Here is a 56,680-nt window from a genome sequence, read left to right as displayed (position 1 = left end):
AAACATGCCGAATATCACATTCATGATTACGCCCGCAATCGCATGTTATCTTTTTATCTATATAATCTTCCCAATTGCGCAATACAATCTCCCTTTCTATTTCAACATTTTATATCTTAAAATATACCTAAACAGCCTGTCACAATACCAAACAAAATTAATGCTCCCATCAATTTTATCGGTGATGTTCCTTTGCGGACATAATGTAAAACTGCCAATGTCAAAATCAAAGGAATAAGTCCTGGCATTAATTTGTCAAGCAAATCATATTGTAAATCAAACATAGCACCGCCGCCTAAATCAAAATTGAGATAAAATTGTAATGGAATAAATCTACCTACCAATCCCCCCATTACCATCGTTCCCAAAAGTGAAGCAGCTTCTATCACTCTATTTATTTTCCCGCCCGACATTATTTCTTCTACTGCCCTTCTACCATATTTATAGCCATTAAACCACATATTATAAGATATCCCGGTCATGATTATAAATTGTGCAACAAGAAAAATAATAGGTCCGGCAATATTATTATTATTGGTTATCCCAATACATATGGCCAGCATTATCGGCGTTATAACACCTTGTGTAAGCGTATCCCCGACTCCGGCCAACGGTCCCATCAGTCCTGTTTTTATACCATTAAAAGCTTCATCGGTGATTGGCTGTCCGCCAGCCCTTTCTTCTTCCATGGCCACCGTAACGCCATGTATGACAGAACCGCATATTGGTTCCGTATTAAAAAATGACATATGCCGTATTATGCCTTGTTTTTGCTCTTCTTTGTCTTGTGGATAAAGTTTTTTCATTATTGGCAGCATTGCATGCGCAAATGCTGTAGCCTGCAAGCGTTCATAATTATAATTTGACTGCGCAAACATGAACCAGTTTAACCATGATTTACGTACGTCGGACTTCATTAATTTATTAGCGTCCATTTATACATTGCCTCCCTTATCATTTTTACTGTAATTTATAGTGCTTATTGTCAAAGCAATGACTGCACCAATTATTGAAATTATGATAATATCCATGCCAAAATACACTGAACATAAAATCCCTAAAACAAAGAACGGCATTGTAAAACTATTACCAATCAATTTCAAGTTCATCGCAATACCAAGTGCCGGGAGCATTGCCCCTATTACATTGAACACATGTAAAATATTTGGTGTAAGCAAGCTGAGCATTCCGTTTACAGCAGCAGGGCCATAATAAACTACCAGCGTTGCCGGGATAAAACTCATAATAAACAATAGTATCTGTGGTGGTACTACATTAATAAATGCCACCATATTAATGTTGCCTTTTTCTACCTCTTTATCTGCCCAATGCACAAAAAATGAATTTATCGTCATTTTACCGATCCACAGAACCGTCGCTATTGTTCCCAATGGTACCGATATGGCCATTGCCGTACCTACATCAAGATTTGATGCTATTGCCAACGCTGTCCCCACATAACCGGCAAAAGATGGATCCCCCATCTGAGCTCCACCAGCTGAAATAAATCCTAAATATATTACATTTATCCCAGCACCAATCAATGCTCCTTCTAATGGATGTCCCAAAATAATACCGGTTATAAAACCTGCCAAAAGTGGCCTGTTAAAAGTAAAAAATCCAACATAAGTTAACCATGGACTCCATGAAAGATAATAAAACAACCCTATTAAGCCTGCCTGAATCACTGTAACTTCCATTTTTTAACTATCTCCCTTCATTTAAAAAAATTTTGTATATCTTTTGGAGAATCATCCGGTACGATCTGCACTACCACATGTACTCCATCGTCAATCAATTCTTTAAAACATATCTTTTCATCATCCGAAATAGAAATATTTCGATAAAGTTGTTTACGCCCTTTTGTTGCTCCCATTCCTCCTAAATCAAGTTCCTGTATTTTTACCCCATTGTCCATAAGTGACTTCACTGTCATTGGTGTCTTAACTAAAACAATCACTCTTTCCCCCATATCATCACCTTTCAGTATTTCTGCCGCCGCTTCGACCGTATGAATACCAATCTTAAATGACGCCGGTGCTGCCATTTTAATTATTTTTGACATAAATTCATCATTGGCTACCTTGTCGTCTACAACTATAATCCTATTCCCTTTTGTCACCTTGGCCCACGCCGTTACAACCTGTCCATGAATTAATCGATCATCAATTCTAGTCAATACAATATTTAACATAACTTTTCTCTCCTTTATGCTTTTGTTGATGACAACTCTTCAAATAATTCCTTTATTCCGTTTTTCCCGGCTTCCATACAATGCTTAGTCAATTCAGCCAGGTTACAGCTGCTGCGCATTGTCAATGCTTCCAACAGCATTGGAAAGCTCAGCCCTGTTATGCATTTATAAGGAACGCTAATCTTAGAACTCGCTATAGCAGCCGCATTATAAGGACTTGCTCCGAATAAATCAGCAAAAACCAAAACACCTTCCCCTTGGTTCAATTCATTTATTGCTGCCCCAACATCGCTGCAAAAGCCTCCAATATCATCTCCGCGATGCAGCCCCATCGTTTTAGCCTTTTCAACCGTCCCCAGCACCAGCTCGGCACTTTTCAGCATTGCTTTGCCAAAATCTTCATGTGTTAAGAGCAAAACTGCAATCATATAATTCCTCCTTGTCTTACCAGCTTATAGTTTTATAACGCAATAACCGTGCCAATACACATAACTACATGTGTATCATCTATTCAAATCAACTGTTTATAGACATATACAAGGGTTACTTGTATATTAAAAATATTCTTTTTTTATCAATTCTACAAAAATTTATTAATATTAATACACATTTTATGCTAAAATTATGTGTATTAATATTATGTGTATCAATAATCTGTATCAATTATTATAAAGGAGTACTTTAAACATGCATTATTCACGCAGTCAAAAAATCTTCCATGTCCTTAAAGAATATGGTGATAATGTCATTAAGCATACTTATCCGGAAATTTCTCCTGAACTAGGCTGTACAACCATATATATTGCCAATAATACCGGTATTTTACGTAATAATGTCAGCATGGAATTAAATACAGCCCTCAAACAAGACCGTGTATTGAAAATAAATGGTAAACCAGTATTATATATTGAAAAGACATTATTAGAAAAAACTTATAATATCCACTTGCATAAAAATGTCTTTAGTAATTTTATTGAATTTAAGAATTATTTAACCGGAATCACTTCAATGGATAACCCCCTCCCCATCCTTACCACCAAGATTTCCACCCGACATCAAAACTTTCCCGCTCCACCTGTATATGAAAAGAACTTACATACTGGTAAAAATCATGATGTATTTGATAATCTAATCGGCATATCTGACGATCTTTACACTCAATCCAAGCAGGCTAAAGCAGCCATATTATATCCTCCTAATGGACTCCATACATTAATAACAGGACCAACCGGTAGTGGTAAAACCACTTTTGCCAACATAATGTACCGTTATGCAATAGAAATGAAAACTTTAAAAAAAAATGCCCCTTTTATCATTTTCAACTGTTCCGATTATGCTGAAAATACACAATTACTATTATCTCATTTATTTGGTCACACTAAAGGCGCATTTACCGGTGCCTTTAAAGAGACTACCGGTCTCGTAGGACAGGCTGACGGAGGAATTCTATTTCTCGATGAAATACATCGGCTACCGCCTGAAGGACAGGAAATGCTATTTTCCCTTATAGATCATGGAAAATATCGTAAATTAGGTGAAAGTGAAAATTTTCATAAAGCCAACATCCTAATTTTAGCCGCCACAACAGAAAATCCGCAATCCGCCATATTAAAAACCTTTTTTCGCCGTATTCCCATTTTAATTACCCTGCCTATGCTCAGTGAAAGACCGCTAAAAGTACGTATGAAATTTATAAACCATTTTTTCCAAACAGAAGCAAAGATAATAAAAAAACCTTTAATCGTCTCTAAAGAAGTTATAAAAGTATTGCTTACATATAAGTGCAGCGGTAATATCGGACAGCTGCATAACGATATACAAGTACTTTGTGCTAATGCCTTTATTGAGAACGTTCTATCTGTAAATCCCAATAATACACCAGGTATAACAATCAAGCTTTCTCAATTAACCGATAATTTAAAAAATGAATTTTTTCAATCAACCTCTCATCGCCAGGGATTATATAAAACTTTTAATTTTAATGATATAACCTCCATTACTTTCGATGGTACTAATGACCAGTTAAGTGACTTATTAATAAAGGATGATTATGCCGTAAATGCTGCTTTTTATGAAGATATATTAAAAACTGCCCAATCATTTTATAAAGATGGTATTGCCATTGAGACAATAAAAGAAAAAATTCATTCCAAGCTTCATCGTCAAAAAAATAATATCAACGATAACAAAAAAGTAAAAATTGATAAAGAAATATTAAATAAAATTGTCAATACTGATATTATTCACCTGATAAAAAATCACCTGTCAAAGACAAAAGACTATTTTGATGCCAATGACAATAAAATGATCTACAGTCTGGCCCTGCATCTGGAAATGCTTAAAGATCGTCTGGAAAACGGCCAATCTGCCACAGGCATTAATGTTAAGGATATATCAGCCAAATACCCTAATGAATATGTATTATCCAAAAATATATGTTCCGATGCCGCAAAATTATTTGCCATGGCAATTCCTCCGGAAGAAATTGCTATCATTGCTTCTTTCTTCCACACCATAAAACAAAATAAATCCTCCTTCATCCCTATAATAGTTGTATGTCATGGACGCAGTACTGCCAGCAGTATGGTAGAGGTTGTAAAAGCTCTAATGGGCAATCCTGAAATTTATGCCATAGATATGCCGCTTGACGCAAAAATAGACACTACCCTGACACTTGCCATTGATCTATCCAAAAGAATCAACACCCCCCGTGGTATCCTCATGCTTGTAGATATGGGTTCATTAGTTGATTTTGGTGATATGATAAATGCTAAATTTCCGGCAACGATAAAAACTATCAATAACATATCAACGCCATTACTATTAGAAGCCGCCCGCCGCTGCATGATGCCCGACATTACTTTGAATGACATTGCACGGTTATTAAATAACCAATTCATATACACGTCACAACTGCAAACGGTATCCAGCATTTCCAATTCATTTTCTTGGGCAGAAGGTGTAGATTCCCAACTATTTAATAAGATAATAACCTCTCTATCAGATATAACCACCTTCATTGACGTAAAAAAAGCGACTGACCTGCTCGGCCAATCGCTGCACGAAATATTAACAAATTACAACCAAACAATCACTGACAACATCTTTGTCAAATTCATTTTCCATTCAATATGCATGCTGGAACGTGTCATTCGTAAAGAAGCATTGCCGTATAAAAATTATAGCACTCTCAAAAAAAGCCATTATGATTTGTTCGACACAATCCAAAAAAGTTTTTCCCCTATAGAAGAAATATATGGTATAGTCATCCCCGTTACTGAACTATCCTATGTAGTGGAAATGTTTCTATTATTTTTACCGCCGACTTTAAAAAAATAGCATCATAATCATTTATCATCCAATAGCTAACTACAATTATCATAAAAAGTTTCCCTAAAGCTTGACAAATTCTTATTAACGAACTAACGTTAGGTAGGAAGAAATGTTTTTAATAAAATATCGGCATTGAAATTTCTCAACAGTGGAAATAATGATGTACGTTTTTTTAAGAGACTATAAAAAAAGTATTGCAGATCAGCATGTAGTCTCAAAGAATCACTTATTGGTTTGTACAGACAAAGCCAAACACTGGTTAATATACTGATTTTAACAAGATGAGTGATATTCTTCAACTCATCACATGCTTTATAGTATATTTTCTCACCAAGATAATTCTAACAAACGAGGGCGCGTCGCAACCTTGTTTTAATTACTATTTGTGCCGTAAGCGACAGCGGCGGAATGCGAGGCTAATATGAAAGTGGTTTTTATCGTTCCGACTGACTCAATACGCCGCACACCACTTTATAGAATCGGCGGCAATATTTATGGTTATTCCAATATCATTACCGGTCCATTAATATTAGGCCATATTCTAAAAAACGCCGGCCATTGCGTCGACGTATATGAAGAACTAAATGATAATATCGATTTTTCCCAATGCAATAATGCTGATGTCATCGGTATTTACACAATGACTTCCTGTGCACCGCGCGCCTATCAAATAGCTGATGCACTTCGTGCACGTAGTAAGCGTGTCATTATCGGTGGAATGCATGCCAGTGCTGTTCCTGAAGAAGCAATAAAGCATGCCGATCAAGTCATTGTCGGTGAAGCAGAAAGTGTCATCAAAGATGTCGTTGAAAAAAATATTGACAGCAAGATAATTCATGCACCAATAATTAATGACTTAGATAAAATTCCCTTTCCTGATTACTCACTACTACGGAGTTCGCATTGCAACGCTGCAAATGTGATAACAACGCGTGGTTGTCCATTTTGCTGCAGTTTCTGTACAACTTCGCGAATGTTTCACCCTTATCGTGAACGCAGTGTCGAAAATGTCATTGAAGAATTACGTTATTATAAGTCATTAGGATTCAAATATATGAACTTCGAAGATGACAATTTTACCGCCAATAAAAATCGTACTAAGGAACTACTACGCCGCATGATTAAAGAAAACCTCATTTTCAAAGAAACTTTTTTCTTTGGCCGCACAGATCTGGCAGAAGATGATGAGCTTTTACAGTTATTACAGCAAGCCCACCTAAATCGTGTATTAGTAGGAATTGAATCATTAAACCAAAAATCCCTGAATTCTATACATAAAAAACAAAAAATTGTCGATATTGAAAAATGTGCTAATAAACTAGCAAAATATAAAATCAGATTAATTGCCAGCTTAGTTTTGGGTCTGGACAATGACAATATCAGTGACATACGCCGTGGTGTCGATTTTTGCCGTCATATCCACGCCTATCAATTACAACCAGCCATTTTAACACCATTTCCGGGAACTCCTGTTTATCGGCAGTTTGACCAGGAAAATCGTCTTATAACAAATAACTGGCGCTATTTCGACATGATGAATGTTACATTTGAACCTCATAATATGTCCGCTTGGAAATTACAAAAAGAATTTCTCCGTGCTGTGCGGAAGTTCTATGATTTCACTTCATCATTTAAAATCATGAAAATTTTTGGTATCAATTCCGGCCTTAGACGCCTGGGTTTATGGTTAATAAGCAGATTTGGCATTATTATTGCTTATTGTTATCTGGCAGTCTCACAACACAGTCACTATAAAAAGCTGAAACATTTTTCTGCCAATAAAAATCTTCAGCAATAAAATAACTTCAATAAATTTTGTTTAAAAATATCCATACAAAACGGAGGACAACATGTCAGCACAAGATATTAGTACAGCGGCATTGCTATTATTTGCCGAAAAAGGTTATGATGCCACAACCATAGCGGATATTGCGAAAAAAGCCGGTATAAAAAAGCCATCAATTTATGCCCATTATTCCAGTAAGATGGAAATTTTGCTTACCGTACTGCAAACAGTTAAAAACAACTATTTAGCATTTTTGGAAAAGAACCTTACCAAAACATCTGCTATCCCACCCGATGACAGATTGCGACATATTTTTTTTTCTATCAGCGGTTATTTCCTGCAGCATCGCAACGAATTATATTTTTGGATGAGAGTCTGGATGTTTCCTCCGGTTGATTGCACACATGATGTATTGCTATCAATACAGGAAACCAATAAGCAATTAGCTGAAACAATTGCTACCATTTTCCAACAAGGCATCAATAATAAAATTTTTATTGATGAGGCTGCTTTAGAGTTAGCGCACGCCTATTTATGTATGTTAGATGGTTATCTGGTGCGTGTAATATGCCACCCAAAATTTGATTATGACAAAACCTTATCCATAATATGGAACGCTTTTTTATTAAAATCTTTAAAGTTGCCAGATGCATCTATCGATCAACCTAATTAACTTTCAAATTTTCTATCAACTCATCTGTACTATAAATATCATTTGCTATATTCATCCCTTTTAGACGCAGCCTATGCGCTATCTGCGCTGCCAATGGCATTTCCAGTCCCAATCTTTTCACTTTTGCAGCATCACTAAACACCTGCCTGGGACTACCGTCAACAGCAATTTTCCCCATATGCATTACAATTATTCGGTCAGCCATTATCGCTTCATTCATGAAATGAGTGATAAGTATTATTGTTATCCCATACTTTTTATGAATTTCCCGCACCGCTTTTAAGACAGCTTCTCTTCCCGATGGATCAAGCATTGCCGTTGGCTCGTCCAGTACCAGATAATCTGTACGCATCGCTAATACTCCTGCTATTGCTATCAGTTGTTTTTGTCCACCCGATAAAAGATGCGGGGCGAATTTGCGTTTTTTTTCCATTCCCACCGCTCGTAGACTTTCTGCCACACGTTTTTTTATTTCTTGCGGGACTATTCCCAAATTTTCCGGCCCAAAAGCTACATCATCTTCAACAATTGCCGCAATTATCTGATTATCTGGATTTTGAAACACCATTCCTACTTTTTGCCGTACCTGCCAAATAGTTGCTTCATTTCTGGTATCCATCCCATCAACAATGCAGCTGCCACCCGTCGGTAACAATAGTCCATTTAACTGACGTGCCAATGTAGATTTTCCTGAACCATTTACTCCCACTATGGCAATGAATTCCCCCTTATTTATAGTAAGATTAATATTCTCTAAGGCATTTTTCTCATTATCTAATTGTCTATATTTATATGTAAGATTTTTTATTTCAATTTTACCCATTTATATCTTCCAATCATCTTTTAAAATATCCCTTTCTATCATAAATGTTTTTATATCATTGTCAATAGTTTTATCTTTACATTTATGACTTATTACAACACTATAAACACATTATCAACAATAATTATTATTTATTTTTATGCCTTAACTGTTTTCACAATTTTACATCATTATTGACATTTGTCGTGTTATGTGCCACAATATTGGCATGTAGTGCATTATATTTAGTCCAGCAGCATAAATAAATATAATACTCATACTAATTCAAGGAACAGGTGTCAGTGACTTAATAGAGAATCCGGTGAAAATCCGGAGCTGTCCCGCAGCTGTCATGCAGAGTAAATTGCAATATGCCATTGAGATAATAATCTTGAGAAGGAGCAATAAACGATGAAGCTTAGCCAGAAGAACTGCCTGTTGACATCACCATGCCGCAAATTTATTCATACGGCAAACCTACGAGTGATAGGGAGGAGAATTTTCCATGATAAACAAAGGTAAAATTGTGATTATCGGTGCCAGTAATGTTGGTTCGGCAATATTAGGCAAAATAACCGATTTTCAGTTGGCGTCTGAAATAGTCTTAATAGACATAAACGCCGACAAAGCAAAGGGTGAGGCTCTTGATGCCAGTCATGCTACTTCGTGCATATACAGTACGAACATAAATGTACATACCGGTACATATAAAGATTGCCACGATGCCGGTATAATAATTATTACTGCCGGTCCCAGTATCAGGCCGGGTGAAAAACCAGATCGACTAATATTGGCAAGGACCAACACCAAGATAATGAACAGTATTATGAGCGAGATAGTCAAGTATACCAAAGATGCTATGATAATTGCAATAACTAATCCACTTGATGTAGCAACGTATTATATTTCTACTCATTTTGATTATCCACGGGAAAAAATTGTGGGCACCGGTACAATGCTTGAAACTTTCCGTTTTCGCCGCATTTTAGCTGATCATTACCATGTTGACCCGAAAAATATCCACGGATATATATTAGGAGAACATGGCAATTCTGCTTTCACAGCATGGAGTACTGTCAATATTGCCGGCATGCCGCTTGAGCATCTTGATGATTGTTTTAATTTCTCACAAAAAATAAATCGTCAGTCCATTGAAGATGCCGTTGTTCAAGTCGCTTACGATATAATAAATTTAAAGGGCTGGACTAATACAGGTATCGCCATGGTTGCCTGTCGATTCATAAAATCAATTTTATATGATGAACATACTATCCTGCCAATGTCCGCTGTTCTTGAAGGTGAATATGGTATACGCGGTGTGGCCTTAAGCATACCTCGCATGGTTTGTGCCGAGGGTATTGTAAAATCTTTCGAAGTTAAGCTTTCTTCCAAAGAAACAAATCAATTATTGGAATCAGCTGAAAGTGTAAGAAACGCACTCTCCAATATTTAATCATAAAATAATTAAATTTTTTATATATGCCCATTTTCTTCTTATACTTTCATAAGGGGGGAATGGGCATATATTTTTGCCCAATAATAATTTTCTGCCATTAAAAAGCAAGAAAAAAATAAGTATTGTTTATATCTTAGTATAGTAGTATAATATGCTTAATGAAATATGTATTATTAATTACATCGGACTCTTAAGTTCTATATTAACATCTACATTTCTATAAAAAAACAGGGAGTGTTCTTTACTATGAGCGATAAATTACTTGAGGTCAAAAATTATTCCATTGCATCAACAGACGATATTTCTATACTGCATAATTTAAACCTCACTATAAATAAGGGAGAAACGCATATATTAATGGGACCCAACGGTGCCGGCAAATCGACTTTTGGCTCTTCTCTGCTCGCCAATCCAGCTTATAAAACTACCAGCGGCAGTATACTTTTTGAAAATGAAGATATCACTGACTTGCCGACCGACAAAAGGGCAAAAAAAGGTATTTTCCTATCCTTTCAATCACCCGTTGAAGTTCCTGGTATTTCTCTGTATAGTTTTCTACGTGCTGCTTCCAAAAATACGGCAAATCCTCTCAAGGGTAAATTATTCCGGCAAAAACTCAATGATACTCTAAAAAATCTCGATCTAAAACATGAATATCTTGAACGTGATCTCAACGTTGGTTTTTCCGGCGGTGAACGCAAAAAAGTAGAAATGCTCCAGCTGTTGATGCTTTCACCAAAACTTGCCATTATGGATGAAACTGATTCCGGTCTTGATGTTGATGCCGTTAATATCATGCTCAGGGGAATTACTGAATTTCAACAAGATAACGAAAAAGGGTTATTAATAATTTCCCATAATATGCATATACTGGACAAATTGAAAATAGATAAGGTCCACATATTGGTAAAAGGTCATATTGTCGCTGAAGGTGGCAGTGAACTCATTGATGAAATAAATAAAACCGGATTTGTTCGTTTTGAAACTCAGGAAGGTGGTAACAATGTCTGATACAACAAAGAAAAAAACCATGGTTGCAGACGTCGACCGCAATCTATATGATTTTAAAAAAGCCGAAAAAGATGTTGAAAAGCTTGCTAGCGGACTGACTGAAGATATTGTTCGCCAAATAAGTGCTAAAAAACACGAACCGAATTGGATGCTTGAACACCGCCTAAAGTCATTAAAAATTTATAATGAACTAAAAGTTCCCAATTGGGGACCCGATATAACAGATCTTGATATAGACAACATTGTTACTTATGTACGGTCAAAAACAAAAATGGCTGCCAAGTGGGATGAAGTCCCGGCAGACATCAAAGACACTTTCGAACGTCTCGGCATACCAGAAGCTGAGCGCACGTCGCTTGCCGGTGTAGGAGCGCAATACGATTCTGAACTTGTTTATCACAACATTCAAGATTCTGTTGCTAAAAAAGGTGTTATTTACAGCGGTATTGAAGAAGCGCTAGCCGGCCCATATGCTGAAATGATAAAACAACATTTTATGAAACTAGTACCTCCTTCCGATCACAAATTTGCCGCTCTGCATGGTGCGGTGTGGTCTGGTGGATCCTTTGTCTATGTTCCGCCCTATACCACCGTTGATATACCCTTGCAGTCATATTTCCGTCTTAACTCACCGGGAGCCGGTCAATTTGAACATACCCTAATAATCGTTGACAAAGGTGCTTATCTACATTTTATTGAAGGCTGTTCAGCTCCCAAATATAATGTGGCTAACCTCCACGCCGGTTGTGTCGAATTATTTGTCGGTGAGAATGCTCATCTGCGTTATTCAACGATTGAAAACTGGTCTAAAAATATGTATAATCTTAACACTAAACGCGCTAAAGTCGAAAGGAACGGTAGTATGGAATGGATTTCCGGTTCTTTTGGCTCACACGTTTCCTATCTATATCCGATGACGATTTTAAATGGTGAATATTCCAAATCAGAGTTTACCGGTATTACTTTTGCCGGTGAAGGACAAAATCTTGACACCGGTACAAAAATTCTGCACAATGCTCCGCATACCTCGTCTGTCGTCAATACCAAATCACTTTCCAAATCCGGTGGTATTGGTACCTTCAGAAGTGCTGTCACTATGACGGAAAAAGCCCATAAAAGTAAATCCAGCGTATCCTGTCAATCACTGATGCTTGATGATAAATCACGTTCTGATACCATTCCATTGATGGATGTGCGCTGCGATGATGTCAACGTCGGCCACGAAGCATCTATTGGCCGTATTGATGATGAAGCTGTATTTTATCTGATGAGCCGCGGTATCAATGAAAACGAAGCAAAAACACTAATTGTTAACGGTTTTGCCAATCCCATATCCAAAGAACTGCCACTTGAGTATGCTGTTGAAATGAATAATCTTATACGTCTTGAAATGGAAGGAGGTATCGGCTGATGGACACAATACTAAATGGCAATAATATTCCCGTGCTCACATGGAATCATTTTAATGTAAATTATAAACAAATTCAACTTTATAATAGACCTGATGACAAAAATAATCCCGTCATCACCGGTGATTCAACCGGTATGCATATTAAGAACAAAACCAGTCTTGACAATTTTCTTATTTCCGGTAATGATGCAAAAACTGCTTCATATATTATCGCCAATGCCTCTATAACTAAAACCATTACTGTAAATAAGGATAATTCCGTAGAGACACCACTTATCTTTGATATGACACTAAAGGACAATGATAAGTTAACTGCTCTTTTTGATATCATCCTTGAAGAAAATTCTCATGCCAATATAATAGTCTCTATATCATCATCAGCTAACGCAGCCGGTCAATACACTGATCTCATCAGAATACATGCTAAAAAGAATTCTTCTCTAACCTTCACATGTCTGCAATTATTAGGCGAAAATTTTCTTGCCTTCAACAATGCCATTGCTTATGTGGAAAACGACGCCAAGGTAACTATTCATCATATGCCCTTAGGCGGTAAAACTGCTTTAGCTTCTGCTTTAACTGATTTACACGGCTACAAGGCTGCTTCCGAAATATATGCTGATTATATTGGACATAGCCGGCAGGATATCGATCTTAACTATGTCACTCGTCATTATGGCAAAAAAGGCTTATCCGAAATAAAAATGACTGGCCTTTTACTCAACGACAGTAAGAAGACAGCTCGGGGTACACTTGATTTTCACCATGGTTGTAAAGGTTCTTCAGGTAATGAAAGTGAAAATGTACTTCTTTTAAGTAAAACTGCCAAAAACAAAAGTGTTCCCTTGATGCTCTGCGATGAAGACGATGTTGTTGGCAACCACGGTGCAGCTATCGGCGCCCTTGATGAAGAACACCTCTTTTATTTACAGTCGCGCGGTATTGATGAAACATCTGCTCGGCAAATCTTTCTTGATTCGGCTATTGCCCGTTTGAAAAATCTGCTGCCGCAAAATTTAGCCGCAAAAATAGATACTTATGATAAGGAAGTGCTCTGCAATGAATCGTTATAAAAACTACTTTCCAATAATGCGCCGTAATAGCACTTTAGCATATCTTGACAATGCTGCCACCACACAAAAACCTGATATGGTAATAGATGCTGTAGCCGATTATTATCGCCGCGAAAATGCCAACCCCCTGCGCGGTCTCTATGAATTATCACAAAAAGCCACTGACGCCTATGAAAATGCCCGCAAAAAAATTGCCGAATTCATCGGTGCAGCTAAGGCGCAGGAAATTATTTATACACGAAATGCTTCTGAATCACTTAATCTTATCGCATTTAGCCTATCCGAACTTTTATTACAGCCAGATGATGAAATTCTCATATCAATAATGGAACACCATAGCAACATGATTCCCTGGCAACAAGCTGCCAAACGCCATAAAGCTAAATTGATTTATTTATACCCTAACGAGGATGGAATTATAACAACAGCTGAACTAAAAAATAAAATATCTGACAAAACCAAAATCCTTTCCCTGACTCAGATATCAAACGTCTTAGGCAGTGAACAAAATTTAAAAGAATTGATACCGATTGCCCATGCACACAACATCGTTGTATCCATCGACGGTGCCCAGGCCATTCCCCATGAAAAAATTGACGTTTCTTCTCTTGACTGTGATTTCTACTCTTTTTCCGGCCATAAAATGTATGCCCCTATGGGGATCGGCATATTATATGGTAAGGAAAAATATCTGGAAGCGATGCCGCCTTTTCTGACTGGTGGTGAAATGATCGACTATGTCGATGAACAAACGGCCACTTTCGCCGAGTTGCCCTATAAATTCGAAGCTGGAACCCAAAATGTTGGTGGTGCCGTGGGGCTGGCTGCAGCTATTGATTTTATTGAATCTATTGGTTACAATAAAATCATCGAGCGAGAAACTGAGCTTAGTCATCTTGCCGGTGAAGAGCTCAGTAAACTGCCTTATATAACAATATATGGCAGCAACAATTTTTCAGCCCATCATGGCGTAATAGCTTTTAACATTGAAAATATCCACCCACACGACGTTGCTTCCCTAATGGATTCCGGGAATGTTGCAATTCGTGGCGGACATCATTGTGCCCAACCGCTTATGCGTTTTTTAAAGTGCAACTTCTGCTGTCGGGCCAGCATTGCCTTTTATAATGACAAGGCCGATATAAAACAACTTATCGAGCAAGTAAAATACATAAGGAGTTATTTTCATGGCGTTAAATAATATTTATAATGATATTCTCATGGAACATAATATGCATCCGGATCATAAACACAAATTATTACAAGCCAGCGATCACAAAACAGCAATAAACCCTAAATGTGAAGCTGATGAAATTCTGGTAAAAAAAGGCTTAAATCCCAGTTGTGGTGATGAAATTGTTTTAGAAATAAATGTGGTAAACGATATCATCAAAGATGCCGCTTTCAATGGACAGGGTTGTGCTATATCACAGGCTTCAACCGACATAATGGCTGATCTCATCATTGGTAAGAGCATCGATGAAGCAATAAAACTTACCGACTTATTTATTGATATGATTCGCGGTGAGGAAACTGATCCGAAAAAACTTGAAGAATTAGACGAAGCAATGGCTTTAAAAGATGTTTCCCATATGCCGGCTCGTGTTAAATGTGCTGTTTTAGCATGGCACACGTTAAATGAAATGTTAAAAGAAAAAAAACAAAAATAATTTAATTATTTACAATAGCTATTTATATAATATTTTTAAAACATTTATCATGGTAATTTAATATGCCATAATAAATGTTTTTTTATTTGCAAAAAAATAAGAACCGCCCAAAGACAGTTCTTATAAAGACACTTCTCATTATCACCAGGCATCACCCAAGTAATGAGAATTTTATTATTTTACTAATTCAAGGATTACCATCGGAGCGGCATCACCGCGACGAGGACCAAGTTTAAGAATACGAGTATAGCCACCCTGACGTTCATTATACGAAGGTGCTATTTCATCAAATAATTTTTTGATTACTGATTCATCTAATAAATCAGCAGCAATCTGACGGCGTGCATGCAAGTCGCCCTGTTTTGCCAAAGTAATCATTTTCTCAGCTAACCCGCTTATTTCTTTTGCTTTAGCTTCTGTTGTTTCTATGCGTTCGTGTTTAAATAATGACGTCAGTACGGTGCGAAAAAGCGCACGACGTGCACTGCTGTCACGACCTAACTTTCTCAATTTTTTCCCTCCTATTCTTCATTATGTGCAAGTGAAAGGCCTAATTCTTTCAGCTTATTTCTCACTTCATCAAGTGATTTGCGACCCAAATTTCTGACTTTCATCATATCATCATCTGACTTTTGCACAAGATCAGCAACCGTATTGATTTCCGCCCGCTTCAAACAATTAAACGATCTGACTGATAAATCAAGATCCTCTATAGTCATTTCCATTACCTTGTTTGCATCATCTTCTTCATTTTCCATGAAGGTGCTTTCTGATTCATTTTCTTCCTCTGAACAGCCCGCCATACTTTGGAAAAGTTTGAAATGGGCAATTAGTATACTAGCAGATTTGCTGATTGCTTCTTCCGGGCGTAATGAACCATTAGTCCACACTTCCAAAGTCAGCTTATCATAATCTGTAACATTACCCACACGAGTATCTGACACAGTGTAGTTCACCCGCTGAATAGGAGAAAAAATTGAATCGATAGGAATAACACCGATAGGCTGATCAGGTTTTTTATTCTTATCTGCCGGAACATATCCACGGCCGCGTTCAACAGTCATTTCCATCTTAAGTGAGCCACTTTCATCAATAGTTGCTATATGCAGATCGGGATTTAATACTTCAATATCAGCGTCAGCCTTGATATCAGCACCAGTTACTTCTTTTTCGCCAGTAACATCTATACTTATTGTGTGTGGATCATCGTTATGCATTTTAAAGCATAATGATTTTAAATTTAAGATAATATTAGTAACATCATCCCGCACACCCGGTATTGTGGAAAATTCATGAAGCACACCATCAATCTTTATCGATGTAATAGCCGCTCCCATCAACGATGACAACAAAATCCGCCGCAGCGAATTTCCTAGTGTTGTACCATAACCACGTTCAAGCGGTTCACAAATGAATTTGCCATATTTTTGATCTTCACTTAATTCCACAATTTCTATTTTAGGCTTTTCGATCTCGATCATCTAAGGTTCCCCTCCTTTGTTCTATGCCTATAAATTGCCACACTATGACCACTACGACATATTATCTGGAGTACAATTCGACGATAGCCTGTTCGTCTACTGGAACATCGATTTCATCACGATTTGGGAATCTGGTAACAGTACCACCTAATTCACCGGCACTAAGCCAAGCCGGAACACTCAGTTTATTGCCGGATTCAGCAATTGCCTTGAACAATTCACTGGAACGGCTCTTTTCCCTGATCCCCACGACATCATTTGCTTTAACAAGTGCTGACGGAATATCAACACACTTGCCATTAACAACAATATGACCATGCGTTACCATTTGCCGAGCCTGACGCCGGGTATTCGCAATACCTAACCGAAACACCACGTTGTCAAGTCTTCTTTCCAGTAAAAGCAAAAGGTTTTCACCGGTAACACCCTGCATTTTTTTAGCTTTATCATAATAAAGACGAAATTGCTTTTCCAATACGCCATATATAAATTTTGCTTTTTGTTTTTCTCTCAGCTGCGTACCGTATTCACTTATTTTACGACCAGTGCGACGCGGCTGGCGTTTAGATTTCTTACCCAGACCAACTACAGCAGCTTCAATTCCCAATGAACGGCATCTTTTCAATGACGGTGCTCTATCAATTGCCATTTATCTATTCTTCCCTCCTATTATACTCTTCTGCGTTTTGGTGGACGACAGCCGTTATGTGGAATTGGCGTAACGTCCTTAATCATATTAACTTCAAGTCCCGTAGCCTGAAGTGACCGAATAGCCGCTTCACGACCTGCTCCCGGTCCTTTTACATAAACTTCTACTTGTTTTAGTCCATGTTCCATAGCAGCCTTAGCTGCTACTTCTGCCGCCATCTGAGCCGCAAACGGTGTGCTTTTACGGGAACCTCTGAAGCCAAGTCCACCGGCACTTGCCCAAGAAAGTGCATTACCGTTTTTATCAGTAATCGTAACAATTGTATTATTGAATGTTGAACGAATATGTGCTACGCCAAATTCAATATTTTTACGTTCTCTTTTTTTGGGACGAGATTTACTTACTGGCAAATTCTACCCCTCCTTATAATACTTCTTTCTTCTTGCCCATAATAGTCTTTTTCGGACCTTTTCTTGTACGTGCATTGTTTTTTGTATTCTGTCCACGGACAGGAAGTCCAAAACGATGCCGTCTGCCGCGATAACAGCCAATTTCTACCAAGCGTTTAATGTTAAGTGATACTTCACGACGAAGATCCCCTTCAACACTATAATTTTTTTCAATTGCCTCACGCAGCTTAGCAACTTCATCTTCTGTTAAATCACGAGACCGAGTATCAGGATTAATACCTGTCATCGCCAAGATGTCACGTGAAGATTTTGGACCAATACCAAAAATATATGTTAAAGCGACTTCCATCCGTTTATCACGTGGTAAATCTACACCGGCAATACGTGCCATATGTTAACACACCTCCTATTATCCTTGTTTTTGTTTATGTTTAGGGTTTTCGCAAATGACCATTACCCGGCCTTTACGTTTAATTATTTTACATTTTTCGCAAATACGTTTTACTGATGGACGTACTTTCATTGCAATTACTCCTTTCAGCAATATTCCTCTAATCTTCCCCAATGAGTATTACTTAAATCGATAAGTGATACGGCCTCGGGTAAGATCATATGGCGTAAGCTCAATCGTAACCTTATCCCCCGGCAGTATTCGGATAAAATTCATACGAATCTTGCCGGATACGTGAGCTAAAACGACATGGCCGTTTTCCAGTTCTACCTGAAACATTGCATTTGGTAATGCTTCAAGCACTCTACCTTCAACTTCAATTACATCTTGTTTAGACATGAAACTGCTCCTTTTCGAATAAAGATTGGGCCAACTGAGTTTTCAGGCAACCTTTTCCCAGGGAACCATATCTGCCCAACATTATTGTAATGAATTGTCTCAATAGCGTCCTTATTAAACTACTATCCGACATAAACTTATTATCATCCATGGAGTACAGTCACGACATCACTATACACCTTGTCCATTGGCTGGCTGCCATTGATTTCTTTATATAAACCGGCTTTTTTATAATATTCAATAAGCGGTTTTGTTTGTCCATCATAAACAGCCAGACGATTTTTCATGGTTGCTTCACTATCATCAGCACGCTGATAAAGCTCTCCACCACAAATATCGCAAACACCTGCTTTACCAGGTGCTTTAAATTTTACATGGTATGTTGCCCCACACTTTTTACAAATGCGACGTCCCACAGCTCTTTCAATGAGTTCTTGTGCCGGGACATTTATATTAAGTGCACAAGTAAGTTTTAAACCCAATTCAGCGACGATGTTTTCCAGCGCCTCTGCCTGCTCAACTGTACGAGGAAATCCATCAAGGATAAAACCTTTTTTACAGTCTGCTTCAGCAAGTCTTTCCCGAACAATACCAATAGTAACATCATCTGGTACCAATTTCCCCTGGTCCATGCAGACTTTTGCCCTTTTACCAAGCTCTGTCTGATTTTTGACTGCTGCTCTGAACATGTCCCCAGTAGAAATATGCGGTATATGAAATTGTTCAACTAATTTTGCTGCCTGCGTGCCTTTACCCGCACCAGGAGGCCCCATTAATAAAATATGCATATTTTCCTCCTTATTTCATAAAGCCTTCATAATGGCGCATAACCACCATAGATTCAATCTGTTTCATTGTATCTAAAGCAACCCCCACTACGATAAGCAATGCCGTGCCACCAAAATATACGCCCTGAATATGTGTGAAATTAGCAATAAGCATAGGAAATATTGCTATCAATGCCAAAAAGAATGCGCCTGCAAGCGTGATTCTCGTCATTATTTTATCCAGATAATCTGCCGTATCCGTACCAGGTCTTATTCCTGGAACAAATCCACCGTATTTCTTAAGATTATCAGCTAAATCGGGTATTTTTAGTGTAACAGCTGTATAAAAATAAGTAAAGAAAATTATTAGCAAGGTATATGTTATTGTATGGGTAACTGTTCCCCATTGAAAATAAGATGCAATGGTTTTTACCCACCCAATATTTACAAATTGTCCGATAGTTGCCGGAAACATCAATAATGATGATGCAAAGATAATAGGAATAACCCCTGCCTGATTAACCTTAAGAGGTATGTGCGAAGAACGTCCGCCATAAGTCTTATTTCCAACAACCCGTTTGGTATAAGATATCGGTACCCGGCGTTGTCCTTGTTGAATGGCTATAACAAACACGACCATCGCCAAAGCTATAATCAAAAATAAAAATAAATTGAAATAATTTATCGTACCTGCCTGTAAATATTTATACATTGTTCCCAATGACCGTGGCAGTGCTGCCACTATACCGGCAAAAATAATCAATGAAATCCCATTTCCTATACCATTGGCCGTTATCTGTTCACCAACCCACATTAAAAAGACAGTTCCTGCTGTTAATGTGATTGCGATAATTAATATGGACATCGGATTAGGATTTATTATAGCAGCTTTTAATCCTATAGACATACCAATTGCCTGTAAAAACGCAAGGGCAACCGTTAAATAACGGGTGACCTTATTCGTTTTTTTATAGCCTTCCTCTCCTTCTTTAGACCATTCTTCTAAAGTAGGAATAACCACAGCTAAAAGCTGCATTATAATGGAAGCATTGATATATGGTGTTATACTCATAGCAAATACGGAAAATTTACTAAGTGCACCACCGGAAAATAAATCCAACAATCCAAATAAATTACCACTGTTAAAAAGATGTTCGAGTGCATCCGGGTTAACCCCCGGAACAGGAATATGCGTCCCCAACCTGAACACTGCAAACATTATTAAGGTGAAGATGATTTTTTGCCTTAATTCAGGAATTTTAAAAATGTTCCCAAGGGCTGAAATCAACTCAGATCACCTCAATTTGGCCGCCTGCTGCTTTGATCTTTTCTTCAGCAGATTTTGTAAACCCCTGTGCTCTTACAGTAAGTTTTTTTGTTATTTCACCATTACCAAGGATACGGACACCCTCGCATACATTTTTCAGTATGCCGGATTCAACTAAAGTAACAGCATCAACTACACTGCCGTCTTCAAAACGTTCTAACATACAAACGTTGACTTCTGCATATTCTTTACCAAAAATATTTTTGAAGCCACGTTTTGGCAGCCTGCGATATAGCGGCATCTGTCCACCTTCAAAACCAGTACGGACACCACCACCAGCACGGGAGTTCTGGCCTTTATGACCGCGTCCTGAGGTTTTTCCCCAACCGGAACCAAGACCGCGTCCAACGCGAATACGTGTTTTCTTTGAACCTGGAGCCGGAGCCAATTCATGTAAATTCATAGCCACATGGCACCCCCTTTTATTATAAATTAATTTCTTCGACTTTTACGAGATGTTCTACTTTATGAATCATACCGCGAATAGCCGGATTATCATCTTTTTCTACCACGGAATTAATTTTCCTTAAACCTAATGCTTTAACGGTCGCGCGCTGATCCTGCGGATGACCGATAAGGCTGCGGGTAAGAGTAACTTTCAGTTTTGCCATTGAAATAACCTCCTTAACCCAAAAGTTCCTGAACAGTCTTGCCGCGCAATTGGGCAACTGTTTCTGCTTTTTTTAATTGACCCAACCCACCAATAGTAGCACGTACCATATTATTAGGATTTGATGAACCCAGTGATTTTGTCAAGATATCGCCAATTCCACACAATTCCAATACAGCACGGGCAGGGCCACCGGCAATAACACCAGTACCTTTTGCCGCCGGCTTTAAAAGAACTTTACCGGCACCAAAAATACCCGTAATCTGATGCGGTATAGTTTTTTCAACTAATGAAACTTCAATAAGATTCTTTTTCGCATCTTCAATGCCTTTTCTGATTGCTTCCGGTACTTCACTGGCTTTACCAAGACCCGCACCAACATGTCCATTTTTATCGCCGACGACAACCAAAGCACTAAAAGAAAAACGACGACCGCCTTTTACAACTTTGGCAACGCGATTTATATATACAACTTTTTCCTGCAATTCAAGCGCATTAGCATCTATTTTGGCCATTAATTAACCTCCTGTTCTGTAATTAGAATTTAAGTCCTGCTTCACGGGCTGCATCTGCTAAAGCAGCGACACGGCCATGATATATATATCCACTGCGATCAAATACAACTTCTGTAATACCCTTAGCTGTCGCAGCCTTTGCTACTGCAGTACCAACAGCCTTAGCTGCCTCAACGTTACCGCCGTAGTTTTCAAATCCCTTATCCTTCGAACTGGCTGCCGCCAATGTAACCCCATTCACATCATCGATTACCTGTGCATAAACATTGCTGAGACTGCGAAATACGTTTAAGCGAGGTCTTTCCGGTGTACCGGATATACGATTGCGTACACGCAGATGACGTTTTTGACGAGCTTTATTCTTATCCTGTCTTTTAAACACGTCAATTGCTCCTTTCCCTTAAAAAAATCATTTAGCACCCTTGCCGCCGGCTTTACCAACCTTACGACGAATATGTTCATTTTCATATTTAATACCCTTGCCCTTATAAGGTTCAGGTTCTCTATAGCTGCGGATTTTAGCAGCTACATCGCCAACCAGTTCTTTATCAATACCGGATACAACGATTTTATTAGATGCCGGAGCAGTAAGAGTAATTCCTGCCGGTGGTTCAACTACTACAGGATGTGAAAATCCTAATGAAAGATTAAGATTTTTCCCCTGTTGTGTAGCTCTATAACCCACGCCATTAATTTCGAGATTTTTGGAAAATTCTTCAGTAACACCCACAACCATATTATGTATAAGACTGCGTGTGAGACCATGTAATGCTCTATGATTTTTGTCATCTGAAGGACGCTGCACTGTTATAACATTTCCCTCAATGACTACCTTTATATCTTTATGGCACGTACGAGATAATTCGCCTTTCGGACCTTTTACAACTACATGATTATTATCATCTACTGTAACTGTAACACCAGCGGGAATCTCAATAGGTGCTCTTCCTATTCTTGACATTTGTACACCTCCTAGTTCTAAAAATCACCATACGTAAGCTAATACTTCACCGCCGACACCTGTACTGCGAGCCTTTTTATCACTCATTATCCCCTTTGAAGTGGATATTATTGCGATACCAAGACCGCCTAAAACACGCGGCAGTTGATCTTTGTTGACATAAGCGCGAAGCCCGGGACGGGAAATACGTTTTATTCCAGTGATTACCTGTTCACTGTCAGGTCCGTATTTTAATTTAATTGTAATTACACCTTGTTTATTATCCTTGGTAAAAGTGTAATCTTTTATAAATCCTTCTTCTTTTAATACGTCAGCAATAGCTCTTTTGATATTAGAACCAGGAATTTCAACTTTTTCATGTAAAACAGAGTTTGCATTGCGCAAACGTGTAAGCATATCTGCAATCGGATCAGTCATTCCCATAAAATCGATATCCTCCTTTCTTTCTAACTTTACCAGCTGGCTTTTGTTACGCCAGGTATTGCACCCTTATAGCTTTGTTCTCTGAAACAAATACGGCACATATCAAATTTACGCATATAACCGTGCGGACGGCCACAAATTTTACATCTATTATATTGGCGAACTTTATATTTTGGTTCTTTACTCCATTTTTCAATGAGTGCCTTTTTGGCCATTAAAAACTTACCCCCTCTTTTTATGCACTGAACGGCATTCCCAAAAGGCGGAGAAGTTCTTTAGCCTCTTCGTCAGTTTTAGCCGTTGTTACAACAATAATATTCATACCACGGACTTTATCGATTTTATCATATTCGATTTCCGGGAAAATCAATTGTTCTTTCAATCCTACAGAATAATTACCACGACCATCAAAAGCCTTACCACTTACTCCACGAAAATCACGTACACGTGGCAATGCGATATTGACAAATTTATCTAAAAACTGATACATACGGGTACCGCGCATGGTTACTTTACATCCTATTGGCATTCCAGCGCGCAATTTCCATGCAGCCAATGACTTTTTAGCTCTGGTAAGAATCGGTTTCTGCCCTGCAATTACGGTTAAATCTTCAACAGCAGAGTCAAGTGCTTTTGAATTTCCTACAGCTTCACCAACACTCATATTAATGATTATTTTTTCTACTTTAGGCAGCTGCATTGGATTTTTGTAACCAAATTTTTCAGTCAGAGCCGGAACTACTTCTTTTAAATATTTTTCCTGCAATCTATCCACCAATATTGCCTCCTTCCCTTATTATTTTGCCTGGTCTAAAAGTTCGCCGCATTTTTTGCATACACGAACCATCTTTCCATCTACGTCTTTTTTTGCAACACGGGTCGGTTTGGAGCATGCCGGACATACAACCATAACCTTAGCTGCACACAGCGGCGCTTCCTTAGTAATAATTCCACCTTTAGGAGTATTTTGATTAGGTTTTGTATGACGTTTTACTTTATTAATACCTTCAACTACAACCTTATTCTTTTTAGGCAGTGCTTGTAAAACCTTACCTTGCTTGCCCTTATCTTTACCGGATAATACGATTGCCGTATCACCTTTTTTTATCTTTAATTTATACTGTGACAATTCTGCACCTCCTCATTATTAAAGTACTTCTGGAGCCAATGAGATGATTTTCATGAAGTCTTTGTCACGCAATTCTCTGGCTACAGGCCCAAAAATACGAGTTCCTTTCGGGGTTTTATCATCTTTTATAAGAACTGCTGCGTTTTCATCAAAGCGGATATAAGAGCCGTCTTGCCTTCTCAGTCCCTTTTTAGAACGCACGATTACAGCTCTAACGACCTCCCCTTTTTTCACCATACCACCAGGAGACGCAGATTTCACTGCGGCGACAATTATATCACCGATGTTGGCATACTTACGATAGGATCCTCCCATAACACGGATACACATGATTTCTTTAGCTCCAGTGTTATCACCAACATTGAGCATTGTCTGTTGTTGGATCAATTGCTTTACCTCCCTTATTAAAATCCTTAGTATTCAATTATTTCGCCCGTTCAAGAATTTTAACGACTCTCCAGCATTTACTTTTAGATAATGGACGTGTTTCCATAAGAGAAACGGTATCGCCAATGTGAGCATCGTTATTTTCATCATGAGCCTTGAATTTAACCGTCTTTTTTATAAGTTTTTTATAAAGTGCATGTTGTTCAAGGTCTTCAACAGCTACCACAACGGTTTTATCCATTTTATCACTTACAACTTTACCAATTTTGGTCTTGCGTTCATTTCTTTCACTCATAAAAGAGCCTCCTTCCTTCTGCATATCATCATCATTAAGCATTTGCATTTAATTCCTGCTCACGCTGAATCGTTTTAATACGAGCGATTGTCTTTTTGATGCTTTTGATACGCATCGGATTTTCCAGCTGACCGGTAGCCAACTGAAATCTCAGATTAAAAAGCTCTTCTTTAAGTGAAGCAAGTTTCTGGTTAAGTTCACCGTCACTCATATCACGTATATCTTTAACCTTCATTTACTTCACCGCCCTCTTGCTGATCTGCACGTTTTATAAACTTCGTCTTTATTGGCAACTTATGCCCGGCAAGACGCATAGCTTCTCTTGCCGTTTCTTCAGTTACACCGCCCATTTCAAACATGATGCGGCCCGGTTTTACTACTGCTACCCAGTATTCCGGTGAGCCCTTACCACTACCCATACGAGTTTCAGCAGGTTTTGCTGTAACTGGCTTATCCGGGAAAATCTTTATCCAAACCTGTCCACCACGTTTAATGTAACGTGTCATTGCAATACGAGCTGCTTCTATCTGACGATTGGTAATCCATGCTGCTTCTAATGCCTGAAGGCCATATTCGCCATGCGATACCTTATTGCCGCGATGAGCTTTCCCACGCATATTACCACGGAACTGTTTACGGAATTTTGTTCTCTTTGGAATTAACATTAGGCTTCGCTCCCTTCAGCTGCAACCTGTACAGGTTGTTTCTTTTCCGGAAGAATTTCGCCTTTAAATATCCATACTTTTACGCCGATACGACCATATGTTGTATGTGCTTCAGCCGTTCCATAATCAATGTCTGCTCTCAACGTATGAAGTGGGATACTTCCTTCACGATAAGATTCGCGTCTTGCTATTTCAGCACCGCCTAAACGTCCGCCGACTGTAACTTTTATGCCTTTAGCACCCATGCGAATCGTGCGCCCAACAGACTGCTTCATTGCACGGCGAAAAGCGATACGACGTTCCAGCTGTGACGCGATATTCTCAGCAACAAGTGTTGCATCCATATCCGGCTGTTTGATTTCAGCAATATTGATATCAATATGCTTTGTCGTTAACTTTTTCAAACTATTTTTTATCTGTTCAATCCCTGAACCACCACGGCCGATTACCATACCAGGTTTTGCCGTATGAATTGTCAGCTTAAGACGATTTTTGGAACGTTCAGTTTCAATTTTTGATACGCCTGTTTGATAAAGACTTTGTTTTAAGAAAGCACGAATTTTAATGTCTTCACATAAATTTGCTCCATAATCTTTATCAGCATACCATTTTGCATCCCAGGTTTTTACGATACCGATACGCATTCCATTAGGATTAACTTTCTGACCCAAAGTAATTGCCTCCTTTTTACTTTTCTTTAACTACTACTGTAACATGTGATGTGCGTTTCAAAATTTTGAACGCCTGTCCGCGGGAACGCGGATGAATGCGTTTTAACGTAGGACCTTGATCAACATATGCTTCTGCTATATAAAGAGCATCAACATTCATGTCAAAATTATTTTCAGCATTTGCTACTGCCGATTTCAAGACTTTATTTACCACATCAGCGCCTGCTTTAGGCGTAAATTTTAAAATTGCAAAAGCTTCCGCCACATTCTTGCCGCGAATGAGATCAATGACCACGCGAGCTTTGCGCGGAGCGATACGGATATATTTTGCTACTGCTTTAGCTTCCACCAAAGTTCCTCCTTTCGGCAATTATTTTAAAGTGGTTTTGCGTTCTTCACCGGAATGTCCTTTAAAAGTACGTGTCGGTGCAAATTCACCTAATTTATGTCCAACCATATCTTCAGTTATATACACAGGTACATGCTTGCGTCCATCATGTACAGCAATTGTATGACCGACAAATGTCGGCAGAATTGTTGAACTTCTTGACCATGTTTTAATAACTTTTTTTTCTTTAGTTTCATTCATGGCATCAATTTTCTTAATAACACTTTCGTGAACATAAGGTCCCTTTTTTACTGATCTTGACAAAGTATGTCCTCCTTTCAACCATCTTTCTGCAAATAATATTTCTTATCATTGCAGTTTATTATTTTTCACGTTTGCTTACGCGGCGTTTAACAATAAGTTTATCTGATGGTTTTTTACGACGAGTTTTAGCACCCATGGCACATTTGCCCCATTTAGTAACAGGATGTTTGCGTCCGACAGGACTTCTGCCTTCTCCACCGCCATGTGGATGGTCATTCGGGTTCATCGCTACACCACGATTAGCCGGACGAATACCAAGCCAACGTGAGCGGCCTGCCTTACCAATAGAAATATTTTCATGTTCAAGATTGCCAATCTGACCGATTGTTGCACGGCAATTAATATGAACCTTGCGAATTTCACCGGAAGGCATACGGAGCAAAGCATAATTTCCTTCTTTAGCCATCAGCTGTGCTGCAGCCCCTGCTGAACGAACCAACTGTCCACCCTTGCCAATCTTTAATTCAATATTATGGATCATTAAGCCTACCGGAATATTAGCGATTGGTAGTGCATTTCCCGTTTTTATATCTGCATCCGGACCTGATACGATGGTATCTCCTACCTTCAACCCATTAGGAGCTAAAATATAACGTTTTTCACCATCTGCATAATTTAACAATGCTATGCGGGCACTGCGATTAGGATCATATTCAATTGTTGCTACACGTGCCGGGACAGAATCCTTATTGCGTTTAAAATCAATTATACGATAAAGACGTTTATGCCCGCCGCCTTGATGTCTGACTGTTAAACGACCATGCATGTTGCGGCCGCCTGTTTTCTTTATACTTTCCACCAATGATTTTTCTGGTTTATCTGCTGTTATTTCTTCAAAAGAAGAAACTGTCATAAATCTCCTGCCTGGAGAATACGGTTTAAATTTTTTTATTGCCACTTGATTTACCTCCTTTTCTGCTAGTTACGCTTCGAAGAATTCAATTGTTTCTCCTGCTGCGAGTTTCACAATTGCCTTTTTATAATCGGAACGTTTTCCGCTGGTGCGACCCATACGTTTTACCTTACCGGTAACGTTAATCGTATTTACATCGGTTACTTTCACTTTGAAAATTTCTTCAACAGCTTTACCGATTTCAACTTTATTAGCCTTTTTGGCAACCTTGAATACATATTTGCCCTCAGCCATGAGGTCAGTAGATTTTTCAGTTACTAACGGCTTTATGATGATATCTCTTGCGTCCATTATGCCAATACCTCCTCAATGCGGGTAATAGCATCTTTCGTGATGAAAAGCTTATTATGATTCAATATATCATAAACATTCAATCCATTAGAATTTATTGCTTTTACACCCGGAATATTACGGGAAGATTTTTCCACATTTTCAGCAAAATCAGCGGTTATGATAAGTGCCTTATCTTCCACACTGAAATCACTGAGCAATTTTACAACATCTTTTGTTTTCGGTGCTGCAAAATCAAGATTTTCTAATACAACAAAATCTTTGCTGTTAACTTTGTCAGTAAGGGCACACTTTATAGCTAAGCGACGCTGTTTACGTGGCATAGAAAAAGCATAAGAACGAGGATGCGGTCCGAAAACAGTACCGCCGCCGACCCATATTGGTGAACGGGTACTGCCACTTCTTGCACGACCCGTGCCTTTTTGTTTCCACGGTTTGCGTCCGCCGCCACGTACTAATCCTCTCGTTTTAGTGGCATGTGTGCCTAAACGCTGCGATGCAAGCTGCATAACAACAGCCTGGTGAACAAGACCTTCATTAATTTCAACACCGAACACATTTTCTGCCAGTTCCATGTCGCCGACTTTTTGTCCGGTCATATTAAATACTTCTACTGTAGGCATATTCCCTTTTTATCCTCCTTCCAATTATTTTTTATTTGGTTTAACTGTTTCTTTTACCATTACAAAACTATCTTTGGGTCCAGGAATAGCACCCTTTATCAGTAAAAGATTACGTTCTTTATCAACACGTACAATGTTTAACCGCTGTATGGTAACCTGATTTGTACCCATACGACCAGGTAATTTCTTACCTTTAAGCACACGTCCACCATGTCCGCTGATCATAGCACCAGTAGAACCAGGTTCACGATGTGATTTGGAACCATGTTTCATCGGTCCACGGGCAAAGTTATGAAGTTTTATAGCACCAGCAAAACCTTTCCCCTTGGATGTCCCAACTACATCTACCAAATCGCCCTCAGCGAATATGTCAACGCCGATTGTATCACCAACGTTATATTCAGAAGCATCATTTAAGCGAACTTCACGGATAAATTTAACCGGATCTGCTCCAGATTTAGCAAAATGTCCTTTTAACGGTTTTGTTACTTTCTTTTCCTTAACTTCACCAAAGCCAATTTGCACCGCATTATATCCGTCGTTTTCCATTGTTCTATTTTGAAGCACGACATTTTTACCGGATTCAACCACTGTAACAGGTATTACTCCGCCTTCTTCGGTAAAAATCTGTGTCATGCCGAGTTTTTTACCTAAAATTGCTTTTATCACTTTTGCCACCTCCTATTACAATTTAATTTCGATATCCACGCCAGCTGGTAAATCTAAACGCATTAAAGCATCAACAGTTTTTGATGTAGGTTCTAAAATATCGATAAGGCGTTTATGGGTTCTCATTTCAAACTGTTCCCGAGAATCTTTATTTACGTGTGGAGATCTTAAAATTGTATAAATATTTTTTTCGGTAGGCAATGGAATAGGGCCAGAAACCATGGCACCCGTTCTTTTAGCAGTTTCAACTATTTTAACAGCGCTTTGATCAAGTGATTTATGATCATAGGCCTTCAAACGAATACGTATTTTTTGTTGTTTGGACAAAATATTTTCCTCCTTATCGCCCGGATTCCATGATCCAGACATTTCTCTGTGCTAGTTACCTCACTAAATGGCGAGCAATCTAACACGTCATCGCATTAGACAAAAAAAAGCTTTATATAAGGGCGGCGAAGCGCCGCCCTTATATAAACTTTACATGTTCAGCTTACTCAGCAATTTCAATTACACGCCCGGCACCAACAGTATGGCCGCCTTCACGAATAGCGAAGCGCAAACCTTTTTCAATGGCAATCGGGGTAATAAGTTCAATATCCATTTCGATATTATCGCCAGGCATAACCATTTCAGTTCCTTCTGGTAATTTAACAACACCAGTAACATCGGTTGTACGGAAATAAAACTGAGGGCGATAATTCGTAAAGAACGGAGTATGACGTCCGCCTTCATCTTTTGTAAGTACATAAACCTGAGCTTTGAACTTGGTATGCGGATGAATTGTTCCTGGTTTAGCAAGAACCTGTCCACGTTCAATTTCTGCACGGTCAATACCACGCAGAAGAGCCCCTATATTATCACCGGCAACAGCATTGTCCATGCTCTTACGGAACATTTCGATACCAGTTACAGTAGTAGATTTTCTTTCATCACTCAAACCAATGATTTCTACTACGTCATTCAGTTTCAATTCACCACGTTCAACACGGCCTGTAGCAACAGTACCACGTCCAGTAATGGTGAATACATCTTCAACCGGCATCAAGAAAGGTTTATCTGTATCACGTACAGGTGTAGGAATATAATCGTCTACAGCATCCATAAGTTCAAGAATTTTCTTTTCTGCTTCTGGATCACCTTCAAGCGCTTTCAAAGCGGAACCAGTAATTACAGGAATATCATCTCCAGGGAAATCATAAGAAGAAAGAAGTTCACGAACTTCCATTTCAACGAGTTCCAAAAGTTCCGGATCATCTACCTGATCTGCTTTGTTCAAAAATACAACCATAGCAGGCACACCAACCTGACGGGCAAGCAGAATATGTTCACGGGTCTGCGGCATAGGACCGTCAGCAGCACTAACAACTAAGATAGCGCCATCCATTTGTGCGGCACCAGTGATCATGTTTTTAACATAGTCAGCATGGCCCGGGCAGTCAACATGCGCATAATGCCTTTTGTCAGTTTCGTATTCTACATGAGCCGTATTGATTGTAATACCACGTTCACGTTCTTCCGGAGCCTTATCAATCATACTATAATCTTCAAATTGAGCCAATCCTTTTTTGGAGAGAACTTTTGTGATAGCAGCGGTAAGCGTTGTTTTACCATGGTCAACATGACCGATAGTACCAATATTAACATGTGGTTTAGTTCTTTCAAACTTTTGTTTAGCCATTGTGAGTAATTCCTCCCTTATTCACCTTTGTTTTTTGCTACAATAGTATCTGCTATATTTTTAGGAACTTCTTCATAATGAGATACTTCCATTGAATAGTTCCCGCGGCCTTGAGTTCTGGAACGCAAATCAGTCGCATAACCGAACATTTCAGAAAGTGGTACCATGCCATTGATAACTTGCACACCATTGCGCGGTTCCATTCCTTCAATGCGTCCACGCCGGGAATTCAAATCACCGATTACATCGCCCATATATTCCTCAGGTACCGTAACTTCAACTTTAACATATGGTTCCAAAAGCACAGGATCAGCTTTTTGTGCCCCGCTTTTAAATGCCATGGAGCCGGCAATCTTAAATGCCATTTCTGATGAATCGACTTCATGGTAAGAACCGTCATAAACGACAGCCTTGATGTCAACCATAGGATATCCGGCAACTACCCCATTTTCCATTGCTTCCTTGACACCATTTTCAATCGGGTTAATATATTCCTTGGGGATGGCCCCACCAACGATTTTACTTTCGAAGGAGAAACCTTCACCCGGTTTTTGAGGTACAAGTTCGAGCCAGCAATGACCATACTGCCCTTTACCACCAGACTGACGAATAAATTTACCTTCGGCTTTAACATCTTTTTTGATTGTTTCACGATAAGCGACCTGCGGTTTACCAACCGTACATTCAACTTTAAATTCGCGAAGCATACGGTCTACAATAATTTCCAAATGAAGTTCACCCATGCCGGAAATTATTGTCTGCCCTGTTTCCTGATCAGTTGCTACCCGGAAAGTAGGATCTTCTTCCGCCAGTTTCTGCAAAGCTATGCCCATTTTTTCCTGGTCAGCCTTGGTTTTCGGTTCAACAGCAACGGAAATAACCGGATCAGGAAATTCCATGGATTCAAGAACTATAGGATTTTTTTCATCACATAACGTATCACCGGTGGTGGTATCTTTAAGTCCGACAGCCGCTGCAATATCACCACTGTAAACAACATCAAGCTCTCTGCGATGATTAGCATGCATCTGTAATATACGTCCAATACGTTCTTTCTTATCTTTAGTGGAATTATATACGTAAGATCCCGCTGATAATGTACCGGAATATACACGGAAGAAAGCCAATTTACCGACAAATGGATCAGCCATAATTTTAAATGCCAACGCAGAAAATGGTTCTTCATCATCAGCTTCACGGTGAGCTTCTTCATCCGTATCAGGATTGATACCTTTAATAGGTGGTATATCAAGTGGTGATGGCATAAAATCGATAACGGCATCCAGCATTGGCTGTATGCCTTTATTTTTATAAGATGAACCACATACTACTGGACAAATCTTACATTCTACCGTAGCTTTTCTGATTACTTTCTTTATTTCTTCTTCAGAAATTTCTTCACCCTCAAGATATTTCATCATGAGATCATCATCAGTTTCTGCTATGACGTCGAGCATCTTCTGCCGATATTCTTCAGCCTTTTCCTGCAGTTCAGCCGGAATCGGTCCAAAGGTTTCCAGTTTGCCTTCCTTATCTTCATAAAGAATAGCTTCCATTTTTATAAGATCAATCATGCCGCGAAAATCATCTTCAGCACCGATAGGTATTTGAATAGGTACCGGATTAGCATGTAATCTGTCTATCATCATTTGGATAACATTGTAAAAATCTGCACCAACGATATCCATTTTGTTAACATAAACCATACGCGGTACATTGTAACGTTCAGCTTGGCGCCAAACAGTTTCTGACTGCGGTTCAACACCACTTTTACCAGAAAGGACTGTTACTGCTCCATCAAGCACTTTCAATGAACGTTCGACTTCAACAGTGAAGTCCACGTGTCCGGGTGTATCAATAATATTGATGCGATGTTCCTTCCAATGACAAGTTGTTGCAGCCGAGGTAATTGTTATACCTCTTTCTTGTTCTTGAGCCATCCAGTCCATGGTAGCTGCGCCATCATGAACTTCACCAATTTTATGCACTATCCCGGTATAATACAATATACGTTCGGTCGTAGTGGTTTTGCCGGCATCTATATGTGCTATGATACCGATATTGCGAGTTTTTTCAAGTGAAAACTCTCTAGCCACTTACATCGCCCCTTGTTATATTAATTACCAACGATAATGAGCGAATGCCTTATTAGCTTCCGCCATCTTATGTGTGTCTTCCTTTTTTTTGATGGCCGCACCAGTATTATTAGCTGCGTCCATAAGTTCTCCCGACAATCTTTCATTCATTGTCTTTTCTCCGCGTAAGCGCGCATAATTGACCAGCCAACGAATACCTAATGTCATACGGCGATCCGGACGAACTTCAACTGGTACCTGATAGTTTGCGCCACCGACACGGCGGGCACGCACTTCCAGTACCGGCATTACATTACTGAGTGCCGTTTCAAAAACTTCCAACGGATCCTTGCCCGTTTTATCTTTAATGCGATCAAATGCATCGTATACCACTTGCTCAGCAACACTTTTCTTGCCTGAAAGCATTACTTTATTAATAAATTTTGTTACCTTTTTGGATCTATAAACCGGATCCGGTAACACATCACGTTTAGGTACAGGACCTTTTCTCGGCATCTATGTCCCTCCTTATTATTAAACATTTAAGTTATTTTTTCTTACTGCGTTTTGCACCGTATTTACTTCTTCCCTGTGCGCGATCTTGAACTCCTGCAGTATCAAGAGATCCACGAATAATATGATAACGAACACCCGGTAAATCTTTTACACGACCGCCACGAATTAGTACAACACTATGTTCTTGTAGATTATGTCCAATACCAGGTATATATGCCGTAACTTCGATACTATTAGTTAAACGGACACGGGCAACTTTACGCAATGCGGAGTTAGGCTTTTTCGGGGTTGTTGTATAAACCCTAGTGCAAACGCCACGTTTCTGCGGACAGTTTTTAAGTGCCGGAGCCGTAGATTTTTCCTGCAAGCTCTGTCTGCTTTTTCTTATCAGCTGATTGATTGTAGGCATACATGCACCTCCTTCCTAAAAGATAACACCCAAAACCGGGTATATCGGCAATTACTTGTTTATTATAGCTGCTGCTGCAGCGCCGACTTCAATTGAGCAGGCCTTACCAAGTTCTGCCATCGTAGCTCCCGTTACCACTTGTATTTCTTTGCCTGCACATAAAGTTTTCAGTGGATTAAGGATCCTGTCATCTGCGTCATCAGCTAAAAAAACATACTTTGCTAAACCATTATTGACCGCTTTTGTGACCTGCTTTATTCCAATAACATGTTTCGCATTTCTTAGTTTCTCCAGCATTAATATCACTCCTGTAACATTACCGCAGTTTCAGATACTCATATATATTATCATGCCTAAAAACCTATGTCAACACTTATTTAATAAGTGTTTTTATTAACACGTATCCTGGCGTATCACAATATATACATTTGCTGCTTTTATAAGCAGCAAATTTATATATATACAATCATCACAGTACTTTAGATAAAAACAGCTTTGTCCGTTCTTCTTTAGGTGCTTCAAAAACACTGCGTGGCAAACCTTCTTCTACGATCCGTCCATCATCAACAAATAACAGCCGAGTACCCACCTCACGGGCAAAACCCATTTCATGTGTGACAACGACCATGGTCATACCCTCTTTGGCCAAATTACGCATTACATCCAAAACTTCCCCAACCATTTCCGGATCCAAGGCTGATGTCGGTTCATCGAATAGCATCACCTTCGGTTTCATTGCCAGCGACCGTGCTATAGCAACACGTTGCTGTTGTCCTCCTGAGAGCTGTGAAGGATAGGCTTCAGCTTTATTTTCCAGTCCGACTCTTTGCAGCAATTCCATTGCCTCAGCTTTTGCGATACCACGTTTTGTATTACGAACTTTCATTGGCGCCAGCATAATATTATCCAGCACCGTCATATGCGGAAATAAATTAAACCGTTGAAAAACCATGCCGATTTCTGAACGGATTTTATTAATATCTGATTTTTGCAAATCCATTCCATCTATGAGTATCTGTCCATGTGTCGGAATTTCCAGGTAGTTCATACAACGCAATAAAGTCGACTTTCCCGAGCCGGATGGTCCGATTATCACTACAACTTCCCTTTTGGCAACATTTAAATTAATGCCCTTAAGAATTTCGGCAGATCCAAATGATTTATGCAAATCCTTAACTTCTATCATTTTTTATATCAAACCTCCGTTCCAGATAAGCTACTAAGCGGGAAATAGTAAGTGTCATTATCAAATAAAGGAATGCCACTGTCACCCAAATTTCCAGTGAACCATACGTACGCGCTATTATAAGCTGCCCTCTGCGGGTTAATTCTTCAAATCCGATCACCGAAACAAGCGAAGAATCCTTCAATAGCGCGATAAATTCATTTCCCAACGGAGGAATAACACTTTTAAAAGCCTGCGGCACTATAATATACTGCATTGTTTGTGCCCAAGTAAGCCCGAGTGAACGTCCAGCTTCCATCTGTCCCTCATCAACAGCCTGAATGCCCGCCCTAAATATTTCAGCCACATAAGCTCCGCTGTTTATACTGCATGCAGTTATTGCTGCAAAAAACGGATCCATATGGATTCCAAGCACCATCGGCAGAGCAAAATAAATGATAAAAATCTGTACAAGTAACGGCGTTCCACGAATAAAATCGACATAAACAGCTGCCAGCCATTTTACCGGTTTTACCTTTACAACACGTGCAATACCAACAAACATACCGATTACAATCCCCATTGATACACTTATCAATGTTATTTTTACGGTAACTACTGCACCAGCTAATAAAAGAGGCAATGATTTTATAATTAAAGCAAAATTAAAACTCATCTAGTCAACATCCTATATATTTTTCGGCAGCATCAATCAATTATTGGAAGGTTCCGTGCCAAACCACTTTTTATAAATCTTGTTGTATTCGCCGTTTTCTTTTAATTTTTTAAGAGCATCATTAATTTCCTGTACAAGTTTTGTATTATCTTTCTTCACAGCAATTCCATAGTTTTCGGAGGTAAGTTGTTCTCCGACACGTTTTACACTGTTATCACTGTTTTTAGTCATATAATAAGCATTGACCGGTTTATCATTTACTACAGCATCAACATTTCCAGCTTTTAGTTCCAAGAATGTGTCCGCTGAGCTATTTAATTCTTTTACCTGTGCATTAGGAATTTTTTTTGCTTCTTCTGCGCCGGTCGTTCCTATCTGAACGGCAATTTTTTTGCCCTGAAGGTCATTAAAAGAATTAATGCTGTTATTGTCAGCCTTAACTATTATAGTGAGCCCTGATTCGTAATAAGGATCCGAAAAAGCAACTTCTTTTTCTCGTTCTTCATTTATTGACATGCCTGTTATTACAGCATCGATATTTCCTGTCTGTAATGCAGGAATAAGTCCGTCAAAACTAATATTGTTAATTTCAACTTTAGTGCCCATTTCCTTACCTATAGCTCTTATTAAATCCATGTCAAAGCCTTGATAATCAGTATCGTTTTCACCTTGGAATTCAAATGGTGCAAAATCAGCACTGGTCGCAACTTTCAATACTTTTTCTCCGCCGGATCCCGAAGCGGAACTTTCCTTAGCAGTGTCATTGCTACCGCAGCCAGCCACGACAAAAGCTGCCCCCATAATAACAGCCAAACACAATAATAAGATTTTTTTCATATAAAATCCTCCTAAATATTATTTCTTCCAGCCCCTATTCACAGACAGGCATGAAACCATATCTCAAAGTACCAATGATCAAATTACAAAATATGGTTAATTCTTGTCCTCTTATATAAAAAGGAGCACGGATAAACCACCCATGCTCCTTTGCCGGCGCGCTATTCGCTGCCGCTGTGTTCATCCAGCAGCACTACATTGTTTTATTATGAATAATATTGAAACAATCACGGCAGTATACAGGACGATCTGGCTTTGGTTCAAAAGGAACTTGTGTTGTCGCGCCACATTTTGCGCAAACAGCCTCGTACATTTTGCGAGAAGATGAACGGCCATCTCGACTGTGCTGCCGTTTCGCATCGCGGCATTCGTGGCAGCGACTGGGCTCATTTTGAAAACCTTTTTCCGCATAAAATTCCTGTTCCCCTGCAGTGAATATGAATTCTTTGCCGCAGTCCTTACATGTCAATGTCTTGTCTTGATAATCCATCTACAAAATCCCCTTACATTTTTCAAGCCCCGTTGTTCCTCCTGCCATTGTGGTACCGTGCAAATTCGAACAATAAGCTTAATATAAAATTACGGCTAAGCCGTATGAATCACACACTAATGTCCACACTAGTACCAAGGTTAGAATCGGAGCCGACAGATAACTCAGTGATCATGTCAGCAGATGACTTCATTTCATCGAAGACTTTACCAAGAGCTGCTATTCCAACATTTTGTTGCAACTGGGCCTGATTCATCCCAACTGACATAGCAGCGATACTCATTGTATCCATAAGCTACATGCCCTTTCGACATAAAATATCATAAATCTGTTCTTATTATAATGTAAGGTAACTTAATTTGCAATAAAAATTACATAAAACACCTCTGTGCAGAACATTAAAAAAAATAATTATTCTGTACAGAGGTGCATCTTACTTAACATTAGAGTTTTCTTAAATTATTATCAATCATTAAACAACGCTGTGGACAAATAACGTTCACCAGTATCCGGTAAAATAGCTACTATTGTCTTACCAAAATTTTCTTGTTTCTGTGCCAATTTGACGGCAGCAGCAAATGCAGCCCCAGATGAGATTCCCACTAATACGCCTTCCGATTGTGAAAAATCCCGGCCGTATTTAAAAGCATCCTCATTAGATATAGTAATGACTGCGTCATAAATTTTTGTATCCAAGGTTTCTGGAATAAACCCCGCTCCGATACCCTGGATTTTATGTGGACCAGCCTTGCCTTCACTTAGGACTGGTGATGTTTCCGGTTCAACAGCATAAATTTTTATGTCAGGATTTTTTTCTTTTAAATATTTCCCAGTACCGGAAAGTGTACCCCCTGTACCTACCCCCGCAATAAAAATATCAACCTTTCCCTTAGTATCAGCCCATATTTCCGGCCCCGTCGTCAAATAATGTGCCTTAGGATTAGCCGGATTAGTGAACTGCGACGGTATAAATGAGTTTGGTGTTTCTTTAGCCAATTCTTCAGCCTTAGCTATAGCGCCCTTCATGCCTGCCTTACCATCGGTAAGCACAATTTTTGCCCCATAGGCTTTTAACAAATTACGCCGTTCTACGCTCATCGTTTCCGGCATTGTTATTATTATTTTATAACCACGCGATGCTGCAATCGCAGCCAGTCCTATACCAGTATTGCCACTGGTCGGTTCTATTATCACAGAATTTTTCTTCAAGATATCACGTTGTTCTGCATCCTCGATCATTGATTTGGCGATGCGGTCCTTTGTACTTCCCGCTGGGTTGAAATATTCCAGTTTGCCCAAAATATCCGCCTTCAAATCATGTTTTTTTATATAATTTGTTGCCCGTAAAATCGGGGTATTCCCAATAAGCTGTGTAATGCTATCATAAATTTCCGCCATGTTAATTCCTCCATTTAAACTAATGTTGTAATAATAATACTAACCATTCTACCTACCCGTCAATAAATATTGCCTAAACACTTTTTTCCCATTCAATCACCAATCAACTTCGCCTCCTGTTAAACAGAAAAAAGACCTGACTGACAGCTACACAAATGTTTCTGCCCGCCAAGCCTTTAGTTTTCTAATCAGCCTGATAGTATATCATAATTAATACACAATTATTATTCGCATCTTGATTATAGCATCGGCAATTTATAAAGTCAATATATCCTATTTTATCAATCAGATATATCCATACCATTGATTTTATACTATAATAAAAACTATATTAAATATTATTTTATCAGGTAACTATTATGGATGAAAAAAAGGTTTTTATTTCCGTATTACTGACATCTTTCTTCGGTCCTTTCATGGGCAGCTCTGTCAATGTAGCGATTCCTTCAATGGCCTTAGAATATGGTGTGAATGCCGAAAATTTGACATGGATACTGACTTTATTTCTACTAGGTTCAGTCATTTTATTATTGCCCAGCGGCAAATACGCTGACATAAATGGCCGACGCAAAGTTTATCAAACCGGGTGCATTGGTGTTGCTTTCACCACACTGGCTTGTGTTTTTGCACCTGCTTTAAATATACTTTTATTATTACGTTTTATGCAGGGCATTTTTATGGCGATGAACTTTTCCACTGGCATGGCTATGCTGGTTGCCAGCCATCCCCCACAAAAGCGCGGCCAAATCATCGGTTATTCCGCGTCTTGTGTCTATATGGGACTTTCACTCGGTCCCGTAATCGGTGGTGCGCTTACACAATTTCTTGGTTGGCGAACAATTTTCATTTTTACGGCACTCGGAATTTTTACCAGCATTTATATAATGAGTTCCGTCAAACAAGAATGGTATGGTGATCGCAATGAAAAACTAGACATGTTCAGTTCCTTGCTTTATGCATTGTCTGCTGCTTCGATACTTTACGGGCTGTCCGATTATGCTCGTCATCCTCTCATGAAATGGCTTATTATCATCGGTTTAGTCCTAGCTGTCGCTTTTATTTATCGACAGAATCATATTAAATATCCTCTTTTTGCTCTATCATTATTTAAAAACACTATCTTTGCCATGTCTAATACGGCTGCCCTCATTCATTACAGCGCTACCTTTGGCATTTCCTTCACATTATCATTATATTTGCAAGTGATACGTGGATTTGATGCCTTAAGTGCCGGCATGCTTTTATTACTGCAGCCAATAATGATGTCACTGTTGTCCCCTTTAGCCGGTGCCCTCTCTGATAAATTTGAACCGCGCTTAGTAGCTTCCAGCGGTATGGGCATCACGGCATTTGGTCTATATATGCTTTCTCATCTAACAACAACGACTACTTCTTATTATATAGGAAGCATCCTCATAATTATAGGAATAGGCTTTGCCCTTTTTTCTTCTCCAAATAATAACGCCATCATGGGTGCGGTACAACCTAAATTCTATGGTGTTGCTTCATCTACCCTGGCTGTTATGCGTATGTTTGGTCAGGCAATCAGTATGGCTATTGTTACTTTTTTACTATCAGTCGCCACTAAAAACATCATAACCGGTGGGTATATACCTGCTTTACTGGAAGGTATACAAAACATTTTTACAATTCTTTCCCTGACTTGTACTATAGGCATTATCTGTTCTTTAGCACGAGGTACACGGAAAAAAGACCGAACCTCTTAATAAAAAATAACATAAGTTTTTCGTCTTTTGCATAATCTAATTCAGATAAAAAGCTAACTAAAAATGAATGTTTGTATACGAACAATACATTGCAAAACAATCATCAATATTAAATAATTTTGTAATCAATATTTTTAATAAATATCAAAACTAACCAAATTATTTTTATTACAATAAAGTAATAATAGAATCAGCCATGGCCGATAAAAGCAGATAACATGATACTGACCCGGTATCAAGAACGCCAATGCTTCTTTCTCCCAACCTGCTGGCTCTGCCATACTTTGCTTTAAAGTTTTTAGTAGAATCACTGCCCGCTTTTGCCGCAGTTTTCATTTTCAGCAATGCCCGCTTAAAATCTTCTTTTCGTGCCACACTGTCCCTTAAACTGTTAATTGCTGGAATCAGCGTATCCACAAGAGTTTTATCTCCTACTTTAGCTTCAATTATCTCACTAAGTCCCTTATATCCGTTTTCCAGCATTGCTGCGAAATCTGTCAGAGATATTTTCTGTAAATTGCTCCCTGCTTCACTCATGCCGGTGAATATAGTACCATATATTGGTCCCATCGAACCGCCGATATCATTCATTAAAGTCATTCCAAGATATTCAAGACCTTCGCTGAAAAGGAATTCTTTGTCACAATAATTTTTTTCAAATAGAGAAAAGCCTTTGTTCATATTTACGCCGTGGTCTCCATCACCAATCAATCCATCAATATCGCTTAAATATGCTTTATTCTTTTGTATGGTATCCACCATCGCCAGTAAAACGGCTCCCCCGTCTTTATTGTCAAATGTACTCATTATAAACTCCTATTCCTGCTTTAATCCCATACTGTACGCCGGCACGTCAATGAGTTCTTTTAATTCCTTATCCAATTTCATCATTGTAAATGTAGCACCCATCATTTCCAGCGATGTAAAATAGTTCCCTACATAAGCCTTGTGTACCTTTAATCCTGCATGACCAATTAATTTTTCAATTTCATTGTACAGTACATAAAGCTCCATGACCGGGGTAGCACCAAGTCCTGATACCAGTATAACGACTTCATCATCTTTTTTAAAAGGATAATCGGACAGTACGATATCAACCATTTTTTTAGCTATCTCTTTAGCTGTACCCAATGGACAAACTTTCATGCCTGGTTCGCCATGGTGTCCGATACCAACTTCCATCGTACCATGTTTTATGTCAAAATTAGAATGGCCGACTGTTGGCAGAGTACATGGTGATAAACCGATACCAATACTTTTTGTAGCATCGATAGCTTTCTGGGCAGCAGCTATGACTTCATCCAGAGAAGCTCCTTGTGCTGCTTTAGCTGCGCCGACTTTCCACATCAAGATTTCACCGGCAACACCACGACGTTTTTCTTCCTGGCCCTTAGGCGCTGATGCAACATCATCATTAGCTACTACAGTTTTTATGGTAATGCCTTGTTTTTTAGCCATTTTTAGTGCCATTTTCACGTTCATGTTGTCACCGGAATAGTTGCCATAAAGACAGGCGACACCTTTTCCCTGATCGACAGCTTTGGCGGCATCAAGAAAAGCTGCGGCAGTTGGTGATGAAAATATTTCTCCGACAGCTGCGGCATCACACATGTTTTTACCGACATAACCAATGAATGCAGGTTTATGTCCACTGCCTCCACCAGTTATTACGCCAACTTTATCGGGCAGAATATTTTTAGCTTTTACGACACGGCTGTTAGCTGTAGATTCTACAATATTATCATGTGCTTTTATAAAACCCGCCAGCATCTCATCCACTATGTTATCCGGGTCATTCATTATTCTCTGCATAATTGTGCTCCTTGTTATAAATTATTATGCACCTGCTTCAATGGCTATTTCCCTTAAATTGGCTAAGCCTTTTACAGCTAATTCTTCTCCCGTGTCAGCGAATTTACGCCATATTGCACATTGTTCATTTAATTCTTCAAATCCTGGATCAAAGGATTCAATTACACAAGGACCGCTGTATCCGATTTCTTTTAATGCAGTAAAAAATTCTTTAAAAGGAACTAATCCGGTGCCCGGTATGCCTCTGTTGTTTTCACACACATGAACATATCCAAGAAATTCCTTACCACATGTTTTTACTGCTTCTGTATAACTGGTTTCTTCTCTTATCATGTGAAAACAATCTAAATGTACAGCCATATTTTTTGTACCAACATCCTTACAATACTTTACGCCGTCGGCAGCAGTATTGATAAAATGAGTTTCGAATCTATTAACAGGCTCTACGCATATTTTTAAAGCAGGATGTACTTTAACAGCATATTCAGCTGCTTCTCTCATAGCATTTACGGAATTACTCCATTCTTCTTCTGTGCGTGGCTTACCTGTGAGGCAACCCCAACCGGCATAATTAACACCGCCTAGTATGTTGGAACCAATTGCTTTATTAATACCAATTAGCTGTTTTAGTGACTGTATACCATTTTCTCTTATGGCTTTATCTGGAGAGATCAAGCTGTTTTCAGCATTTAGTGTTGTTGATGTCACAGCTTGAAGAGATCTTCCCTGCAATTCTTTTATGACTTTTTCTGTGGGAAAAGTTTCAGGATGAGCTATTGCAAAATCAATTGCTTGGAATCCCAATTCTTCAGCCTTTTTTATTATCCAAATATCTTTATCAGTAAAGACTTCTGTCCAGATAAATGTATCTACACCTATTTTCATGTGTCTCACTTCCTAAATATAAATGTAAAGCAGAAGGTATTAGTTATACATTAAAAATTTACGTATTTTTTATAATCATCAAAAACAAGATATTTGATTGGTTCATCTTCATCAACAGCGGGGACCCAAGGTGTTTTGTCATAAAAACGATTATCTATATTGTCATCATTTGCCCTTGAAACTTCGAAAACAGCAATATCTCCTGTTCCGGGAATGCCATGCCATGAGTGATATTGCCGCGGCAATAATGTAATACTTTGTCCCGGTTTAATCTGTACGGATGCACCTGCATGTACAGTTGATTTTTTACCGTCGATGGTAACGGTCACATCTGTGTCGGCGAAATCTTCTTTTCCATCGGCGTTGTATAATGTTATTTCTAAAATACCGCCACCACGATTGATTATATCTTCCACTTTAGAAAAATGAAAATGATAAGGGAGCATTTGTCCATCTGATACAAATAATAGTTTTTCACAATATGGTTTTGGATATTTTTGAGGCTCTAGTTGGCTGCCATTTCTAAATGTGAAAATGCCTAATCCGCATTTATTGTAATTACCCTTCCCAAAATCAGTGATTCCCCAACCAAGCATGGTATCTACTAATTCACATTCTTCTTTTTTTATATTTTTCCAATCATCCAATGTATAAAAAGCAAACGACGGTAATAAGATATGAAAATCCTTGGCTTTGTCTATAATATATTGTATATTTTTATTGATTTCTGAACGTTTCATGATATAATCTCCTGTAAATGAATTTGTTAATCCCTATAGTAACAATTACTTTTTCCTAATGAATTAAATAACTGCATTTTTTGTTTTACTACTTTTTTAGTAGATACTATACAATCGGGGTAAATTTGATTTGGTTCGCGTAATTCTTGGTTAGCAAGTATGTCACGGCATTTTACATAAAAAGCATGTTTAATATCACTGGAAATATTAATTTTTTGTATACCTATTTTAACAGCATGCGCGATTTCTTCATCAGGATTAGCAGAACCACCATGTAAAACAAGTGGTGTACTTGTACGATTAACAATATCTTGCAAAATATCCATTTGCAATTCAGGTTTGAAGTCCTTTGGATAAATACCATGTGCTGTACCAATAGCCACTGCTAATGAATCTGCACCTGTCTTTTCAATAAAATCGACAGCTTGTTCTGGATTGGTATAAATTACTTTTGTAGCACCGCCTTCAATAGAGTTGCCTGTATCGCCAATTGTCCCTAACTCTCCTTCAACAGCTACACCAATTGGATGCATTAAAGAAACAACATGTTTTACTAAAGCAACATTTTCTTCATAAGGCAGCTTAGAACCGTCGATCATTACTGAATTAAATCCAGCATGTACAGCTCTTTCCACATCATTGAGCGAATTGCCATGGTCAAGATGCAGTACAAAAGGAATTGGACTTTTATATATTCGATTTAAAACATAAGCAATGAATTCATCAGTAATGAATTTTAGTTCATCAGGATGAATGGCTATTATGGCAGGTGTTTTTGTGACTTCTGCTTCTTCGACTACGGCACGCATCAGCATGTTTGAAGATACGTTGAAAGCACCAACAGCAAAATGTTCTTTTTTAGCAATTTTTAGCATTTGTGGCATAGATATTAACATGATATAAACTTCCTTTCAGGAATATAATATTTAAAACTAGTATATTAAGCTAGTTTTTAACCAGAAATTTTGATGCTGGACAAGTTAAGGTCTTGTTCTTCTTCAGATTCAGCTGTAGAAGCTGAAGGCTTCTTTTTAAGGAACAGGCAAAGAATGGCAAATATACAAGATCCAATGAGCAGTGCTGCAGTCCAGAGTCCAGGATGATTTTGTCCAGGAATTGTGAAGAAACCTCCCCATGCAATAGGATTAGTACATTCCCAATAAAATACTAGCGCGCCGTTTACAGCAGCACCTATTGCTGTACAGATAGTAATTCTCACTAAGTCATTTAAAATAATAGGATACGATCCTTCAGTTATTTGACAACATCCCATAATAAATGCGCTTTTTAGTGCATTTGTTTCATCACTGGAAAAAATGTCTTTTTTTATAATACGACTTAAAAGATAACATATAGTTAGACCGAGTGGGGCAATCATTGAAGCTGAGATAAGTGCATTCATCGGCGTGGTGTAACCTTCAGACATTAAACCGAGACAAAATACAAATACTACTTTATTAATAGGGCCACCATAATCTACAGCAGACAAAATGCCAACAACTAGGCCTAATACAAGTATGGAACCGCCTTGCAGCGTGGTAAGTGTAGAAGTAATAAAGCCTTGCAATGCATTTATGGGAATACCAATAATGTAACGCATTACCAGCCCAACGATTAGTGTTGTAAGGAATGGAAGAATAAGCATAGGTTTTATTCCTTCAAACCAGTTAGGCAGTTTTATTGTGTTTTTTAAATAATTGGCTAAATAACCAGCTAGAAAACCAGCAAGCAGGCCGCCTAAAAAACCATAACCATATTCTTTACAAAGAACGCCACATAAAAAGCCTGGTACAATACCTGTTCTGTCAGCGATAGCATAGGCTATAAACATTGATATGAATACAGCTAAAAGGCCTAAACCATCTCCACCTAATGTAAAAAGAACATCAGCAACATGCATATCTCCATTGAAATTTTTGATGGTCTGTCCACCTAAAATATTGCCTACGACCATGAGCATGCCGGAGCAACAAACAAATGGAATTAAATAGGAAATCGCAGTCATTAGATTTTTTTTAATATTAAGATTTTTCATTTTGTTATTTTCTCCTTATAATTTAAGATTTTCTTCTATATGTTTTATAAGTTTTCCGGATGAATGAACAGCTACTTCTGTTGGGATTTCTACGACCTTTTTGCCTGTAAAACGGTCGCGTCCTTTTATAGCAGTGTCCACAGCTAAAATAACAACATCGGCATTTTTGATTTTTTCAGAAGAAAGCTCGTCTTCAATCCCGATTTGGCCTTGAGTTTCCATACTAATAGTATGACCGGCCTTTTGGGCAGCTTTAATTAGTTTTTCCTTTGCAATATAAGTGTGTGCAACTCCAGCAACACACGCCGCGACTCCAACAATATTCATTTGTGTCTCTCCTTTTAATGCATCTTATTTGATAATAACTTGATAACTTCTGTTTTGTTATTTGTAGTGAGTAGCTTTTCGATAGTTTCATCATCAGCTAATGCAATAGCCACCTGTGAAAGCAGTTTTAAATGAACGGTAGTCTTGTCGATATTTCTTACTGCAAATAAGATTATTACGTGTACAGGAAGATTATCATGAGATTCCCATACTAAACCATTTCTGGTTCTGCCAACAGCTATCGAAGTTATTTTTACTGCGTCTGATTTGCCATGGGGAATAGCAATATGATTTCCTAATCCAGTTTTTCCTTCTGCTTCTCTAGCATATACATCTTTTATGAAAAGCTCTGAATTGTCGATATTTCCAACACTGACTAATAAATTCGTAAGACTTTGTATAGCTTCATTTTTGGTTTTCACATTCATTTCTAAATCAATTAAATTTTCATTTAAAATTCTTTCAATATCCATATCTATATACACCCTCCTCAGAAAATCTATATCATTTGTAAAGCTTGTTTTACTTTTACGATATCCATATCAGTGAAAATAGCACTCACTAAAACAGTAGGTATGTTTTTTTTATGATTGATTTTTACCGTGGTAAGTACGATATCTACACTATTAATATTGAATAAATTGGCATGATTAGCCGAAACAATATCTACTATTTCCCAATCAGGAAATGTTTTTTTTACGCGAGCAGCTAATAAATGAGAGGTCCCTATACCGCTTGAGCAAACAATACCTACACGTTTTTGCTGTACTCTTTTTTCCAAAGATACTTGAAAATACACAGCAATATATGATATTTCATCATCACTTAAATTTTTAAAAACCGGTTTCAAAAGTTGCTTTTTTAGATATGAATCAACAGCTCGATAAACTTGTCCAAAATTTTCTTTCACATCATTTTTTAGTGGATTAGAAATAAAGATATTGTTTTCAATACGTTTAGTAAGTGGACGTATATGCAATAGTAAAGATGTTTTTAAATTGAAATCATTTGTAAAATCGCAATTTATTACTTGTGAAATTTTCAATATGAGATCGTCAACAAATACAGTTTCTTTATTATGTATATCAGTAACTTCTACATTTATAGTTCCATTATCCATATCAATACGGGATGAATATAAATACTGATAAATATAAAAAATTTCGTCATCAGGGATAATTTTATTTAGATATTGTTTTAGTTCATTTACAATTAATTGTGTGCACTTAGTGATTGTTAAATTACTATACTGGTATTTTTTATAAGAATCTTTAATGCATAAATTTTTATTATTTTCTAAACGTTTTAATAGTATAAGTATATGAGTAAAAATATTTATATAATATGGATCTTTTATCTTGCCACATAACATTTGCTCAGCTTTGTCAAGCAGTAATTTTACAAAACTTATATCCTTATGGGAAAAAAATGTGTATAAGTCATGTTCATTAGCAGTATCATTATTTTCACATACCAGAAATGAATCATTTGTAACAGAAAATAAACTGATTTTTTGCATTAATAATCTTCGTATATTATATTCATCTCCTTTTATATGAGTGCCATTATGAGAACGAATAAGTGACAAATCATACTGTAATAATTCTTGCTCTATTATATTAAGATCATTAACGATAGAGGCATTACTTATAAAATACAATTCTGCTAATTTATTAATAGATGTTTCTACTGGAGTTTGCAAAAGCAATAATACAGTGATATTTCTGCGGCGTGTTACTACATCAATACCTGAAAAAGTATTTCCCTGGTTGCTGTTGCAGAGAATATTTTTTAATGATGGCGTATAATTTAACCGATATCCTTTACCTCGATCCTGTTGAATAAGATTTTTTGATTTTAAATTATACTGTATGGATTTAAGATCACGATATATAGTTTTTTCTGAAACACATAAAAGCTTTGATAAATAAGCGGCAGTTATATAACTATTAGTTTTAAATAAAACTGCCAAAATTTTTTTTTCGCGTGCCGACAAATTTTCTGATGTCATATAAACTCCTCCAATCCATTATAGTTAACTGTCGGCTATACTCGTTTTACAAATATAGTATAGTTTATTTTGAAAATTATAAAAATACTAAACTATGTCTGAAGTAAAGGACATTTTAGTAACCAATAATTTTTTAAATTTCTAAGCTTATTTTCCTTGTATTATTTTATTTACAATGCTATAATCTTATAGTTAATAATAATTTAAGACTGGTTTCAAAATTTAATTTTGAATCCCCTGCTCTTATAAAAGAGCCGATAGTCCAAAGAGGGAGGTGATTTCGTGAGAAAGTACGAAGTCATATTTATTGTAAAACCAATGGAAGAAGAACAGACCAATGCAGTAATCGAAAAGTTTTTCGGCATTATTACTGATAATGGCGGCACTATTGATAAAGAAGACCGTTGGGGTAAAAAACGTCTTGCCTATGAAATAAAAGACTGCATGGACGGTTTTTACTGCTTGTTCGATATCACTGCCGAACCGGCTTGTATCAATGAAGTTGATCGTGTAATGAAGATTACTGATGAAATCTTAAAACATATGATTATAAGATTAGACGAAAAATAATTTGTCTAGGGGGGACGATTATGAATAAAGTCATTTTAGCAGGGCGTCTTGCCACTGATCCGGAAGTACGTTATACCCAGACAGGTAAAGCTGTAGCTTCATTCCGTCTGGCCGTAAATAAACGCTTTTCTCGTGATCAACAAAATAATGCTGATTTTTTTACCATAATTGCGTGGCAGAAATTAGCTGAAATATGTGGTAACAATCTGGTTAAGGGCAGTCAGATTCTCGTAGATGGCTATCTGCAGATACGCAGTTATGATGCCCAAGATGGTTCAAAACGCTATGTAACCGAAGTAATCGCCAACGATATTGAGTTTATGGGTTCCCGCCCAACACATTCGGATAATAATTATTCAAATGCTCCGGAACAATCCAATTCATCAAACACATCTGCTCCGGCAGCCGCTTCATTTGGCTCTGAGCTGCCCCCTGACGAAGAAATTCCATTTTAATTAGGAGGGTTTCCAGTTGGTTAAACGTGATAGAAACAGAAGACCAAAAAGAAAAGTTTGTAGTTTTTGTGCAGATAAAGTTGATTCTATTGATTATAAGGATGTTGCTAAATTACGTCGTTTTATTACTGAACGCGGTAAAATTTTACCGCGTCGTATTTCCGGTAATTGTGCTCGTCATCAACGTCAGGTAACGTTAGCTATAAAACGTGCTCGCAATATCGCTTTACTGCCATTTACAGCAGAATAATAAAAACCGGCATTTTAAATAAAATGCCGGTTTTTATTATTTTATCCTATCTAACTACTAACACAGGACATTCAGCATGTGTCACCAAATATTGGCTTACACTTCCCATTATTATCTGCTTTATAGCGCCCAGGCCTCTGCTCCCCATTACAATAAGATCAGCATCACTTTCCTTAGAATAAGTCAAAATCATTTTAGCCGGGTCTCCTATTTTCAGCGTATATTCTGTTTGTGGTAAATCACCAACTACTTCTTTTGCATGATCCAATATCTTCTTTCCCTGCGCATCAATATCCCCTGGAATATATGCATCCAAAGTCATTCTTTCAAAGGCAGATACTGCTGTGTTCAGATCAATTACATAAAGTACATTCAATGTTGCTTTGCTCAGTTTTGCAATATATACCGCCTGCTGCAAAGCATGTTCAGAATGCATCGATCCGTCGATAGGGACCATGATGGATTTAAATTCTCTCATATTCATCACCCTTTACCTTTGTTAATATTATTACGTATTCCTGATATATGTATTATTTCTATATAATTTGTTAAAAACCTTGTAAAATTTTTATAGATAAACACCTTATCCGGCTGTATAAATCTTGACATAAATTACTTATTTTGTTAGACTGACCTGAGCAGGGGTGCTTTAAGCTGAGAGGGCAATTGCCCAACCCTTTGAACCTGTTGGTTAATACCATTGTAGGGAAGCTCAATGCCACGATTTTAAAACTGCTTTTCTCCACAGGAAGGTAGTTTTTTTTATATTTCAGCGCATTTTCCCTATCCGGATTAAATAACAATTTGAAAAGAGGACATATATGAATTACAAAACGCAGTTAGAAGCCGCCAGGAGAAACATTATAACAGAACAAATTTCGCTAGTTGCAAAAAAAGAAAACCGCTCACCTGAATGGATAAGAGAACGTGTTTCCCATGGTGTCATCGCCATTCCGGCTAACATCCACCATCAATCATTATCAGCCGAAGGTATCGGAGATGGATTAAAAACAAAGATCAATGTTAATCTCGGAGTATCCGGTGACGCTAAAAATTACGACTTGGAAATGGACAAAGTAAAAATGGCTGTTGACATGGGTGCCGAATCCATAATGGATTTATCCAATTATGGCAAAACACATGAATTCCGCCAAAAATTAATCGACTATTCTCCAGCAATGATTGGTACAGTTCCTATGTATGACGCCATTGGTTATTTAGAAAAAGACTTACTCAAAATGACATCTGACGATTTTTTACACGTCATAGAAGCCCATGCTAAAGAAGGTGTTGATTTCATGACTATTCACGCTGGAATCAATCGTCGGGCATTGGAAGCATTCAAGCGCAGCGGGCGCCGCATGAATATTGTTTCACGTGGTGGTTCACTGCTGTTTGCCTGGATGGAAATGACCGGCAATGAAAATCCTTTCTTCGAACATTATGATGATGTATTAGAAATTTTACGTGACCACGATGTTACCATATCAATAGGTGATTCATTGCGCCCTGGCTGCCTTGATGATGCTACCGATGCAGGACAAATTGGTGAATTAATTGAAATCGGTTATCTTACAGAACGTGCCTGGAAAGCCGATGTCCAAGTCCTGGTGGAAGGTCCAGGCCACATGGCTATGGATGAAATAGCTGCTAATATGAAATTGCAGAAAAGGCTCTGTCATAACGCACCATTTTATGTCTTAGGTCCACTGGTCACAGATATTGCTCCTGGTTATGACCACATTACTTCAGCCATCGGCGGTGCCATTGCCGCAGCCAATGGGGCTAATTTCCTTTGCTATGTTACCCCCGCTGAACATTTGCGCCTGCCCGACTTAAACGATGTCCGTGATGGTATTATAGCTGCCAAAATTGCTGCTCATGCCGCTGACATTGCAAAAAAACTTCCGAGTGCCCGCGATCAGGATAATCGCATGGCTGATGCCAGGCATAAGCTTGACTGGGAAGGTATGTTCAAAGAAGCTATTGATCCCCAAAAAGCCCGTCAATATTATGAAAGCACACCTCCGGCAGAACGCCATACATGTTCTATGTGCGGTAAAATGTGCGCCGTAAGGACTACAAATAAAATCCTCAATGGTGAAAAAGTATTATTTTGCGAAGAAACCGGTAATTGTGATTAAGCTTATATTAACCGCACCTGCTAATTATAATCATAATAAATCACTTGACCAAACAACAAGTATATATTAGAATATGGAAGATACAGAAATGAATATATTATTTTTGTATCTTCTATGTTTGTCTGCTACAATCTGCCGTAAATCAGACAGCAAAAAGGAGGACTTTGTTCTGCAAAAGCATACAGCTTAGCGCTGGCTCTCACAATCAAGTGAGAAGACGAGGAAGAGGTTGTCGAATATTCAGCGGATGCCTCCCGGCTATAATCCGGTCGCAAAATTTGTCAAAACCACGAGGTGACTTGTGGGACAATACAAAAATTAAGGATTGGCAGATACATCTTTAATAATTATTTTATTTTGGAGGTATCGTATATGTGTGGTATTGTTGGTTATGTTGGAAATAAACAAGCAGAGCCCTTTCTTATTGACGGGCTTACCAAGCTTGAATATCGTGGTTATGATTCCGCTGGTATTGCAGTATTTGACGGTGAAAAGATAAATCTGGAAAAATGCGTTGGCCGCCTTGACGCTTTAAAGGCAAAAATCAGAGGACATGAACCTAAAGGTACCATTGGTATTGGACACACTCGCTGGGCTACTCATGGTGGTCCATCTGATGTGAATGCCCATCCTCATATGGACTGTAAAGGTGATTTTGCCGTTGTCCATAATGGCATAATCGAAAATTACATGCAGCTGAAAGAAGATTTGATTGCCAGAGGCCACAAATTTCTTTCGGAAACAGATACAGAAGTAGCTGTACATCTGCTGGAAGAATTATATGATGGTGATTTCGAAACCGCGGTACGTGAAGTCCTGAAACGCATCGAAGGTTCATACTCTCTCTTATTTATGTCCAGAAGAGATCCTGATAAACTCATCTGCACAAAAAAAGATAATCCATTGGTCATTGGACTTGGTGAGGGTGAAAACTTTATTGCCTCAGATATTCCTGCCATTATTGGTTACACACGTCGTAATTATATAATAAACGATGGTGAAATCGCTGTCGTAAAAAAAGATTCTATCTGGATAACCAACCGTGAAGGTCTGCCCATAACAAAAAAAGTTTTTGAAGTAAATTGGAATGCAGAAGCTGCCGAAAAGGGCGGTTACGAACATTTTATGCTCAAAGAAATCCATGAACAGCCTAAAGCTGTGCGAGACACTATAATATCTCGTATTGCCAAAGATAATTCATCAGTAATCCTTGATGAATTAAAATGGAATAGGGAATATCTTGACTCTTTCCACAAAATCTTCATTGTTGCTTGTGGTACGGCATATCATGCTGGTCTCGTAGGTAAGTATTATATCGAAAAACTTGTCCGTATACCGGTGGAAGTTGACATTGCTTCCGAATTTCGTTACCGCTCACCAATTATTGACGAACATACCCTGGTCATAGTAATAAGCCAATCCGGTGAAACAATCGACACCCTGGCTGCTTTAAAAGAAACTAAACGGCTTGGTGGCAAGACACTTGCTATAACCAATGTAGTGGGATCTTCTATTGCCCGTGAGGCCGATGAGGTGATTTATACCTGGGCCGGCCCGGAAATTGCCGTTGCATCAACCAAAGCATATACAACTCAGCTTGTAACTATGTTCCTGTTGGCCATGTACATGGCCGGTATCAAAAAATGTATCTCTGCTGATCGCACTAAGCAGCTGCTTACACAATTACGTGCCCTGCCAGACCAAATTAGCAGAACACTGGAAGATACTGATCCAATTAAGACATTCGCCAAACAATATGGTTTTAATGAAGACGTATTTTTTATTGGCCGATCGCTGGATTATAATGTTGCTCTCGAAGGCGCATTGAAATTAAAAGAAATCTCATATATTCACGCTGAAGCCTATGCTGCCGGCGAATTAAAACATGGTACCCTGGCGCTCATTGTCAAAGGGGTTCCAGTTATTGCCCTAGCCACACAAAAAAGTGTTTATGAAAAAACCATCAGTAATATAAAAGAAATCAAAGCTCGTGACGCAATCGTCATTGGCATAACGTCAGAAAATGATTCCGAACTGATAAAATATGTTGATCATGTAATCAAAGTTCCGGCTACTGATGAACTGCTGATTCCGCTTTTGACAGTTGTTCCACTTCAATTACTAGCTTATTATACAGCCATAACCCGCGGCTGTGATGTCGATAAACCGCGTAATCTGGCAAAATCTGTAACTGTTGAATAATTATTTTTAATCTACTATATTTTGGCGGATACTTTTATGTTGTTTCACAATCTATCTGCAAAAACAGGTTTTTTACTGGCTGCCGCAGTAACTGATGCGGCAGCCTTTAGTTTTTTAATATTCCATTAGGAGGACTAAATTATTGATGAAGGCCTTTATTTTTGATATGGATGGTGTGATAATCGACAGTGAACCACTGCATAACAAAATTGTCATAGACTTAATCAACGACCTCAATATCATACCCGATGAAAGATATCTTGATTCACTGTGCGGCCTCACAATAACACATATATTTAATAACTTGAAAAAAGACTATAACTTAAATATATCTGTTGAAGATACTGTCAATAAATATGACCGACAACTTATCGAACGAACATCCTGCATGCACCTTGAGGCTATTACCGGTATTCCGGAATTGCTGCTCAAGCTGCAAAAAGCTTCTATCCCAACAGCAGTAGCTTCATCTTCACCAATGGAGTTCATCAAAGTGATAATAAACAATCTAAACCTCAATAATTATTTTCAATTTTTGTTAAGTGGTGATGAAGTAGAACATGGTAAACCGGCCCCCGATATATATCTTACAGCAGCAAAACGTCTTGATGTCCTACCGTCGGACTGTTTTGTCCTGGAGGATTCTCATAACGGTGCTACAGCCGCCAAGCGTGCCGGTATGACCTGCATCGGTTTTCAAAATCCCAATAGCGGTAAACAAGATTTAAGTATTGCTGATGTTCTTGTCAATACCATCACGCAAATAGATATCGACAAATTATAATATAGCAGCAAACTATGGAGTTGCCATACAAACAACATTGAACCTCATAAAGATACATATCCTATTTCCGCTCTTTTAGAAACGAGTGAAGGGAACGGAATTGCTATATATTTATGAATAAAAATGTTTATGTGTGTCAACTCCTTTTTGTTATATTCGATTTTGTCCTCAATTGATTGGTACTTATCAACAGGTCTTTTGATTGTATATCACTTTATTATCTTTTATAATAAAATTAACTTAATTAAGTAGCGTGATTCCACTTCTAAATGATCATTAGGAGGTCCAAAATTGAATAAAGGAGAAATCAATCCACGAACAAAAAATATCATTCTTATCTTATGTAAACAAAAAAATTTTATGACTATCAGCGACATTGCTGCTGAACTACAGGTAAGTCCGAAAACGATCATCCGCGAGCTGCCTAAAATTGATTCACTGCTAAGCGAATACGCCGTTCAATTGGATAAAAAGCAAGGTGTCGGTATTCGCGTAACCGGCAGCACAGAAACAATCGATAATATCAAAGATACTTTTTCCACTGTTCCGGAAAAAGTAGTCTATCAACCGAAGGAACGCACTGGTTTTCTGACAGCACGCCTTCTGCAAAATCAACAACCGATGAAATTATTTGAACTGGCCCTGCATTTAAATGTTGCCGAAAGCACTATAAGCAGTGATCTTGATAAACTTGAAAATTGGTTTACTTCCCATCGACTTACACTTATTCGCAAACCAGGCTTAGGTGTATATGTCAGCGGCTCGGAAAAAGATATTCGTAAAGCCATATTGCATTACATTTACGAAAACATCGACGAAACTGATCTAATCGAAATTCTACACAACACTTTAGCAAAAGATTCCAATGAAAAAGACTTGGTGAATAATTCATCACAGCGTTTGCTGAATCTTGTTGATACACAGATTCTTCGCAAACTGGAAACAGTCATCCACCAAATGGAATCACAAGAAGCATTCAAACTTTCCGATAATGCCTATGCAGGCTTGCTCATTCATCTTGCTTTGGCCATACAACGCATGAACCAAAAGGAAAAAATAACATTTGATGACTCTTTTTTAAAAAATATCACCGATAAACACGAATTTGTAATAAGCCGTCGAATAGCAAAGTCAATAGAACAAATTTTTGCCATTAAAGTTCCCGTTGAGGAAATAGGCTATATAGCCATGCATCTCCTGGGTACACGCAATCAGTACTACACTGGCAGCACACCATTTATTCCTAATTTTCAGCTGGTTCAGCTGGCTAAAAAAATCATAAAAATTGCTCAAGCTGAAACTGGTAAAAAATTAGATAACAATGAAAAACTGCTCATTGGCCTGGTAAACCACCTTGGTCCCTCAATAAGTCGTTTAAAAATGGGAATGGATATTCGTAACCCTCTTTTGGAAGACATTAAGGAAAACTACGCATCACTTATGCAGCTCAGTCAAATCTGCTGCACTGTATTGCAAAAAGTGGTCGATACACGTATCCCCGAATCAGAAATTGCTTATATTGCCATGCATTTAGGTGCCGCTCTCGAAAATATTCAATCCGATTCAAATATAAAATACCATGCAGCTATCGCCTGTCCTACAGGATTAGGATCTTCAAAATTATTGGCATCGAGAATAAAACATGAGTTTAATAATATTCAAATAATGGATATCATTTCTGCACTGCGGTTTGACACACAAGAACTAAATAAACGGCAAATTGATTTCATTCTATCCACCGTTCCTATTACCAATGCCCCGGTACCGGTATTAGTGATCAATGCTTTGTTAAAGCAGGAAGACATTCAGTTGATAAACACTTTTCTGGCAAAGCTCAAATATACTGCCAAAAGAAAT

74 protein-coding genes and 2 riboswitches (2 of these 76 only partly in view) are annotated in these 56,680 nt (G+C 38.3%); of the genes, 17 read left to right on the top strand and 57 right to left on the bottom strand.

Annotated elements, in window-relative coordinates:
• The 5 genes in view from I6751_RS10545 to I6751_RS10525 are tightly spaced (at most 34 nt apart) and all read right to left on the bottom strand, a layout consistent with a single transcriptional unit that may run on beyond the window.
• Positions 1-82, bottom strand: partial view of a sn-glycerol-1-phosphate dehydrogenase gene (locus I6751_RS10545; protein WP_196591195.1) — the 5' end (the start) only. It extends 1,268 nt beyond the left edge of the window; only the first 82 of its 1,350 coding nucleotides appear in the window; the start codon lies at positions 80-82; the stop codon falls past the left edge of the window.
• A 34-nt stretch (positions 83-116) separates the two neighbouring features.
• Positions 117-935 (bottom strand): PTS system mannose/fructose/sorbose family transporter subunit IID, encoded by an 819-nt coding sequence (locus I6751_RS10540; RefSeq protein WP_196591196.1) that lies wholly within the window; start codon positions 933-935, stop codon positions 117-119.
• Entirely contained in the window at positions 936-1,700 is a 765-nt protein-coding gene (locus I6751_RS10535; protein WP_196591197.1) for a PTS mannose/fructose/sorbose/N-acetylgalactosamine transporter subunit IIC, read from the bottom strand.
• Positions 1,701-1,717: 17 nt separating this feature from the next.
• A complete protein-coding gene (locus tag I6751_RS10530) occupies positions 1,718-2,194 on the bottom strand; it encodes a PTS sugar transporter subunit IIB (protein WP_182187704.1) in 477 nt (158 codons plus the stop codon).
• Positions 2,195-2,208: 14 nt separating this feature from the next.
• Positions 2,209-2,622, bottom strand: a complete 414-nt coding sequence (locus I6751_RS10525) for a PTS sugar transporter subunit IIA (protein ID WP_196591198.1) — start codon at positions 2,620-2,622, stop codon at positions 2,209-2,211.
• A gap of 259 nt (positions 2,623-2,881) precedes the next feature.
• On the opposite strand from I6751_RS10525, the gene I6751_RS10520 reads away from it, so the two are divergent.
• From I6751_RS10520 to I6751_RS14010, 3 genes are all read left to right on the top strand, one after another.
• A complete protein-coding gene (locus tag I6751_RS10520) occupies positions 2,882-5,533 on the top strand; it encodes a sigma-54-dependent transcriptional regulator (protein WP_196591199.1) in 2,652 nt (883 codons plus the stop codon).
• Between the two features lie 415 nt (positions 5,534-5,948).
• The gene (locus I6751_RS10515; RefSeq protein WP_196591200.1) at positions 5,949-7,325 is read left to right on the top strand and encodes a B12-binding domain-containing radical SAM protein; all 1,377 of its coding nucleotides are present in this window, start codon (positions 5,949-5,951) and stop codon (positions 7,323-7,325) included.
• Positions 7,326-7,377: 52 nt separating this feature from the next.
• Positions 7,378-7,986, top strand: coding sequence for a TetR/AcrR family transcriptional regulator (locus I6751_RS14010; RefSeq protein WP_196591201.1), 609 nt, complete (start codon positions 7,378-7,380; stop codon positions 7,984-7,986).
• Here the strand turns inward: I6751_RS14010 and I6751_RS10505 are convergent.
• Positions 7,979-8,809 (bottom strand): energy-coupling factor transporter ATPase, encoded by an 831-nt coding sequence (locus I6751_RS10505; RefSeq protein WP_196591202.1) that lies wholly within the window; start codon positions 8,807-8,809, stop codon positions 7,979-7,981. The two genes, I6751_RS14010 and I6751_RS10505, sit on opposite strands and share 8 nt — an antisense overlap.
• Before the next feature lie 256 nt (positions 8,810-9,065).
• Positions 9,066-9,241: riboswitch (cobalamin riboswitch) on the top strand.
• 52 nt (positions 9,242-9,293) lie between these two features.
• On the opposite strand from I6751_RS10505, the gene I6751_RS10500 reads away from it, so the two are divergent.
• From I6751_RS10500 to sufU, 6 genes are all read left to right on the top strand, one after another.
• Positions 9,294-10,241 (top strand): L-lactate dehydrogenase, encoded by a 948-nt coding sequence (locus tag I6751_RS10500; RefSeq protein ID WP_196591203.1) that lies wholly within the window; start codon positions 9,294-9,296, stop codon positions 10,239-10,241.
• 249 nt (positions 10,242-10,490) lie between these two features.
• On the top strand, positions 10,491-11,255 hold the full coding sequence (sufC, locus tag I6751_RS10495; protein ID WP_196591204.1) for a Fe-S cluster assembly ATPase SufC: 765 nt from the start codon (positions 10,491-10,493) through the stop codon (positions 11,253-11,255).
• Complete coding sequence (sufB, locus tag I6751_RS10490) at positions 11,248-12,666, top strand: Fe-S cluster assembly protein SufB (protein ID WP_196591205.1); 1,419 nt, start codon at positions 11,248-11,250, stop codon at positions 12,664-12,666. Before sufC ends, sufB begins: the two co-directional genes overlap by 8 nt.
• Positions 12,666-13,739 carry a SufD family Fe-S cluster assembly protein gene (locus I6751_RS10485; RefSeq protein ID WP_196591206.1) on the top strand — a complete coding sequence of 358 codons (1,074 nt, stop codon included), beginning with the start codon at positions 12,666-12,668 and terminating at the stop codon, positions 13,737-13,739. Before sufB ends, I6751_RS10485 begins: the two co-directional genes overlap by 1 nt.
• A complete protein-coding gene (locus I6751_RS10480) occupies positions 13,726-14,940 on the top strand; it encodes a SufS family cysteine desulfurase (RefSeq protein WP_196591207.1) in 1,215 nt (404 codons plus the stop codon). Before I6751_RS10485 ends, I6751_RS10480 begins: the two co-directional genes overlap by 14 nt.
• Positions 14,927-15,409 carry a Fe-S cluster assembly sulfur transfer protein SufU gene (sufU, locus tag I6751_RS10475; RefSeq protein ID WP_182187693.1) on the top strand — a complete coding sequence of 161 codons (483 nt, stop codon included), beginning with the start codon at positions 14,927-14,929 and terminating at the stop codon, positions 15,407-15,409. Before I6751_RS10480 ends, sufU begins: the two co-directional genes overlap by 14 nt.
• A gap of 174 nt (positions 15,410-15,583) precedes the next feature.
• Here the strand turns inward: sufU and rplQ are convergent, their stop codons facing one another.
• From rplQ to cysK, 41 genes are all read right to left on the bottom strand, one after another.
• Positions 15,584-15,919 carry a 50S ribosomal protein L17 gene (gene rplQ / locus I6751_RS10470; protein ID WP_182187692.1) on the bottom strand — a complete coding sequence of 112 codons (336 nt, stop codon included), beginning with the start codon at positions 15,917-15,919 and terminating at the stop codon, positions 15,584-15,586.
• A gap of 11 nt (positions 15,920-15,930) precedes the next feature.
• Entirely contained in the window at positions 15,931-16,890 is a 960-nt protein-coding gene (locus I6751_RS10465) for a DNA-directed RNA polymerase subunit alpha (RefSeq protein ID WP_182187691.1), read from the bottom strand.
• 61 nt (positions 16,891-16,951) lie between these two features.
• Entirely contained in the window at positions 16,952-17,539 is a 588-nt protein-coding gene (gene rpsD, locus I6751_RS10460; RefSeq protein ID WP_182187690.1) for a 30S ribosomal protein S4, read from the bottom strand.
• Between the two features lie 20 nt (positions 17,540-17,559).
• Positions 17,560-17,949 (bottom strand): 30S ribosomal protein S11, encoded by a 390-nt coding sequence (rpsK, locus tag I6751_RS10455; protein ID WP_182187689.1) that lies wholly within the window; start codon positions 17,947-17,949, stop codon positions 17,560-17,562.
• Positions 17,950-17,962: 13 nt separating this feature from the next.
• On the bottom strand, positions 17,963-18,340 hold the full coding sequence (gene rpsM / locus I6751_RS10450) for a 30S ribosomal protein S13 (protein ID WP_182187688.1): 378 nt from the start codon (positions 18,338-18,340) through the stop codon (positions 17,963-17,965).
• Between the two features lie 18 nt (positions 18,341-18,358).
• The gene (gene rpmJ / locus I6751_RS10445) at positions 18,359-18,472 is read right to left on the bottom strand and encodes a 50S ribosomal protein L36 (RefSeq protein ID WP_132548289.1); all 114 of its coding nucleotides are present in this window, start codon (positions 18,470-18,472) and stop codon (positions 18,359-18,361) included.
• A 48-nt stretch (positions 18,473-18,520) separates the two neighbouring features.
• Entirely contained in the window at positions 18,521-18,739 is a 219-nt protein-coding gene (gene infA / locus I6751_RS10440; protein ID WP_132548291.1) for a translation initiation factor IF-1, read from the bottom strand.
• 143 nt (positions 18,740-18,882) lie between these two features.
• Positions 18,883-19,527, bottom strand: coding sequence for an adenylate kinase (locus I6751_RS10435; protein ID WP_182187687.1), 645 nt, complete (start codon positions 19,525-19,527; stop codon positions 18,883-18,885).
• Positions 19,528-19,537: 10 nt separating this feature from the next.
• Positions 19,538-20,794 carry a preprotein translocase subunit SecY gene (secY, locus tag I6751_RS10430; protein WP_182187686.1) on the bottom strand — a complete coding sequence of 419 codons (1,257 nt, stop codon included), beginning with the start codon at positions 20,792-20,794 and terminating at the stop codon, positions 19,538-19,540.
• 1 nt (position 20,795) lies between these two features.
• Entirely contained in the window at positions 20,796-21,236 is a 441-nt protein-coding gene (rplO, locus tag I6751_RS10425; protein ID WP_182188583.1) for a 50S ribosomal protein L15, read from the bottom strand.
• A gap of 22 nt (positions 21,237-21,258) precedes the next feature.
• Positions 21,259-21,444, bottom strand: a complete 186-nt coding sequence (gene rpmD, locus I6751_RS10420) for a 50S ribosomal protein L30 (RefSeq protein WP_182187685.1) — start codon at positions 21,442-21,444, stop codon at positions 21,259-21,261.
• A gap of 13 nt (positions 21,445-21,457) precedes the next feature.
• On the bottom strand, positions 21,458-21,958 hold the full coding sequence (gene rpsE / locus I6751_RS10415) for a 30S ribosomal protein S5 (protein WP_182187684.1): 501 nt from the start codon (positions 21,956-21,958) through the stop codon (positions 21,458-21,460).
• 22 nt (positions 21,959-21,980) lie between these two features.
• The gene (gene rplR / locus I6751_RS10410; RefSeq protein ID WP_196591208.1) at positions 21,981-22,340 is read right to left on the bottom strand and encodes a 50S ribosomal protein L18; all 360 of its coding nucleotides are present in this window, start codon (positions 22,338-22,340) and stop codon (positions 21,981-21,983) included.
• Positions 22,341-22,367: 27 nt separating this feature from the next.
• Complete coding sequence (rplF, locus tag I6751_RS10405) at positions 22,368-22,919, bottom strand: 50S ribosomal protein L6 (protein ID WP_196591209.1); 552 nt, start codon at positions 22,917-22,919, stop codon at positions 22,368-22,370.
• Between the two features lie 24 nt (positions 22,920-22,943).
• Positions 22,944-23,342, bottom strand: coding sequence for a 30S ribosomal protein S8 (gene rpsH, locus I6751_RS10400; protein ID WP_182187681.1), 399 nt, complete (start codon positions 23,340-23,342; stop codon positions 22,944-22,946).
• Between the two features lie 29 nt (positions 23,343-23,371).
• Positions 23,372-23,557 carry a type Z 30S ribosomal protein S14 gene (locus I6751_RS10395; protein ID WP_132548308.1) on the bottom strand — a complete coding sequence of 62 codons (186 nt, stop codon included), beginning with the start codon at positions 23,555-23,557 and terminating at the stop codon, positions 23,372-23,374.
• Between the two features lie 20 nt (positions 23,558-23,577).
• Entirely contained in the window at positions 23,578-24,117 is a 540-nt protein-coding gene (gene rplE / locus I6751_RS10390) for a 50S ribosomal protein L5 (protein WP_182187680.1), read from the bottom strand.
• Between the two features lie 21 nt (positions 24,118-24,138).
• Positions 24,139-24,471: a 50S ribosomal protein L24 gene (rplX, locus tag I6751_RS10385; protein ID WP_182187679.1), complete on the bottom strand. Its 333-nt coding sequence runs from the start codon at positions 24,469-24,471 to the stop codon at positions 24,139-24,141.
• Positions 24,472-24,489: 18 nt separating this feature from the next.
• Complete coding sequence (gene rplN, locus I6751_RS10380) at positions 24,490-24,858, bottom strand: 50S ribosomal protein L14 (RefSeq protein WP_182187678.1); 369 nt, start codon at positions 24,856-24,858, stop codon at positions 24,490-24,492.
• A 37-nt stretch (positions 24,859-24,895) separates the two neighbouring features.
• Complete coding sequence (gene rpsQ / locus I6751_RS10375) at positions 24,896-25,153, bottom strand: 30S ribosomal protein S17 (RefSeq protein WP_182187677.1); 258 nt, start codon at positions 25,151-25,153, stop codon at positions 24,896-24,898.
• A 34-nt stretch (positions 25,154-25,187) separates the two neighbouring features.
• Positions 25,188-25,388 carry a 50S ribosomal protein L29 gene (gene rpmC, locus I6751_RS10370; protein WP_182187676.1) on the bottom strand — a complete coding sequence of 67 codons (201 nt, stop codon included), beginning with the start codon at positions 25,386-25,388 and terminating at the stop codon, positions 25,188-25,190.
• Positions 25,378-25,818, bottom strand: coding sequence for a 50S ribosomal protein L16 (rplP, locus tag I6751_RS10365; protein ID WP_182187675.1), 441 nt, complete (start codon positions 25,816-25,818; stop codon positions 25,378-25,380). Before rplP ends, rpmC begins: the two co-directional genes overlap by 11 nt.
• Positions 25,818-26,489, bottom strand: a complete 672-nt coding sequence (gene rpsC, locus I6751_RS10360) for a 30S ribosomal protein S3 (RefSeq protein WP_182187674.1) — start codon at positions 26,487-26,489, stop codon at positions 25,818-25,820. Before rpsC ends, rplP begins: the two co-directional genes overlap by 1 nt.
• A 16-nt stretch (positions 26,490-26,505) precedes the next feature.
• Entirely contained in the window at positions 26,506-26,838 is a 333-nt protein-coding gene (gene rplV, locus I6751_RS10355; protein WP_182187673.1) for a 50S ribosomal protein L22, read from the bottom strand.
• A 21-nt stretch (positions 26,839-26,859) separates the two neighbouring features.
• Positions 26,860-27,141, bottom strand: coding sequence for a 30S ribosomal protein S19 (rpsS, locus tag I6751_RS10350; protein ID WP_182187672.1), 282 nt, complete (start codon positions 27,139-27,141; stop codon positions 26,860-26,862).
• Between the two features lie 58 nt (positions 27,142-27,199).
• Positions 27,200-28,039 carry a 50S ribosomal protein L2 gene (gene rplB, locus I6751_RS10345; RefSeq protein ID WP_182187671.1) on the bottom strand — a complete coding sequence of 280 codons (840 nt, stop codon included), beginning with the start codon at positions 28,037-28,039 and terminating at the stop codon, positions 27,200-27,202.
• Between the two features lie 24 nt (positions 28,040-28,063).
• Positions 28,064-28,345, bottom strand: a complete 282-nt coding sequence (rplW, locus tag I6751_RS10340) for a 50S ribosomal protein L23 (RefSeq protein WP_182187670.1) — start codon at positions 28,343-28,345, stop codon at positions 28,064-28,066.
• Positions 28,345-28,968, bottom strand: a complete 624-nt coding sequence (rplD, locus tag I6751_RS10335) for a 50S ribosomal protein L4 (RefSeq protein WP_196591210.1) — start codon at positions 28,966-28,968, stop codon at positions 28,345-28,347. The genes rplW and rplD overlap by 1 nt, the downstream gene beginning before the upstream one ends.
• 24 nt (positions 28,969-28,992) lie before the next feature.
• Positions 28,993-29,637: a 50S ribosomal protein L3 gene (gene rplC / locus I6751_RS10330; RefSeq protein WP_196591211.1), complete on the bottom strand. Its 645-nt coding sequence runs from the start codon at positions 29,635-29,637 to the stop codon at positions 28,993-28,995.
• 15 nt (positions 29,638-29,652) lie between these two features.
• Entirely contained in the window at positions 29,653-29,964 is a 312-nt protein-coding gene (gene rpsJ / locus I6751_RS10325) for a 30S ribosomal protein S10 (RefSeq protein WP_231037621.1), read from the bottom strand.
• Between the two features lie 163 nt (positions 29,965-30,127).
• Positions 30,128-31,315, bottom strand: coding sequence for an elongation factor Tu (tuf, locus tag I6751_RS10320; RefSeq protein WP_182187666.1), 1,188 nt, complete (start codon positions 31,313-31,315; stop codon positions 30,128-30,130).
• A 17-nt stretch (positions 31,316-31,332) separates the two neighbouring features.
• Positions 31,333-33,411 (bottom strand): elongation factor G, encoded by a 2,079-nt coding sequence (fusA, locus tag I6751_RS10315; protein ID WP_182187665.1) that lies wholly within the window; start codon positions 33,409-33,411, stop codon positions 31,333-31,335.
• 24 nt (positions 33,412-33,435) lie between these two features.
• Positions 33,436-33,906 carry a 30S ribosomal protein S7 gene (gene rpsG, locus I6751_RS10310; RefSeq protein ID WP_182187664.1) on the bottom strand — a complete coding sequence of 157 codons (471 nt, stop codon included), beginning with the start codon at positions 33,904-33,906 and terminating at the stop codon, positions 33,436-33,438.
• 31 nt (positions 33,907-33,937) lie between these two features.
• Positions 33,938-34,315 (bottom strand): 30S ribosomal protein S12, encoded by a 378-nt coding sequence (gene rpsL, locus I6751_RS10305; protein WP_182187663.1) that lies wholly within the window; start codon positions 34,313-34,315, stop codon positions 33,938-33,940.
• Between the two features lie 51 nt (positions 34,316-34,366).
• Positions 34,367-34,612 (bottom strand): L7Ae/L30e/S12e/Gadd45 family ribosomal protein, encoded by a 246-nt coding sequence (locus I6751_RS10300; RefSeq protein WP_196591212.1) that lies wholly within the window; start codon positions 34,610-34,612, stop codon positions 34,367-34,369.
• Between the two features lie 172 nt (positions 34,613-34,784).
• On the bottom strand, positions 34,785-35,501 hold the full coding sequence (locus I6751_RS10295; RefSeq protein WP_196591213.1) for an amino acid ABC transporter ATP-binding protein: 717 nt from the start codon (positions 35,499-35,501) through the stop codon (positions 34,785-34,787).
• Entirely contained in the window at positions 35,488-36,156 is a 669-nt protein-coding gene (locus I6751_RS10290; RefSeq protein ID WP_182187660.1) for an amino acid ABC transporter permease, read from the bottom strand. Before I6751_RS10290 ends, I6751_RS10295 begins: the two co-directional genes overlap by 14 nt.
• A gap of 36 nt (positions 36,157-36,192) precedes the next feature.
• Positions 36,193-36,993: a basic amino acid ABC transporter substrate-binding protein gene (locus I6751_RS10285; RefSeq protein WP_182187659.1), complete on the bottom strand. Its 801-nt coding sequence runs from the start codon at positions 36,991-36,993 to the stop codon at positions 36,193-36,195.
• 193 nt (positions 36,994-37,186) lie between these two features.
• Complete coding sequence (locus I6751_RS10280; RefSeq protein ID WP_182187658.1) at positions 37,187-37,483, bottom strand: zinc-ribbon domain containing protein; 297 nt, start codon at positions 37,481-37,483, stop codon at positions 37,187-37,189.
• Between the two features lie 109 nt (positions 37,484-37,592).
• A complete protein-coding gene (locus I6751_RS10275; RefSeq protein ID WP_182187657.1) occupies positions 37,593-37,775 on the bottom strand; it encodes a YjfB family protein in 183 nt (60 codons plus the stop codon).
• Between the two features lie 173 nt (positions 37,776-37,948).
• Positions 37,949-38,881, bottom strand: coding sequence for a cysteine synthase A (gene cysK, locus I6751_RS10270; protein WP_196591214.1), 933 nt, complete (start codon positions 38,879-38,881; stop codon positions 37,949-37,951).
• 359 nt (positions 38,882-39,240) lie between these two features.
• Here cysK and I6751_RS10265 point away from each other — a divergent pair, with 359 nt between their 5' ends.
• A complete protein-coding gene (locus I6751_RS10265) occupies positions 39,241-40,608 on the top strand; it encodes an MFS transporter (RefSeq protein ID WP_196591215.1) in 1,368 nt (455 codons plus the stop codon).
• A 168-nt stretch (positions 40,609-40,776) separates the two neighbouring features.
• Here I6751_RS10265 and dhaL read toward each other — a convergent pair whose 3' ends face one another.
• Genes dhaL through I6751_RS10220 form a run of 9 tightly spaced genes read right to left on the bottom strand, consistent with a single transcriptional unit; the run spans position 40,777 to position 48,418 of the window.
• Complete coding sequence (gene dhaL, locus I6751_RS10260; protein WP_196591216.1) at positions 40,777-41,415, bottom strand: dihydroxyacetone kinase subunit DhaL; 639 nt, start codon at positions 41,413-41,415, stop codon at positions 40,777-40,779.
• 9 nt (positions 41,416-41,424) lie between these two features.
• Positions 41,425-42,420 carry a dihydroxyacetone kinase subunit DhaK gene (locus I6751_RS10255; RefSeq protein ID WP_196591217.1) on the bottom strand — a complete coding sequence of 332 codons (996 nt, stop codon included), beginning with the start codon at positions 42,418-42,420 and terminating at the stop codon, positions 41,425-41,427.
• A gap of 24 nt (positions 42,421-42,444) precedes the next feature.
• Positions 42,445-43,305 (bottom strand): sugar phosphate isomerase/epimerase family protein, encoded by an 861-nt coding sequence (locus tag I6751_RS10250; protein ID WP_196591218.1) that lies wholly within the window; start codon positions 43,303-43,305, stop codon positions 42,445-42,447.
• A 50-nt stretch (positions 43,306-43,355) separates the two neighbouring features.
• Entirely contained in the window at positions 43,356-44,045 is a 690-nt protein-coding gene (locus I6751_RS10245; protein WP_196591219.1) for a D-lyxose/D-mannose family sugar isomerase, read from the bottom strand.
• Between the two features lie 26 nt (positions 44,046-44,071).
• Positions 44,072-44,941, bottom strand: coding sequence for a ketose-bisphosphate aldolase (locus I6751_RS10240; RefSeq protein ID WP_196591220.1), 870 nt, complete (start codon positions 44,939-44,941; stop codon positions 44,072-44,074).
• Between the two features lie 56 nt (positions 44,942-44,997).
• Positions 44,998-46,080, bottom strand: coding sequence for a PTS fructose transporter subunit IIC (locus I6751_RS10235; RefSeq protein WP_196591221.1), 1,083 nt, complete (start codon positions 46,078-46,080; stop codon positions 44,998-45,000).
• 15 nt (positions 46,081-46,095) lie between these two features.
• A complete protein-coding gene (locus tag I6751_RS10230; RefSeq protein ID WP_196591222.1) occupies positions 46,096-46,407 on the bottom strand; it encodes a PTS fructose transporter subunit IIB in 312 nt (103 codons plus the stop codon).
• Between the two features lie 14 nt (positions 46,408-46,421).
• Complete coding sequence (locus I6751_RS10225) at positions 46,422-46,880, bottom strand: PTS sugar transporter subunit IIA (RefSeq protein WP_196591223.1); 459 nt, start codon at positions 46,878-46,880, stop codon at positions 46,422-46,424.
• 26 nt (positions 46,881-46,906) lie between these two features.
• Positions 46,907-48,418 (bottom strand): BglG family transcription antiterminator, encoded by a 1,512-nt coding sequence (locus I6751_RS10220; protein ID WP_196599093.1) that lies wholly within the window; start codon positions 48,416-48,418, stop codon positions 46,907-46,909.
• Between the two features lie 282 nt (positions 48,419-48,700).
• Here I6751_RS10220 and rpsF point away from each other — a divergent pair, with 282 nt between their 5' ends.
• Genes rpsF through rpsR form a run of 3 tightly spaced genes read left to right on the top strand, consistent with a single transcriptional unit; the run spans position 48,701 to position 49,693 of the window.
• The gene (rpsF, locus tag I6751_RS10215; protein ID WP_182187654.1) at positions 48,701-48,988 is read left to right on the top strand and encodes a 30S ribosomal protein S6; all 288 of its coding nucleotides are present in this window, start codon (positions 48,701-48,703) and stop codon (positions 48,986-48,988) included.
• Positions 48,989-49,008: 20 nt separating this feature from the next.
• Entirely contained in the window at positions 49,009-49,443 is a 435-nt protein-coding gene (locus tag I6751_RS10210; protein ID WP_196591225.1) for a single-stranded DNA-binding protein, read from the top strand.
• A gap of 16 nt (positions 49,444-49,459) precedes the next feature.
• The gene (gene rpsR, locus I6751_RS10205; RefSeq protein WP_182187652.1) at positions 49,460-49,693 is read left to right on the top strand and encodes a 30S ribosomal protein S18; all 234 of its coding nucleotides are present in this window, start codon (positions 49,460-49,462) and stop codon (positions 49,691-49,693) included.
• Between the two features lie 46 nt (positions 49,694-49,739).
• On the opposite strand, the gene I6751_RS10200 is transcribed toward rpsR, so the two are convergent.
• On the bottom strand, positions 49,740-50,171 hold the full coding sequence (locus I6751_RS10200; protein ID WP_182187651.1) for a universal stress protein: 432 nt from the start codon (positions 50,169-50,171) through the stop codon (positions 49,740-49,742).
• A 152-nt stretch (positions 50,172-50,323) separates the two neighbouring features.
• A riboswitch (TPP riboswitch) is annotated at positions 50,324-50,420 on the top strand.
• A gap of 94 nt (positions 50,421-50,514) precedes the next feature.
• Here I6751_RS10200 and thiC point away from each other — a divergent pair.
• From thiC to I6751_RS10180, 4 genes are all read left to right on the top strand, one after another.
• Complete coding sequence (thiC, locus tag I6751_RS10195) at positions 50,515-51,837, top strand: phosphomethylpyrimidine synthase ThiC (RefSeq protein WP_196591226.1); 1,323 nt, start codon at positions 50,515-50,517, stop codon at positions 51,835-51,837.
• Positions 51,838-52,209: 372 nt separating this feature from the next.
• On the top strand, positions 52,210-54,039 hold the full coding sequence (glmS, locus tag I6751_RS10190) for a glutamine--fructose-6-phosphate transaminase (isomerizing) (RefSeq protein ID WP_196591227.1): 1,830 nt from the start codon (positions 52,210-52,212) through the stop codon (positions 54,037-54,039).
• 145 nt (positions 54,040-54,184) lie between these two features.
• Entirely contained in the window at positions 54,185-54,823 is a 639-nt protein-coding gene (locus I6751_RS10185; protein WP_196591228.1) for an HAD family hydrolase, read from the top strand.
• A gap of 291 nt (positions 54,824-55,114) precedes the next feature.
• Positions 55,115-56,680: the 5' portion of a BglG family transcription antiterminator gene (locus I6751_RS10180; protein ID WP_196591229.1), read on the top strand. 540 nt of this gene lie beyond the right edge of the window; 1,566 of the gene's 2,106 nt are visible here — the first part of the coding sequence; the start codon lies at positions 55,115-55,117; its stop codon lies beyond the right edge, outside the window.

It is taken from the genome of Pectinatus frisingensis, assembly GCF_015732285.1.
Taxonomy (GTDB): Bacteria; Bacillota; Negativicutes; order Selenomonadales; family Selenomonadaceae; genus Pectinatus; species Pectinatus frisingensis.
Note: the sequence above shows the minus strand (reverse complement) of the source record. Positions and strands in the feature narration are given on the sequence as shown.

Excerpts from the sequence above, each read along its gene's own strand:
- I6751_RS10235 (WP_196591221.1), bottom strand. The coding sequence starts at position 46,080 with ATGAAAAATCTTAATATTAAAAAAAATCTAATGACTGCGATTTCCTAT.
- I6751_RS10220 (WP_196599093.1), bottom strand. The coding sequence starts at position 48,418 with ATGACATCAGAAAATTTGTCGGCACGCGAAAAAAAAATTTTGGCAGTT.
- I6751_RS10465 (WP_182187691.1), bottom strand. The coding sequence starts at position 16,890 with ATGATCGAGATCGAAAAGCCTAAAATAGAAATTGTGGAATTAAGTGAA.
- I6751_RS10200 (WP_182187651.1), bottom strand. The coding sequence starts at position 50,171 with ATGAGAGAATTTAAATCCATCATGGTCCCTATCGACGGATCGATGCAT.
- rplF (WP_196591209.1), bottom strand. The coding sequence starts at position 22,919 with ATGTCAAGAATAGGAAGAGCACCTATTGAGATTCCCGCTGGTGTTACA.
- I6751_RS10285 (WP_182187659.1), bottom strand. The coding sequence starts at position 36,993 with ATGAAAAAAATCTTATTATTGTGTTTGGCTGTTATTATGGGGGCAGCT.
- rpsH (WP_182187681.1), bottom strand. The coding sequence starts at position 23,342 with ATGGGAATGACTGATCCGATTGCAGATATGCTTACACGTTTGCGCAAT.
- sufU (WP_182187693.1), top strand. The coding sequence starts at position 14,927 with ATGGCGTTAAATAATATTTATAATGATATTCTCATGGAACATAATATG.
- sufC (WP_196591204.1), top strand. The coding sequence starts at position 10,491 with ATGAGCGATAAATTACTTGAGGTCAAAAATTATTCCATTGCATCAACA.
- dhaL (WP_196591216.1), bottom strand. The coding sequence starts at position 41,415 with ATGAGTACATTTGACAATAAAGACGGGGGAGCCGTTTTACTGGCGATG.
- I6751_RS10230 (WP_196591222.1), bottom strand. The coding sequence starts at position 46,407 with ATGAATATTGTTGGAGTCGCGGCGTGTGTTGCTGGAGTTGCACACACT.
- I6751_RS10295 (WP_196591213.1), bottom strand. The coding sequence starts at position 35,501 with ATGATAGAAGTTAAGGATTTGCATAAATCATTTGGATCTGCCGAAATT.
- I6751_RS10395 (WP_132548308.1), bottom strand. The coding sequence starts at position 23,557 with ATGGCCAAAAAGGCACTCATTGAAAAATGGAGTAAAGAACCAAAATAT.
- rpmC (WP_182187676.1), bottom strand. The coding sequence starts at position 25,388 with ATGAAGGTTAAAGATATACGTGATATGAGTGACGGTGAACTTAACCAG.
- I6751_RS10525 (WP_196591198.1), bottom strand. The coding sequence starts at position 2,622 with ATGATTGCAGTTTTGCTCTTAACACATGAAGATTTTGGCAAAGCAATG.
- I6751_RS10255 (WP_196591217.1), bottom strand. The coding sequence starts at position 42,420 with ATGCAGAGAATAATGAATGACCCGGATAACATAGTGGATGAGATGCTG.
- I6751_RS10300 (WP_196591212.1), bottom strand. The coding sequence starts at position 34,612 with ATGCTGGAGAAACTAAGAAATGCGAAACATGTTATTGGAATAAAGCAG.
- rpsE (WP_182187684.1), bottom strand. The coding sequence starts at position 21,958 with ATGGCCAAAATAGATGCTAATGCGCTTGAATTGCAGGAAAAAGTTGTA.
- rpsD (WP_182187690.1), bottom strand. The coding sequence starts at position 17,539 with ATGGCAATTGATAGAGCACCGTCATTGAAAAGATGCCGTTCATTGGGA.
- thiC (WP_196591226.1), top strand. The coding sequence starts at position 50,515 with ATGAATTACAAAACGCAGTTAGAAGCCGCCAGGAGAAACATTATAACA.
- I6751_RS14010 (WP_196591201.1), top strand. The coding sequence starts at position 7,378 with ATGTCAGCACAAGATATTAGTACAGCGGCATTGCTATTATTTGCCGAA.
- rplO (WP_182188583.1), bottom strand. The coding sequence starts at position 21,236 with ATGAATTTACATGAATTGGCTCCGGCTCCAGGTTCAAAGAAAACACGT.
- I6751_RS10435 (WP_182187687.1), bottom strand. The coding sequence starts at position 19,527 with ATGCATATTTTATTAATGGGGCCTCCTGGTGCGGGTAAAGGCACGCAG.
- I6751_RS10290 (WP_182187660.1), bottom strand. The coding sequence starts at position 36,156 with ATGAGTTTTAATTTTGCTTTAATTATAAAATCATTGCCTCTTTTATTA.
- I6751_RS10520 (WP_196591199.1), top strand. The coding sequence starts at position 2,882 with ATGCATTATTCACGCAGTCAAAAAATCTTCCATGTCCTTAAAGAATAT.
- I6751_RS10275 (WP_182187657.1), bottom strand. The coding sequence starts at position 37,775 with ATGGATACAATGAGTATCGCTGCTATGTCAGTTGGGATGAATCAGGCC.
- rpsG (WP_182187664.1), bottom strand. The coding sequence starts at position 33,906 with ATGCCGAGAAAAGGTCCTGTACCTAAACGTGATGTGTTACCGGATCCG.
- I6751_RS10265 (WP_196591215.1), top strand. The coding sequence starts at position 39,241 with ATGGATGAAAAAAAGGTTTTTATTTCCGTATTACTGACATCTTTCTTC.
- I6751_RS10485 (WP_196591206.1), top strand. The coding sequence starts at position 12,666 with ATGGACACAATACTAAATGGCAATAATATTCCCGTGCTCACATGGAAT.
- I6751_RS10280 (WP_182187658.1), bottom strand. The coding sequence starts at position 37,483 with ATGGATTATCAAGACAAGACATTGACATGTAAGGACTGCGGCAAAGAA.
- I6751_RS10225 (WP_196591223.1), bottom strand. The coding sequence starts at position 46,880 with ATGGATATTGAAAGAATTTTAAATGAAAATTTAATTGATTTAGAAATG.
- infA (WP_132548291.1), bottom strand. The coding sequence starts at position 18,739 with ATGTCTAAACAAGATGTAATTGAAGTTGAAGGTAGAGTGCTTGAAGCA.
- I6751_RS10505 (WP_196591202.1), bottom strand. The coding sequence starts at position 8,809 with ATGGGTAAAATTGAAATAAAAAATCTTACATATAAATATAGACAATTA.
- sufB (WP_196591205.1), top strand. The coding sequence starts at position 11,248 with ATGTCTGATACAACAAAGAAAAAAACCATGGTTGCAGACGTCGACCGC.
- glmS (WP_196591227.1), top strand. The coding sequence starts at position 52,210 with ATGTGTGGTATTGTTGGTTATGTTGGAAATAAACAAGCAGAGCCCTTT.
- rplP (WP_182187675.1), bottom strand. The coding sequence starts at position 25,818 with ATGTTAATTCCAAAGAGAACAAAATTCCGTAAACAGTTCCGTGGTAAT.
- rplW (WP_182187670.1), bottom strand. The coding sequence starts at position 28,345 with ATGGACGCAAGAGATATCATCATAAAGCCGTTAGTAACTGAAAAATCT.
- rplD (WP_196591210.1), bottom strand. The coding sequence starts at position 28,968 with ATGCCTACAGTAGAAGTATTTAATATGACCGGACAAAAAGTCGGCGAC.
- I6751_RS10540 (WP_196591196.1), bottom strand. The coding sequence starts at position 935 with ATGGACGCTAATAAATTAATGAAGTCCGACGTACGTAAATCATGGTTA.
- I6751_RS10535 (WP_196591197.1), bottom strand. The coding sequence starts at position 1,700 with ATGGAAGTTACAGTGATTCAGGCAGGCTTAATAGGGTTGTTTTATTAT.
- I6751_RS10500 (WP_196591203.1), top strand. The coding sequence starts at position 9,294 with ATGATAAACAAAGGTAAAATTGTGATTATCGGTGCCAGTAATGTTGGT.
- I6751_RS10185 (WP_196591228.1), top strand. The coding sequence starts at position 54,185 with ATGAAGGCCTTTATTTTTGATATGGATGGTGTGATAATCGACAGTGAA.
- I6751_RS10210 (WP_196591225.1), top strand. The coding sequence starts at position 49,009 with ATGAATAAAGTCATTTTAGCAGGGCGTCTTGCCACTGATCCGGAAGTA.
- rpsQ (WP_182187677.1), bottom strand. The coding sequence starts at position 25,153 with ATGAGTGAAAGAAATGAACGCAAGACCAAAATTGGTAAAGTTGTAAGT.
- rpmD (WP_182187685.1), bottom strand. The coding sequence starts at position 21,444 with ATGGCAAAACTGAAAGTTACTCTTACCCGCAGCCTTATCGGTCATCCG.
- I6751_RS10530 (WP_182187704.1), bottom strand. The coding sequence starts at position 2,194 with ATGTTAAATATTGTATTGACTAGAATTGATGATCGATTAATTCATGGA.
- I6751_RS10250 (WP_196591218.1), bottom strand. The coding sequence starts at position 43,305 with ATGAAAATAGGTGTAGATACATTTATCTGGACAGAAGTCTTTACTGAT.
- rpsM (WP_182187688.1), bottom strand. The coding sequence starts at position 18,340 with ATGGCACGTATTGCCGGTGTAGATTTACCACGTGATAAACGGATGGAA.
- tuf (WP_182187666.1), bottom strand. The coding sequence starts at position 31,315 with ATGGCTAAACAAAAGTTTGAAAGAACTAAACCACATGTTAATATTGGT.
- cysK (WP_196591214.1), bottom strand. The coding sequence starts at position 38,881 with ATGGCGGAAATTTATGATAGCATTACACAGCTTATTGGGAATACCCCG.
- I6751_RS10240 (WP_196591220.1), bottom strand. The coding sequence starts at position 44,941 with ATGTTAATATCTATGCCACAAATGCTAAAAATTGCTAAAAAAGAACAT.
- I6751_RS10480 (WP_196591207.1), top strand. The coding sequence starts at position 13,726 with ATGAATCGTTATAAAAACTACTTTCCAATAATGCGCCGTAATAGCACT.
- I6751_RS10245 (WP_196591219.1), bottom strand. The coding sequence starts at position 44,045 with ATGAAACGTTCAGAAATCAATAAAAATATACAATATATTATAGACAAA.
- rpmJ (WP_132548289.1), bottom strand. The coding sequence starts at position 18,472 with ATGAAAGTACGTCCATCAGTAAAACGTATTTGCGAAAAATGTAAAATA.
- I6751_RS10515 (WP_196591200.1), top strand. The coding sequence starts at position 5,949 with ATGAAAGTGGTTTTTATCGTTCCGACTGACTCAATACGCCGCACACCA.
- rpsL (WP_182187663.1), bottom strand. The coding sequence starts at position 34,315 with ATGCCTACAATCAATCAGCTGATAAGAAAAAGCAGACAGAGCTTGCAG.